Genomic DNA, 56,600 nt, shown 5'->3' with positions numbered 1-56,600 from the left:
TGAGCGAAGATACAAAACTGCAAGCCCAATTAAGATAAAAGCGGGCAGTAGAATACCTGCAAAAAAGCCTAGCTTTGCAATCCGCGCCGTATTCTTGGTACCGCCAAACTGAGTTAACGCTAATCCCCACAATATAATCAACGCCGCAATCGTTTTGACTATCGGGTCGCTATTCAGTGCAGGCCAATTAAGAATATAAGAGAGTGCGCCTAGCACGAAGTAAAGCATAGGAATAAAGCCGACAGCAATTTGCAAATAGCCAAAGGAGATTGCCGCAAATCCCCATCGTTCACCTAGCGTTTTGGATACCCACGTAAAAACTCCGCCCTCTTCCCAGCCTTTAACCGTCGCCATTTCTGCCGCGCAAAGCCCTACCGGAATAAACCACAGAACCCCACCAAGAATAAGAAAGAAGACCAACGAGAAACCCGATGTTGCAAAGGTAGGATATTCATATACCGCCATTACCATTGAAGCCGTTATCGCGAAGAAACCCAATAACGAAAGCTGCTTTGGCGCGGCTGTCGATTGTGTATTATCCATATTTATTCCCCGAAGAAACGAATTATTAATCCGTCATTCTTTTATTTGCTAATTAGAGCGGCGATGTCTAGCCGCCCTAACAACCAAAGAGTCTCAAATCAGGAATGATTAAAGCCGCTGGCTTCATCTTCTGATAGTGGATTAACCACGGGATGATCTTCAAAATGCTGAAGTGCTCGCTTCATATCTTCAATTAACAAGCAGCCTAGATCGTAGCTCACCCCATGACGAACAAGGATACGCTGGATAACCAAGTCTTCACGGTGAGCTGGCATAGAATAAGCAGGGACTTGCCAGCCGCGCGAACGTAATTTGTCGGCCAGGTCATAGAGCGTATAACCGCCAATATTTGCTCCCTCTTTCAGCTTCCATGCCAACGCAGGAATACCTTCATTGCTGTTCCCATCAAAGAGGATTTCGAAGGGGCCTAGTTTACTAATCTCATCTGCAATATGCTGCGCGGTAGCGTAACAGGCATTATGGATTTTGGCGTAACCTTCACGGCCAAGTCGCAGGAAGTTGTAGTACTGCGCAATGATTTGCCCGCCGGGGCGCGAAAAATTGAGCGCGAATGTCGGCATATCACCGCCGAGATAGTTAACGTTAAAAATGAGCTCTTCGGGCAAGTCTATTACTTCACGCCAGACCACCCAGCCAGCTCCCAAAGGTGCAAGCCCAAATTTGTGGCCAGACGTGTTAATGGACTTTACTCTCGGGAGTTGGAAGTCCCACACTAGATCTGGCGCGCAGAACGGAGCCAAGAAGCCCCCACTGGCACCGTCAACGTGCATAGGAATATCCAGGCCGGTTTCTTGTTGCAATTGATCCAGCGCATCGCTGACAGCTTTTACTGGCTCGTATTGGCAAGTAAAGGTAACGCCCAGCGTTGGTATGACGCCAATCGTATTTTCATCAACGCGTTTGATAACTTCCTCTGGGCTCATAATCAAGCGATCGCCTTCCAGCGGAATTTCACGCAGTTCAACATCAAAATAACGGGCAAATTTGTGCCAGCAAATTTGTACTGGTCCACAAATCATATTTGGTTTATCAGTGGGCAACCCTTCTGCCGCACGTTTTTTCCGCCATTGCCACTTAAGCGCTAGCCCGCCAAGCATTGCGGCTTCTGAAGAGCCAATCGTCGAGCATCCCATGGTTGTTTCTGGCGAGGGTGAGTTCCAGAGATCTGCTAACATCCTAACGCAGCGTGCTTCGATCTCCGCAGTTTGTGGATATTCATCTTTATCGATCATGTTTTTATCGATTGAAAGATCCATCAAATTACGAATTTCATCATCAACCCACGTTTGGCAAAATGTTGCCAGGTTCTGGCGGGAATTTCCATCAAGCATTAATTCGTCACGAATGGCGCTAAATACATTGTGAGGATTCCGTTCCTCATCGGGAAACCCGGATTTCGGCAACGATGTCGCCAAGTCAATTGATGCATATACATCGTCATTATCATTACGTGCATTTAACCCTTTGACATCCATCGTACTACCCCCAGTTTTTTATATGGATCACGTTTACTGCTCAAAGATCAGCTAAAACCACCCTACCAAACCATCAACATTTACTATACCTACATAGATGGTGCTTTTAGTCTATGACAAAATCTTAAAAATGAAAAATCGTAAGTATGATTTAAAAAATTATTTCGCCAGCAAACGTCTATCCATTTGAAAATGCTAAAAATATTACCAACCAAGGCGTGACATCTCTTTCTCATAGCACCCAACGGGTAGAAAAGTGGTTTAATAACGAGTATAAGAAAATATACCAACTCATCAATAGATTAAAAACCTTGACGCTACAAACATCCAAACAATGGCTCCCATATTAATCTACACAACGGTATAGGATTATCTTCAAGGCCATAGCACGATATGACCACTCAATAAAAACAACTTAAGCCACTGTTTTACAATAAGGCATCATGAGTGAAAAAGGTATTTTATCCAGCCATCATTTAATGAATACTGGGTGACTCGACCAAGAATTAGAAAGATAAATATTCAACAAGCAACACCTAACAGGTCCCATAAAAAGGCATTTGCCTGACATACTCTCAGCTTACTGAAAGTGTCAAACAAATACCTAAAGGAGTAGCCTTGTTGCTTTCGCTATTCGTAACGCTTATTTAGGCCGGTGGCGTAGCTCATTAAGCACTAACGTAAAGAAACTACGAATTTCGTTCATTTTGGGTCGTGCTTCTTTAATCAGCGTATCGAAAGGTTCTAGTTCGCGCTCTTGCGCTTCTCTTTGTGCAATTTCTTCTCTTATTTCTTCAATGAGCTCGGAAGAGTCATCCAGCATAGCCTTGAGCTCAGCGGTCGATGTTGACACTAGCTCGTGTTGATGGGTCATGGTCGTTTCCTCAAAACAGCGTGGTGAGCGCAATCAGGATAGCTGGCACGGCGATAAATACGCCTAATACCCAAGCAGCGGCGAGTGCTTTTCTTTCTGAGGCGACACGGCCTAGCCACTCGGCACCTTTAACAGGCAGTGGTCTTAAAAACGGTAGGCCAAAAATCACCACAACCGCAAATAAATTAAAGAAGAGGTGAACCAGTGCGATTTCCAGTGCCAGTATGGCAGTTGCCCCAGTGATTGCGGTGGCCGCAAGTAGCGCGGTAAACGTCGTGCCAATATTGGTGCCTAATGTGAAAGGGTAAATCTGACGTAAAGAGAATGCGCCTGACCCAGCTAACGGCACCATTAAGCTTGTGGTGGTAGAGGAAGACTGGACTAAAAACGTCACCACAGCACCAGAAGCAATACCGGCGACGGGGCCACGTCCAATGGCGTTATGCATAATGTTTTTTGCCTGCCCTACCATCAGTACTCTCAGCAGTGCGCCGATATAACGAATCGCTAAAAAGATCACGGCAATGCCAAAAATAATCATGGCAACGCCACCGGCAATCGTGGGCAGGTTCATGGCGACACTTTCAACCGAAGAGGTAATCGGCTTTGTTGCCATCCCAACAATATTAATACTACCCATGGAAAGATCGGCATCACCGTAAAACAGAAACGCCGTAGCGTTCGACAGCTTTTCAAGCGGATGAAAAATAAGCTCAATGGGCAGAAAAATCGCCACGGCCAGCAAGTTAAAAAAGTCATGCACTGTTGCGGCAGAGAACGCGCGCCTAAACTCGGCTTTATCACGTACATGGCCAAGGCTTACCAATGTATTGGTGACAGTAGTACCAATATTGGCGCCCATGATCATGGGCACCGCCGTAGCGACAGGCAGGCCACCCGCCACAAACGCCACGATAACGGAAGTAACGGTTGAAGATGACTGTATCAGGGCCGTCGCGACAATCCCAATCATCAAACCAACAAAGGGGTTGGTGGCAAATTCAAACAACTGAGCGGCATGGCCGCCCGCGGCAATCTTAAAGCCATTACCTATGATGGATACGGCACAGATTAGGAAATACACCAGCAATGCAAGCGTGAGCCACTGCCTTAGCGTGCCCTTGCGCCGGACTTTTATTCTTCTACCCTGGCTTGGTAAGACCTCTTGCACAGCACTATTGATATTTTCGGCCATTGCCACACCCTCTTGGAAGGAAGAACGCACGTATAACCCACCCACTCCTGCAAAGAGTGGCGTCTATAAGTGACATAGGCGTGACAACGGCGTGGCACTATCGTGTTAGAGCGAACGGTGTTGGAGCGAAGAGAGATTGTTCACAGTGGGCAACATCAAGCGAATACCGCTACTTCCTGGAAGCGGCACCCCATGTAAGTTACCCACGCTTGAACAATCGAAAGTGCTTTTTCCCTTTTTGTACGATCCAGTATTGGTCAAAAAGCGCGAATGCTTGACTTAGCTGCCCTTGCTCGGCGCGCTCGCCGTTGATACGTACAGCGTTCTGGTCAATCAATTCACGGGCTTGCCGCCTGGATGAGGCGAGTTCGCTTGCCACCATAGCTTCTTCCAGCGTCTGTCCAAACGCTACGTCTTGGCAGCGTAGCCCATCAAGTTCAAGTTGCTGTAGCTCACTACATGAGAGCGCAGCTACTTCACCACTGAACAGTGCCTGGGAAATACGCTGAGCAGCAGCCAGCCCCTCCTCGCCATGCACAAAGCGGGTAATGGTTTCAGCAAGTACACGCTGCGCTTGGGGCTTGCCAGCGGCCTGCTTGTCTTCTGCTTCGATTGCGTCGATGTGATCGCAATCCATGAACGTGTAATAGCGTAAAAAACGGTAAACGTCAGCATCATCCGTATTCAACCAGAACTGGTAAAACTGGTAAGGCGAGGTCTGTTCCGGGCCGAGCCATACCGTACCACTTTCCGTTTTACCGAATTTGGTACCGTCGGATTTGGTGATCAACGGCAGCGTCATACCGAACACCTGCTCGCCGTTCAGGCGGCGTGTGAGGTCGATACCACTGACGATATTGCCCCACTGGTCGTTGCCACCCACTTGTAACCGGCAGCCCAACATCTTGTTGAGGTGGGCAAAGTCATAGGATTGCAGCAGCGCATAGCTGAATTCAGTAAACGACATGCCCTGGTCAGGCCGTTCAAGACGCTGACGAACGGATTCACGGTTAACCATCGCATTCATCGAGAAGTGTTTGCCCACATCGCGAAAGAAGTCGATCACGTTAATATGGCCAATCCACTCTGCGTTATTAACGGCTTTCAAAGGCGCGTCGAGGTGTGGGGCCATCAACCAATAAATCTGTTCGCTTAAGGCGTTAACCCAGCCCTCAACCGTTTCGGGAGAGTTAAGCGAACGCTCCGCCGCCTTGAAGCTGGGGTCACCAATCAAGCCGGTGGCCCCCCCGACCAACGCCACACCTTGGTGGCCGGCATCCTGAAAGCGTTTGAGCATCAATAAGGGCACCAAGTGCCCGATATGCAGGCTGCCCGCCGTGGGGTCAAAACCGCAGTAAACGGTCTGCGGTGATTCGAGCAGAGCCTGAAGCTCATCCAGGTGAGTTGTCTGCGCAATCAAACCACGCCGTTCAAGGTCGTGAAGCAATCCCTGTACAGTCATCATGCTCGCCTTTTTAGCCATTAGAGAAGATGGTCATAGGCTAAAAGTTGGCGGCGCAATCCGCGATATCCCTAAAGGGATAGAAATCAGGATTGGGTGACGGGCAGTGAGGTAATGGCATGATTGATAAACAGGCCAAAGAGCTCGCTTAACGACGCCACACCCAGCTGGGCGTAAATACGTTTGCGGTGATTCTTGACCGTACCTTGGGTGATCTGCAGGCGCTCGGCAATCTCTTCGGAATCCAGGCCCTGCACCATCAAGGCAGCCACCTGCTGTTCACGGTGGGTTAAATGCGCCTGCCCAAAGCTGCCAATGGCCTGGTGAATGTGCTGGCTAATCGGCTGATCGGGCTGCAAAGGCTCAGAAAGATACAGCGGATTATTGCCCCACTGTTTGCGGCACAGCGCGGCCAGCAGCTCAATATACAGCTCAAGGTAGTGGGCATCGGAGGAAGAAAACCCGCCACTCTCCGCCAACAATCCCAGGTAGATAACTATCCAGCGGGCGTCATCCAGACGAATGGCGAGACAAAGTTCATCCTGCCAGCCGGTTCGCTGATAGAAGTTGCTGGCATACTCGTTATACCCGGCAGGCGGTACCACATCGGCCATACACAGCACACCTTGGCGCGGTGCCTGGTCGAGCGCTACCAGAAAAGGGTCCTGCTGGTAATCCTGTAGCAAGTAGCGCTGAAAAAGCAGCTCACGGCGCTCGGGAATGGAATCGAACAGGTAGATAGGGTGTTTGTCAGGCCGGTACCCAATGATCACCGCACAGTCAAAGTGGATAATGGTTTTGATAAGCGCCGTCAGCTGTGAGGTGAAGCTCACCGTGTGCAGCGCATCAATCGTCTGCGTTAACGCATGCGGCATGGCGTCTTTAAAGAGAGTAGGCATACGTATTAAACGGTGGCTGTGGCAGAGGACGTTCAGTATGCTTTAGTCCGCGCTCATTTATAAGACATTCACACAGTAGATTTTATGACCGACTCTCTCAGCAAGACAAAATCCAGCTTTTATCGACGTCTTTACGTGGCTTACCTGATCGACCAGGGCGTCGCTAGCGTACCTGCGCTCGTGAGCGCCTGTGGCATGCCGCGTCGTACGGCTCAGGATACGATTGCGTCACTTGCCGAACTGGACATTGAATGCCAGTTTCAACCAACCCAAGGCGAGCGCCATAACAGTGGTGAATACCGGATTATCAGTTGGGGGCCAATTGACCCTTCCTGGGTCAAAAATCAGGCAAAACGGCTGGCCGAGGCACTGGATTATCCCTCGCTCTCGTTTTGATTGCCTGTTGGTTCAGATGCTCAATCACGCCAGGCAAGCCGGGCGGCATTCAGCGTAACGCTTAATGAACTGGCGACCATGGCCAGCACCGCCACCAGCGGGGGAATGGCCATCACGATCACCAAGCCCAGTGCTAGCGTATTATAGACGGCCGACAGGGTTAAATTCTGCAACATGACACGCCGAGTTGCCTGAGCAGTGGCAAGCCCCTCAACCAGGCTAGCAACGCCCGGTTTCAGTAAATGCGCAGCTGCACCTTCACGGGCGGCATCACTGGCGTTGAAAGGGGCTGCCCCAATATCGGCGGCCGCTAGGCTTAAGGTGTCATTAACCCCATCGCCCACAAACAGCGTAGGCCCTGGCAGCCCCTGAACCAAGCGGGCTTTCGCCTCCGGCGAACACTCTGCAAAACATGCATTAGGCGCCAGCCCTAGACGCTCAGCCACCGCCTCAACGGCGCCAGGCCTATCTCCACTCAGCATGACCACCCAGTAATCGGCTTGCAGTGATTGAATACTCGGCGCGGCATCCTTATACGGCGTATCTTCAAGATAGAAGCTCCCTAACCAGCCTTGAGCATCCGCCAGTATCACTTCAGAGGCGGCAAGTAAGGTATCTGCTTCTGGTAGCTCAATACCTTGGCGAGTTAAAAAGCGTTGGCTGCCCAGCCAAATATCGCCATGTTCAGGCAAGTGAAGGTGCACCCCTTGCCCAGGCACCTCTTCTATCACCTGGGATTGCCGAGGCACGTATGTCGGGTCAGAACCCGCCCAACGCGTGAGCGCTTGGGCCAAGGGATGCTGGCTGTTGGCTGCCGCTTGATACAACGTGGCTTTAACCGCTGGCTCGGTCACCCCTTCACGGTTTGCCCAATGCACTAGCACCGGTTCGCCCTGCGTTAACGTGCCGGTTTTATCCAGCGCAATGGTTTTTACTCTCGCCAGCGTTTCAAGCGCTGCCGGGTCGCGCAAGGCGACCCCCTGGTTTAGCAGTCGGCCGCTCCCCGCCAGGCTTGCCAATGGCACGGCCAAACCTACGGCACAGGGGCATGCAACGACCAGAACTGAAAGCGCTCGAACGGCGGCATCTTCAAGGCCAAGCCCCAATAATAGCCCCACCGGCAGAGTAGCTAACCCCAGTATCAACGCCACGGGGCTTAACCAGGCAGCAAAGCGGTCGGCGAGTTTTTGCAGCTCGCCCTTTTGCGTCTGGTAATGGCGCATTTGGTCGCGAAGACGATCCAGACGCCGTTCGCCAAAGGCATGAGTGACCGTCATACTGACATCATCGCTGCCTAGTAACCGACAGCCGGCATAAATTGGCTCGCCTTTAGGAAAGTGGCGAGGCGTACTCTCCCCCGTCAGCGATGCGGTATCCACCCACGCGGCCTCTTCTAAAATGCCGTCCAGCGCAATAAGCTCACCCGGCGTGAGCATTACCCTGGCACTCGGTAGCACCTCAGCCAAGGGTTTCACCTGCCACTTGGCGCCCTCCCACACCAGCGCCTCACCCTTTGGTTGGGGCAGGACATCAAGGGCTTTTAACCCGCGATGACGACACAGTGTTTCCACTAGCCGCCCGCCTAGCAAAAGTCCAATGAGCATGACAGCTGTATCGAAATACACCTCGGCAGAGCCGCGCCACAAAAGCCCGAACGACACCACGACCGCAGACCAAACGCCGAGAGTCACCAGCACGTCCATGCCCGGACGTTTGGCACGCAGCGTGCGCAGGCCCGCCCGATAAAACGGCCACCCGGCAAAGGCCACAACGGGAATAGAAAACGCCCCCGATACCCAAGCGACGACCCACTCAATCGTTGGGTTGGGCAACGCTCCTGCGTAAATCAAAAGAGATGCCAGCATGGTCCACATGCCAAACACGGACCCCACCAGCAGGCGTAAACTCAAATAGCGGCTTTCCTGTTCAAGGCGCGCATGCGCGTCTGCACCAGCTTCCAGCTCGGTTAATCGGTAGCCCAGGCGCTTTACTCCAGGGGCCAACGTGTCGAGCGAGATAGCCTCAGCAGCTCCTTTTACCCATAGCGTGGCGGTTGGGTAGTGAACGCTGATGCTCTCAATCCCCTTTCGGTGGCTAAGCACACCCTCCACGGCGAGCGCACAACTGGTGCACCACATGCCGTTTAGCGTGTACAGCGCTTCTTTAGCGCTTGGCTCCCCCTGCGCCTGCATCGGTGGCTCTTTACCGCTTACAGACAAGGCGGTAAGCCAACCATCGGCCCGGCGACAAACACCACGCCCAAGGCAGAAAACACGTATAGCCATGCGGACACAAAGGCATTAAAGTGCTGCCGCCCTTTATGCTGTTTAGCTTCTTGAAAACACCCCCAGGCAAGCCCGGCCAATAGCACGGCGGTTACCAGGCTCAGCAACAACAGAGTGATATTGATATGGTTAAATGCACCCAAGTCAGGCTCTGGCGGCACCACGGCGCAGGCAACCGATAGCCCGCCGTAAATGGCGACAAACCAGATGCTCCAAAGCGTCAACCCACCTACAAAATGGCCCGGATGAGTAAGATTTAATCGCTGCACGATTGCTTTCATCGCTTAGCCTCCAATCACGCGCGGTAACACGGCCAGCGCAATAACCAATATCCAGAACACCACCACGTTATAGCGCCAGAAATAAGCGACGACTACCGGTTCAAACGGCGCATGCAATCCCACATAGCGATAACCAACACGTAAGCCCTGGAGCAGGGAAAGTACCGCCCCCAAGGCGCTATGCAGCAGCGCGTAGTAGAGGCCTACCATCAGAATTGCATCATGCGACGTTTCAGTAACCGCCAGGTTAGCGCGCACCATTACCCATAAAATCAGCGCAAACTGAACGCCGCCCAATAGCGCGGCGCCGTAAAAGTTAAATGCCAAGCCACGCTCTTGTTGCTTACGCAGTCCTCGTACGCTCTTCTCCATTAACGCCGCACCACCCAGTAATGCGCCACCCGCGATGACAAGCGCTATTAAGGAAAGCGGCGATGTCTCGGGCATCCGCCATTCAGGCGATATCGTCCATAGATAGAACCAGCCAAATAGATAAGACAGGAAAAAAGATCCATTGGCGATCATTGCGGTTGTCATGGCCCAAACGCCGGGGCCATCCATGGTTCGGGAGTGCAGCGGTGGGTCGCCAGGCGTAACATTAGCGTTAGGTGCCGCTTTAGGATGGGCCCCGTTCTCCCACGACCAGCGCAGCAGGAAAACGACCGCCACCACTGCCCCCAAACCGGCCAACGGGTACCAGCGCAATAACAGGCTGATACACACTATCGCCAGCGCCATAGCAGCAAAAAGCGGCCACCAGGAGTTACTGGGCACATGAATAACTTCACGCACTTTACCGGTTAGCGGGTCGGTGCCCCACATCTCGCGGCGGCCGTGGTCTGCTGAGGCCAGGCCGTATTTGCCTTCTTCCATCTCCTGCGGCAACTCAGGATGCTCCCAAAGCGGGTGGCGTGTTTCAATAGGAGGCAAGCTGACAAAGTTATAGGGAGTCGGTGGCAGTTTATTGGCCCACTCCAGTGTATCCGCATTCCATGGATTGGTTTTGGCGGGTTTGCCGTAGCGAAAGTGCAGCGCGATATCAATCAGCACCATGGCGACCCCTGCCGACATCACAAACCCGCCGATGGAAGACAACAAGTTAAAAATATCCCAGCCCAATCCCGTGTCATAGGTATAAACCCGCCGGGGCATTCCCAAAAGACCTGTCCAGTGCATAACCAAAAAGGTGGCATTGAAGCCAATAAACACCAGCCAGAAGCCCCACTTGCCAATCGTTTCAGAGGGCATCCGCCCTGAAAAAAGCGGCAACCAGTAGTAAAGCCCGGCCATTAACGGGAAAAGCATGCCGCCTACCAGTACATAGTGCATATGCGCCACGACAAAGTGCGTGTCATGCACCTGCCAGTTAAAGGGCACTAGCGCCAACATAACGCCGGTTAAACCACCGCACACAAAAATGACCAAAAATCCGACGATCCATAGCATCGGGAGTTTCATTTTGGGTTTACCAAGCCACAGTGTGGCCAACCAGGCAAAGATTTGAATACCGGTAGGTATCGCCACCAGCATACTGGCAGCTGAGAAAAATGCCTGAGCCAGTTGGGGGATGCCCACCGTAAACATGTGGTGGACCCATAGCCCAAAGCTAATAAATCCCATCACGGTAATGGCGAATACAACCCAGCCGTAGCCTACGATAGGCCGACCGGCGAAGACGGGAATCAGCGTTGAGACAATACCAGCAGCCGGCAGAAAGATGATGTAAACCTCTGGGTGGCCAAATAGCCAGAACAGGTGCTGCCAGAGTACCGGGTCGCCGCCGCCTGCGATGTCGAAAAATGGCATGCCTACAGCACGCTCAAGCTCCAGCAAGATACTGCCCAGAATAAGGGGCGGAAACCCCACCACAATCATCAGCGCCATGGCCAAAATGTACCACGCAAACAGCGGCATCTTGTGCAGCGCCATCCCTTGAGTACGGGTTCGTAGAATGGAAACCACCAACTCTACCCCGGCTGAAAGCGCCGAAATCTCAACGAAGGTGATCCCCAACAGCCAGAAATCGGAACCGAGGCCTGGCGAATACTCGCTACTGCTAAGCGGCGTGTACATAAACCAGCCGCTGTCCGGCGCCATTTCCAGCACCATGCTGAAAGAAAGAATGATGCCGCCAAACAGATAACACCAGTAGCCCAGCGCGGTTAACCGCGGGCACACCAGGTCACGCGCGCCAATCATCTTGGGGATCATATAGATCGCCAAGCCTTCCAAAATGGGAATGGCGAACAAAAACATCATCACCGTGCCGTGCATGGTGGTGACTTGACTATAGATTTCGGGCGTTAAAAAGCCTTGATCGGGTGTCGCAATCTGCGTGCGAATCAGCATCGCCAAAATGCCGCCAAACAGAAAGAAGGCCATCCCGGTGACCATAAATCGAAGGCCAAGCGTGGTGTGGTTAACAATGGTTAACGCTTTTAAACCAGGAGGATTTGCCCATACCTCTGCAAGGTCATTGTGTAACTTTTGAAGATCTTCAGGGCCAGTTGCGTCGCGATCAATCGTTGTCATGGGGTCAAGGTCTCCAGCCAAGCACCCAGGGACTCCAAGGTGGCAGTATCCATATGGTTATGAGATGGCATTTTGTTACTCGGCTTAAGCGTTTGGTGATTTTCCAACCAGTAGTGAATGGCGCCCTCCTCCATGGGGAGCGTGCCCGCGCCCAGGGTATAGCGCGCACCAATATCAGAAAGATCAGGCCCAATAGTGGAGGCAGAGAGCCCAGCAACGCTATGGCAGCTGGCACAGGTAGATGCAAACTCATCCCGCGCTTGGGCAAAGTCATCATTTGCAAGTGCCCGTTCGGCCAAGCGCTCTTCCTGCCGTTCAGCGAGCCACGCGTCATACGCTTCACGTTCTACAGCTTCAACGTAAAACTCCATATTCGCATGCTGAGCACCGCAAAACTCCGCGCACTGACCACCAAAGACGCCCGGCGCATCAGCCTCAAGACGAATAACATTGGTGCGCCCGGGTAACATATCGATCTTGCCACCTAGCCTGGGCACCCAAAAGGAGTGAATAACATCAGCGGAGGTAACGTGAAAATCTACAGGTTCCCCCGCAGGCATGATGAGCTGGTTCGCGGTGACGACTTCTCCGCCTTCTGCTCCCGGGTAGCGAACTTCCCACCACCATTGATGGCCGATCACCTCAATCACTTCAGGGGGCTGGCCCAACGGTAGCGGCAACATTCGCTTGCCAGTCGGCACCCCAAAAATAAGTAACGCTGTAACGCTCAAAACAGGCAGTAAAATGCCCCCACCAATAATCCAGCGGCGAGCAATTTTACGCTCCTCTTGAGGCGTACGTTCCTGGTACTTACGTTTGAAGGTATAAAGCCATAACGCCACCACGCCAATCAGCACCACCGTGGCAAATGTCAGCATTATCCACCAGATTAGGACCACATCGCGTGCAGCTTGCCCAGCGGGGTCTAGAATAGACCTATCACCCGCGCAGCCTGTAAGACCTAACGTCAGAGTGCCCAGCAGGGTGAGCATGCACCGGTTGACCCACTGCGGTACAGCACGTTGAATACACAGCAAGGCGACGTGATATAAGTAACGTTCCCTCATTGTTTATTCCTTTTTTCTGCCCACAGGAAGTGATAATGGCAAACTCCAATAGGCGTAATATCAAAAGTCGCGCTTCTATTTCTGGCCACCCGCTGCATCCGCTGATGGTTCACTTTCCCGTGGCTGCACTGATGGCCCTGGTAGCCTGCGATTTGGGATACTGGTATACCGACGATCCTTTCTGGCTGCGCGTAGGTTTGTGGCTGGCGGGTATAGGGGCGCTTGGGGGCTGGCTGGCGAGTATTGCAGGCATCATTGACCTGGTGAGCGTAGGCCAAATTCGCCGTCTCATTACCGGCTGGAGCCACGCTATTGTCGCTGTTGTCATGCTCTCGCTTGCTTCGCTTAACTGGCTGATCCGGTTTAGCGAACCGGAGTTGGTGCTGCCTTGGGGCATTGCGGTTTCTGTGGTAACCGCCGGACTGGTAGCGTTGGCTGGCTGGCTGGGCGGCCAACTCGTGTATGAACACGCCGTCGGTGTCGAAGTTGAAGAGTGATGCGATAGTAGTCATGGCGGGCTAGCTCCAATCCAGCGGCTTGGCTAATACCAGCCCAAGCACGCAAAGAATGCCCGCCAGGGCCACCAAAAACGCGAGTATTAACGCCGTTTTTACGCCTTTATAAATCCCCATTTCCAGACGTAAAATTAGCCATCCATAGGCGCCGTGGGCAGCCACCATGGCAACAACAGCGCCTAACTTGAGCACCAGCCAGCCGCCCACCAAACCATGCAAGATAAAGAGAAGCGTGCCGGAAAATATGGCAATTAGCGCTGCCGGTGTTGCCACAGAAATATAAAAAAACCGTGGCATGGGAGGAGAGCCCTGCGCAAAGCCTGCGTCTTTACGAAGTTGCAGCGTATAGCTGAGTAACGCAGGCAGATACAGCAGCGAGCCGCACCAGACAACAAGCGAGGCTATATGAAGAAGTTTTAGCCAAGGCATTGAGGCTTCCTTGCATTGCGTTAGGCTTAGTGAAAGAACACTCCACTCACCTTAGTCAACGCTCGCCACTCTGGCTAGCCGATTTACCTTAGGGTGATTTCGTAACCCGTGAATTTACGAAGATTAATCACTCCACTATCAAGAATGAGATACTGTCCTTTAATGCCTTGTAACACGCCTTCGACCAAGGGTTGTTTGTCAAAATTATGGGAAGTCACTTTGCGTGGAAACGTCTCCACCGGGTAATCAAACGTGTAGGGCGTTTCATCCAGCTCACGAATTGCGTCATTGCCATGCTGGTCGCGCAGCTGATTCAAACCGCCATCAAGCGTTTCCAACAGGCGATCACGTTCGGCAATTAAATCAAGCGTCTCCACCTCCCCTTTCAGCATAGCCCGCCAATTGGTTCGGTCGCTTACCTGCTCTTTGAAAAGCATCTCGACGAACCCTGATTGCTGACGCGTGTCGACCTCAAGTATGGGAAGCGCCTGGATAGCGCCCTGGTCCATCCAACGAGTCGGCATCTGTGTTTTACGGGTGATGCCAACTTTTAAGCCCGATGAGTTCGCCAAATACACGATATGCGGTTGGAAACAATGCGTTTCGCCCCACTCAGGCTCGCGGCATGTGCCTTGAAAAAAGTGGCACGTCTCAGGCTTCATGATGCAGGTATCGCACTGCGCCAAGCGCTTGAAGCACGGATAACAATGCCCTTGAGCAAAGCTTTTTTTAGTCGCTCGACCACAGTGAGTACAAGCAATAGCGCCGCTCCAATGAAGCGATATCGGCTTGCCTACGCGCGAATTGAGGGGGATGTGCTGATCCCCAGCACGCAAATGGTAACTCACCTGGTCACCCGGCCGGTCAGGCAATACGACCGACATCTTGCGTAAACACCCTTGCACTGCCTGTTCAACCACGCGTTGCATCCCGTCCCAAACCTGCCATTTCTGGCGTAACGCCTGCGCCAGAAGACGCCGCTCCACAGGTACGCTGCTCCAGATAACCCACGCGTTTCTCTTCAGGCACGTTATTTTCAGCCTCAAAGCGCATCACCGCTTCCAGACACAGCTCTGTTTGCTCAGCGGTAAGAAAGCGACCGTCGGGCCACTTACGCAGCGACACCGCTTGCTTAAGGCTTTCATAAATCGCAGGTGTCATTTGGTTGATCATTTTATCGAACGTCATATCGCTCATTACGAATCTCTTAATCTGTTTTCAAACGGCGAGACGAATAATACACGCCAGTAATAAGCCCGACGAGGAGCCCACCTAAATGTGCTTCGTTAGCGACATTGCCAAAACCTACCCAACTGGCCATATCGGTCATGGTGAACACCATCCACCCCAACATAAACACAACCAGCATTTGAGGAACGAAAAAACCACGTTGTGGCGCACGTCGCGACATCACCCAAACATGCCCTAGCAGGGCATAAACCACGCCCGACATACCGCCAAACAGCACGGTTCCGGTAAAATATTGCGCAAGATTAGCGCCGATACCCGCAACTAAAAGCAGAAGCAGCATGGTACGGCTGCCTTGTAGCACCTCCACCTGGCGCCCAAAGTACCATAACCACATAAGGTTGAAGATCAAGTGCATCCAGCCAAAGTGCAGGAATGCCGGTGAAAGCAGCCGCCATACCTGCCCGTTTATTAGCCCATCGGTTAAGCTGCGATATACAAACTGATTGCCCGAAATTTCTATCGGCACGATGGTTAACGCCATCACGACGCTATCACCCAACACCCCCGTTAACGCAAATATCACAAGACTAATAGCCATCGCGATAGCGGTAACAGGAACATGGCGCAAGGTGGTTAGTATATTGCCGGATGCGTAGCGGCGATTGGCGGGCTGATCAACAATAAGTGCTTCGCCACGCTCCCAGCGCGCTACCAGGCTTTTAAGCTCTGCGTGCTGACGTGGGTCGGCTATCCAAAGCAGAGGGCCCTCGGCTTCTTCTGTAATGCGATGCCCAATTCGATAGTGCCAAAGTGCTTTACGCAGTTCCTGCGTATCAGCATCACTTGGTAAGTGCATTACGGGGTGCATAAACTCTCCCTATTGAGGCCCTCGCCTTTGAAAACCAACCCCTTCATCGACTATTGCTGCATGAAGACAAATACCATAAGCAAAAAATCATGGCCAAAAAAAACCGGCGGAGGGGGCCGCCGGATAAAGCAAGGGATCATTCAAGGGAACACCTACTCTGATGGCCGACCGCACAGTTAGTTCAGCAGTTTTATAAAAAAAATGTAAAGCCTTGTATATTAAGACAACATAGGTTAATAAAAATCGTTTCCATATAAATTGGCTTGGGAACACTCTTCTTTAATCACTTCTACCCAAACGAAATTATCTGCATTCAGCGGTGTTTCGCCGTCCCATCGATAGGCGACCAAACGACCATACTTGACAGCACTATAATCCAAACACGCAATATTGGGAGCAGGTAACGCAGGAATACCTTCACACCAGTAATGGCCTATAAACAGAGGCGGCTGCTCCGGCCCATAGTAACTCAAACGCTGGCGCTCGTTTTCGGTTAATAGGCGTGTTTCCAGGTCGCCAGGCAAGTGGTCGGGTTGAAAAACCACATCCCCCCAACGGGTTGGATTAGCGGTCCAAAAATGCGCTCGAAAGCTTTGCCGTGTATAGCCATCGCCTGAATGAATCGCGATACCGCCAGGCAAGGGAATGTTGGCCCCACGGGTTAAGCGGTCAATGATGCGATAGGCTTGCGTGCCAGGATCAGTAGATTCGATCAAAAATCGCGTATCCATACGGCCATCAGGCAGGCGCTGTTTTAACTGCTCGATCAACCTATCGTCCCAACAGGCATGTACCACGCGAATACCATCGATTTCTAAAAAAAGCGGCAGTGTTTTAAACCAGGCGAGCGTGTCATCCCACTCATTGGTGTAATCCTGATACTGCGCCAATGTGTCTTCCATGATGCGATTATGGCGCGGCGTATGCTCACGCAGCCAACGCTTATGGCTACCGGGTGGCGCCGGGTGCATATAGGCGAGTGCATTATGTTCGTGATTGCCCATCACAATATAGGCTTCGCCCTCCTCGACCATGCGTCGCGCAACGGTGACGGCGAGGCGAATACGTGGGCCACGGTCAATCAGGTCACCCAAAAAGATAACTTTACGCTGCGGATGGCGATAAACGCCACGCTGTTCGCGGTAACCCAGCATTTCTAACAAGGTGACTAGCGTGGCACCGCAGCCGTGAACATCACCAATCAGGTCGTAGCCTGTCATGCTTAATCCCCTAACCGGTGGCTCCAACCCAATTTACTGCGCAGCACATCATAGAAGTTATGTCCGATAGGGTGCACAAGCTGCACACGTTCGGCTTTGCGCTTTATCACCAGTACATCATCCGGCTTAGCAACCGCCCGGGTTTGTCCATCGCAGCTAATGTGTGGGTAGGTCTGGTTGGTTTCACCAATATGAATTCGAATCTCACTGGCGGCATCAATCACAATCGGTCGGCTGGAAAGCGTATGCGGAAACATGGGCACCAGCGTCACGACATCAAGCTTGGGATGCATGATGGGGCCACCGCCGGAAAGTGCATACGCGGTAGAGCCGGTAGGCGTTGCGATAATCAAGCCATCGCTGCGCTGGCTGTAAACAAACTGACCATCAATAAACAGTTCAAATTCAATCATGCGGACGGCTTTACCCGGATGCACGACGACTTCATTTAATGCATCACCATTGCCGACCGCAACGCCATTACGATAAAGCACCGCTTCCAGCAAAAAACGCTGCTCAATTTCAAATTCGCCCGCCAATACTTCGCCCACTCGGCTTTCCAGCTCGTCAGGCGAGATATCGGTAAGAAACCCTAAGCGGCCACGGTTAACGCCTAACATCAGTGTCCCACTGCGGCACAATGTGCGGGCGGCGCCTAACAGGCTACCGTCCCCGCCGATCACAATAACAAGGTCGCAAAGCTCGCCCAGCATACGGCGGCTGGCTTCCGGCTGCCCGTGCTGGGGAAGCGCCGTTGCCGTACGGTCTTCAATCAAAACGCTGTAATCATGCTCGACCAGGTAGCTAATGAGCCGCTGCAACGAGTCGATGACTTTCTCGCTGCCCAAGCGCCCAATTAAGCCAATCGTTTTAAAGGGCCGTGAGCTTCCTTGGCCGGTTAGCGGCGCTGAAGTGGGTGGTGACGTGTTAGGCATGGGCGGCTCTCGCTAGCATCAGCCTGACATTATGGGGATACCGGGAGTATGGGGCAAATACGCCTAACCAAATCAAGAGAAACCCTTAGGCTGTCGCTACCTTACGTCGCTGGAGTAACCAGTGATTCAACCAGAGCGAGGCCGCCATGATCAGTGCGCCCAGCAGTAGTCGAACGATATCGGCCTCACGGCTCCAGATGACAAGATTAACCAATAACCCGACCGGGATGAGTGCATTATTCATGATCGCCAAAGTACCGGCATCGACGCGGGTAGCGCCTTGGTTCCAGGCAAAATACCCCACACCAGAGGCGGCCAGACCAAGCCAGGCAAGCACTCCCCACTGCAGCGGTGTGCTGGGTAACGCCGCACTATTGCCGAACAGTAAATAAGCCGGTAGTGCAACGACCATGGCGCCAATGAAAAACCATCCAAAAACGTTATGCCACGCAAGGTCAGCCGGCAAGTCTGCGGCCAAGCGGCGATACCCGACCTGGCCTAGCGCAAAGCAGAGATTGGCCCCCTGGACCACAAAAAAACCGAGCCAGAAGCCGCTGTCGATCCCGTCATAGCGAATGACAGCAGCCCCCACAACGGCCAATAGTGCGGTAAGTAAGTAGATAGGCGTGAAACGGCCAAACATCAGATCATCCAGTAAAGCGATATACACCGGCGTAAAGATGGTGAAGAGCAGCACTTCTGGCACTGAAAGCAGTAGAAACGACTGATAAAGAAAGGTGTACATCACCCCAAGTTGAATGGCGCCAAGCGCCATCAGCGTAATACGCTGTTTGCCGCGTAGCAGGCTGGGGCGCAAAAAGGGTAAAAAAACCAGCATCGCCAGGGTTACCCGCACAAGCACCGCGAAATAACTATCGACCTGCCCCGCTAGATAAACCCCGATTAAAGAAAAGGAAAACGCCCAAAGCGCTGTCACGCTAATTAGATAGCCCACCGTAAACCTCGTTTCTTAGAAATAGTTTACGCAAATTATACGGATTTCTTAGGGCCTGCCAACAGGTAAACCAACAGCCAAGAAATAAGTTAACGACGCTGGAGCCACACAAGTGCATAGATAACCCCAGGCAGCCAACCCAGCAGCGTTAACACAATGCCAATAAGCAGGCGCGTGCCTCCCGCGCCGGTGAGCCCCAGAGCTAACGGCGGGAGCAAAACAGCCAAGGCGAGATAGGCTGCCTTGAGTGCGCCTGGCTCGCTATCCGCACGCCTGGCCGAAGGTTGATCAGCACTTGAGTGAGGCTCGCTAAGCGTGATGCCAGGCCTTACAACTTGCGCATCGGGGTTGGCGACATGCGGATGGGGCGCTGACGATGGCTTAGGAGGCGTAAAGTGCTCTACCGCCTCGTGCGCCTGCTCGGCAGGCGTTGCCTCAAGTGTCTCTTTTCGATGTGCCTGCTTATCAATTTTTTGCTCTAGTTCGCTGGCATCTTTCGCCAGCTCGTCGTGATAGCGCTCCCAATCCTCCCAATCATGAGGGGTACCCGACTTGGGCCGCTGCTCCCCTGCCCCGCGGGCTCGCTCCCAGGATTTTTCCTCAAGGGTATTGGGGCGGTCAGATTCCCGCTCGACACCGACGCCTTTGCGGTTCAGGTATTCGCGTGCATCCATGTAAAGCTCCTTTGAGTCACGTTCAGCAAAGCGTTGAATAGGCGTGGCGTCCACCTACATCAACTACGCCTAAATCATCTACAGTGAGTAAATACGTTTAAGACGTTACTCACCCTATTATCGAATAACATCATAAACGTTGCACTTAGCCACGATGCCTTCGCCAAATGCTGCACACACAAGTAAGGTAAATGAAAGTGTGCGTAAGGAGTGCCAAGATGAAACACCCAAGCCCGCATATTGTCCGCGATATCATGTCCAAGGATTGTTACCGCGTTTCGCCATCTACCTCAATTACCACGCTGTCACAGGGGCTGGCACTTCATCGCCTGCCTGGTGTGCCGGTAGTCGATATGGCAGATCGATTAATCGGCTATATTTCTGAGAAAGATGTGCTAGGCCGTGTGCTTGACTGCTTATACCATGACCATGAGTCCCCACTGGTGGGTGAGCTGATGCGCGAAGAGGTGCTTACCACCACACCCAACAAAAGCATCACAGACCTTGCCCAGGAAATGCTCGGAGACAAACCCAAGGTTTACCCGGTGGTTGAACAACAGCGACTCGTCGGCATCGTGACCCGGCGCGATATTCTTATGGCCTTGCTAACCATTCGCCGCCATTGATAACGATGTACGTATGAAAAAACAGTGGCGCATAAAAAAACCGCTGCCCAAAAGGCAGCGGAAGCAAGGGATCGAGAAACAATAGCTAGGACAACACTATTAGCGACTGCTATCGCTACGTTGTCGTACTACTTCAGACACCTTGCGCCGAAAAAGTTCGCCATCGTTTAAAATTTTTGTCTTTAAGAGGTCGCGCGTATACTTAAGCATTCAATTCATGAAAGAGCACAGGAGTGGATGCATGGCACTGTACCTACTGGTACTCGGCGTCTGCCTGCTGGTGATAGGTGCTGTTTTATTAGCCCTGATGACGGTAGGTACGCCGCGCTACCGTACCGAGCCAAAGGATTTGCTGGCACTGTTTGACAAGGCCCTGGATAGCCAAGTGAGCGAAGCCGAGTGGGATACGATTATCGGCTATCCAATACGTCATAATGACTATCTGGACGGCATTCGACGCAGAGCGTCGCGTTTAATGGAGCTGCATGGGCGACGCTGGCAAATCGCCCAAGGCAAACCGCTATTAAATCAGGAAGGGCAAGCGGAGCTACAAGTATTACGAGATCATCTGGCGGCTCATACCGCCTTGCGTCAAACGTAGATGCGGTTGAAAGCGCCGAGGAGACAACCTGATGCCCAGTACTATTCGCAAAATACCGCTGGCGAGCGCAACCCATCATCACGCACATGACTTTCACCAAATTGTGATTACGTTGTGTGGTTCCTCGGAGTTTGAAATTGAGGGGCTCGGCGGGCGTGTAAATGCGTTCTCAGGCTGTATCGTGCCTGCCAATCACGAGCACTACTACTCAGGCCATGGGCATAACCGGCAGTTGATTATTGATCTGCCAGAAAATGCGCCCGCCCTGACAGGTGAACACCGCGAGTTGGTCGCCCTGTTTGATGTGCCGCGCTTTTTTGCGTTAGATAACCCTTTACGCCACTACCTGGCGTTTATGGAAAGCGAGCTTGCCCAAGGGTTTGATACCTCTCCTATCTCGTTTCAGCAAGACCGCTTGGCCGCCACGCTACTGGGCTCGCTCAAAGCGCGCCTTGGGCATACCCCATCGGCTTCTCTGCGCAGAATTGATGTCTCTCTTATCGACCGCTTTATTAACCGCCACTTGGCCGATGAGCTGCGCGTTGCTGACTTGGCCAGGCTTGCCTGCCTGAGTGAAGCCCACTTTTCAGAGTGCTTCCGTAATCAGACAGGACTTTCGCCCTGGCAATACGTTAAGCGCCGACGACTTCACGCGGCTCGGCAGCTGATTTTGCAAAGTCGGTTGCCGTTAACCGACATTGCCATTCAAACAGGATTTTCCAACCAGAGCGCACTCTCTCATGCGTTTCGGCGCAGCTACGGCATATCGCCCCGTGCTCTACGCCAAGAGGCACCGGTTTCGCTAACGACAGCATCCTCCACTATGCTCAAAAAACCACTGGCAGCATCAAGCACACACTACTAAGGTCGCAAAGTAGCCCTGCTTGCCGCGAAATTGACACGTTTTACCGAGAAAACGACATACACGGAAACACAGACCACTCTACATTCGAGCGCAGCTTGGGCGAAATGCCCTACCACCTACTCGTTTTATGTAAATTTACGGGGGCCTCAATGCTCAACGCTAAAAACATGCGTGACTCTGCCACTTGGCAAACGGACCTTGATACGCTGATGGCTCAGGTGAGCGACCACTACCTTGTGGACGAAGAAACCTACGTCAGCGAATTAATCACGTGGCTGGATACGGATCGCGACGATTTTTCCCGCATTGAAGCCAATACCGCAGCGCTCATCCACGATGTTCGTGAGATGGACACGGCGGTAGACACCATTGATGAGCTCCTACAGCAGTACAGCCTGGATACCCACGAAGGGCTAATGCTGATGTGTCTGGCTGAAGCGATGCTGCGTATTCCCGACAAAGCCACCGCTGATGCGCTGATTGAAGATAAGCTTGGCCCCGCTGACTGGCAATCTTATGCCGGCAAAAGTGAGTCGTGGATGGTAAACGCCTCCACATGGGGCCTGTTAATGACCGGCCGTGTCCTGAAGCTTGATCACCCTAAAGATGGCCAGCCTGCGACGTTTATTAACCGCATGGTTAATCGTATGGGTGAGCCTGTGATTCGTCGCGCGATGGTTGAAGCGATGAAAATCATGGGCAAGCAGTTCGTATTGGGCCGTGATATTAACGAAGCGTTAAAACGCTCCAAGCCGCTATTCAATAAAGGTTACACCTACTCCTACGACATGCTGGGTGAAGCCGCACGCACCCACGATGATGCCAAACGCTACTTTGACGACTACGCCCGCGCCATAGAGCAGGTGGGTAAAACGTCCCAGCACTTAAGTGATAAAACGCCCAAGCCTTCGGTATCGATCAAACTCTCAGCGCTGCATCCCCGCTATGAGTTTGGTCGTCGCGAACAGGTGCTGGCAGAGCTGGTTGATACACTTATCAAGCTGGTCACCAAAGCTCGCGAGCTGGATGTGGCAGTCACCATTGATGCCGAAGAAGTTGACCGTCTGGAGCTTTCGTTGGAAGTTTTCCGCGACGTTTACTCAAGCGATGCGGTCAAAGGCTGGGGACACTTTGGACTGGTCGTGCAGGCGTACTCCAAGCGCGCCCTGCCGGTCCTGCACTACATTAACCGCTTAGCGGATGAGCAAGGTGATGAAATTCCGCTGCGTTTAGTGAAAGGCGCTTACTGGGATAGCGAAATCAAGGAGTCTCAACAGCTGGGTGTCGACGGCTATCCCGTCTATACCCGCAAGGCGTGCACGGATGTTGCCTACCTGGCCTGTGCTCAGTTCCTGCTGTCAAACGACACCCTCGGGCGCATTTTCCCCCAGTTTGCGACCCATAACGCGCATACGGTTACGACTATTCTTGAATTAGCCAATCACGATAGTCGTCCGTTTGAGTTCCAGCGTTTGCACGGCATGGGCGAAGCCCTTTATGAAGCTGCCCTGAAGCGCGCTCCCCAAGGTACGTACTGCCGCATCTACGCGCCAGTCGGCGCGCACAAAGACCTGCTACCCTATCTGGTTCGCCGCTTGCTGGAAAACGGCGCGAATTCGTCGTTTGTTCACCAATTGGTCGACCCCGAAGTACCGGTGGAATGGCTTTGCCAGCACCCCATAGAGGCTCTGCGTAAGCAGACATCCTTAGCCAATACGCAGATTCCGCTACCCAAGGATATTTATGGGTCCAAGCGGCGCAACTCGCGAGGCGTCAACCTGAATATCCGCAGCCACTTCTATCCGTTAATGGATAAGATGGCCGTTTTTATGGATAAGCAGTACCCGGTCAAACCGCTGCTGGCGTTCGATGTGGCGGACGATGCTGCCAATACCCACAACGTGACCTGCCCCTTTGATCGCCGTCAAAGCGTAGGCAGCGTTCAGTGGACAACTAAAGAACAGGCCACCAAGGCGCTTGACGCTGCCTGGGATGCCTTCCCGCGCTGGGAAACCACGCCGGTTACCGAACGCGCTGCCGTGCTGCGCCGTTTGGCTGACCTGATGGAAGAGCACATGCCGGAGCTTATGACCCTTTGCTCACGCGAAGGCGGCAAGCTCTTAACAGACGGTGTGGACGAGATCAAAGAAGCCGTCGATTTCTGCCGCTATTACGCCATGCGCGCGGAAGACTCCTTCGGCGAGCCGATTGAGTTGCCTGGCCCGACCGGTGAATCCAACCAGCTAATCATGGGCGGTAAAGGCGTGTTTGCCGCGATCAGTCCGTGGAACTTCCCGGTGGCGATTTTCTGCGGGCAGATTGTTGCGGCGGCGGTTGCGGGCAATACCGTGCTGGCCAAGCCTGCCGAGCAAACGTCAATTGTCGCCCACCGGGTGATCGAGCTGCTTTATGAAGCGGGCTTGCCACGCGATGTGGTTCAGTTGCTGCCAGGCGATGGCCCGACCGTGGGCAGCGTGCTGACCTCTGACCCACGCATTACTGGCGTGGTATTTACCGGCGGCACCGACACGGCGCAGATCATCAACCGTGCCTTGGCTGCGCGTGAAAATGCGCCGCTGCCCACGCTGATTGCTGAAACCGGCGGCATGAACGCCATGATCGTCGACTCTACCGCGCTTCCCGAGCAGGTCGTGGTGGATGTTATCCAGTCTGCGTTCCAAAGCGCTGGTCAACGCTGCTCGGCATTGCGAGTTCTTTACCTGCAAGACGACGTTGCCGACCGCGTCATCACGATTTTAAAAGGCGCAATGAACGAGCTGCGTATCGGTGATCCGCGCGATTTGGGTACTGACGTTGGCCCGGTGATCGACGAGGAGGCGCGCAAGGGCCTGCTTGAGCATATCGAAAAACTTAAAGGGGAAGATCGCCTGGTCGCCGAAACGCCCATGTCAGCCGAGCACACCGAAAACGGTACCTTCGTGGCCCCCGTGGCCTTTACTATCGACAGTATCAATGCGTTAACCCGCGAACAATTCGGCCCTGTACTGCACATTGTGCGCTATAAGGCCAGCGAGCTTGACCAGGTGATCAGCGATATCAATAGCCGGGGTTACGGGCTAACGTTTGGTGTCCATAGCCGTAATGAATCCTTTGCTGCGGGCATTGCACAGAAAATTCGTGCGGGCAATGTGTACATTAATCGTAATATCATTGGGGCCGTAGTAGGCGTTCAACCCTTTGGTGGACAAGGGCTTTCAGGTACAGGCCCTAAAGCAGGCGGGCCGAATTACCTGCAGCGTTTTATCACTGAAAAGACAATTACTAACAATACGGCCGCTTTAGGCGGGAATGCGTCCTTGCTGGCGCTAGGCGATGAGTAAATAGCTCATCTAAATGGAAAACCTGAACTCCTCAAAAAGGATCTCTCATGGTTGAAAATAAAAGCGTAACGGCCTTTACATGCCCCCTCCACAGAAGGGGGGCATTAGGCACAGGGAATATGGCAAATAAACGCTTGAAACCTCTTTTTGACGGTACCTTCGCCAAATGTTTGCAGGTTACAGCGTGAACAAAAGGCTGGGTTAACAAGAAATAGGGTTAACAACAATAAGTCTGTGCTATTACCAAGCATGGCTCGGTAAGCGCACTCACCGGTCGGTGCTATCCGACTTGATAAACGGGAGAATTTCATGGCTATTGGCGTTTGGATCAGCCTTTTTGCTTACTTTGCGCTGATGATCGGCATCGGGCTTTATGCGATGCGCACATCGACATCCACCTCTGAAGATTACGTGCTAGGCGGCCGTACCTTAAGTCCTAAAGTAGCCGCTCTTTCAGCGGGTGCCTCAGACATGAGTGGCTGGCTGCTGCTGGGTTTACCTGGCGCGATGTTTGTATCGGGCCTGGGCTCTGCCTGGATCGGCATCGGTCTGTTCGTCGGGGCCTTCTTCAACTGGCTTCTGGTTGCACCCCGCCTGCGTGAACAGACCGTTCACTATGGCAATGCAATCACCATCCCCGCCTTTTTGGCTAACCGATTCCCGACCCGGGCAATGTCGCTGAAAACGGTCTCGGCGATAGTCATCGTCATCTTCTTCGCGGTCTACACCGCGTCAGGCTTGGTGGCTGGCGGTAAGCTATTCGAAAGTGCGTTTTCTGGCTTGGTGAATGTTGGTGGCCTAAGCGATTACGCAACCGGCATCATCATCACGCTGGGCGTGGTACTTGTCTACACCGTAGTGGGCGGCTTTTTGGCCGTGAGCCTGACGGACTTTGTACAAGGCTGCATTATGATGCTGGCGCTAATTATCATGCCCGCAGTGGTGCTGTTCGGCGAAGGCGGTGGGGGCTTCAGCCAAGCAACCCAGACCCTTAATGAAGTCGATCCAACGCTACTGTCGTGGACAGAGGGCTTGACCTTTATTGGCTGGCTCTCGGCGGTGACCTGGGGGCTGGGTTATTTCGGTCAGCCGCATATTATCGTGCGCTTTATGGCTATCCGGCATCTGAAAGATGTGCCTACCGCCCGTAATATTGGTATGGGTTGGATGGCTATTTCCCTGATTGGCGCCATCTCGCTCGGTATTTTTGGCCGGGCTTACGCTATTCGTAATGGCCTGGAAATTCAGGATCCCGAAACTATCTTTATTATCCTGGCAGAGCTTTTATTCCATCCGCTGGTGACCGGCTTCCTTTTTGCGGCCCTTCTGGCGGCAGTGATGAGTACTATTTCCAGCCAGCTTCTGGTGGCGTCTTCATCACTGACTGAGGATATCTACCGGCTGTTCCTGAACAAACAAGCATCGGAAAAGCAGACCGTTACCGTTGGCCGGATTTGTGTCGTGCTGGTAGGCCTGATAGCCGCCATTATCGCCTCTGATCCAGAGTCACAGGTACTTGGCCTGGTGAGTAACGCGTGGGCAGGTTTTGGTGCCGCTTTCGGTCCCTTAATCATTCTGTCACTCATGTGGCCACGCACCAACGGCGCGGGTGCCATTGCAGGCATGGTGGTAGGTGCTCTCACCGTTATTATCTGGATCGCCCTGGGTTGGAACGGCGAGTTTATGGGTGGCCCCGGCATCTATGAAATCATCCCCGGCTTCATCGCTTCTTTCATCGCCATTATGGTGGTAAGTAGCATGACCGCTGATGCCGGTGAATATCAGCGTATTGAGTCTTAACCGCAGTAGATCAATAGAGCGTTACTAGGGCCACCGCGAGGTGGCCTTTTCGTATTGCACAACGGTACTAACAAACGCGCAACTGATCGGTCACCGCCGTCGGTCATCGCTTTTGGATGCGTCACCAAAGGATTCTGACGCAACGCATACAAGGCGACGTACTACCAATTAATTCTCGGTAACCAGCTGGTCGACTTTCTCAAAAGCACGCACGACCAACCATTGGTCGCTGGGGCGTACTTTTTCCTGAATAAGATAGGCGGCCATTGCCGGGGCTACCTCGCATTTCGCAGGCATTGGCGCTTTCGCTTCGGCGAGCGCATTCAGCCGCGCCACGAATACAAAACGCACCCATTGGGGCAGCGACATCGTATCAATACAGAAGGGTTCCTGGCTTGCGAACGCCGTTACATCCGGCGTGGGGACGCGCCATAAATTGGCGGCCTTCATGGCGGCTTCAAGCTCAAGAAGCGCGGTTTGAAGCTGTTGATGGACGCTCATATACACCTTGGTCAAATCAGTTTGGTTAATGCCCATTATCCCAACTCTGTTCACGAGTTACCACTTTATCCCCCGCCAACTTGGGTTATTCACCGATTCACAGAAAACCTGCAAGAGGCTGTGGATAAACTATGGAAAGGTCTCGCTAACGCTACTCTCAAGAGGCTTGCAGGAAGTTGTTCATTTTTTGATCATCCGTATAAAAAAGCACCAATTTATCGACCGTTACGGCTGACACTGTGCAGCGGTCAAGGTAGAGTGCAGACTTGCAAAGCGGAAGGACATCATGCAACCGATTCAGACCATTGATGATTTTTTTACACGTAGTGGCGCCGAGGTTTCGCTCTATTATATGGGCCGACGCGTGAGTGCCTGCTCGCGTGAGACACTGAGTCGCTTTGAGCGTGGCCAATGTGCCTGGCCCGAGCCCTGGCAAGGTCAGGCACGCTTCGCGGCCATATTTCGGCTAGGCGACATGCCCGAACCGGCGATATGGTTTTTAGCGCTTCCTCTTGACGAGCAGGGGCTGCTCTCCCCCGCTCAGCGCGATGGATTTTTAAATCGCCTGATGGAAACCCTGGGGAAAAATGTTGCATACGTAGGCCAGAACGCTAAAGACGTGGATCATTTAATGACGGATAATCCGCTCGCCTTTACGCCTAACGTAACCTTCCAGGCAGTGCTCAACGCCTTCGCAACGCAAGAGCGTGAACTGCCCGCCAGCCAACATTTCGAGCCTGTTGAAGCCTACCTGACCGGCCAGCAAACCATTGACTGGCAAGCACTGGGGCTTCAAGGAATCGCCGATTTCACGGCACGCATGGATGATTCCCAAGCCAACACCCTGGCCCCCCGGCTCGCCACCCTACCCACTAGCGTTGTGCACTCACTCTGCTACTGTTTAGAGCATCAGCCTCTAGCGGCGTCGATAGTATTGGCGCTACGTGAAATAGGTGAAAAAGCGGCGAGTGAAGGCGATGTTGAAACGCTCTGCGCCTGTATTCGTGCGGTGGGTAGCACATGCCAACCAAGCGTAGGCGACTGGTATACAAGCTTGCTGGAAGACGCTCATGCGTGTGGACCCGATGTACTGGCTGCGATGGCTGGTCGCGGTTGGCTCTTACTGGAAGACGCGCATCGTTTACCGCTTTTCCTGAGCCGCTTGGCGGAGGATGAACGGACCAACTTTTCTGCGGTCGTGCGCGACCTTGCTTTAATACCGCGTTTACGGCTACCAATAATGGTAGCGTTACGAGATGCCCCTAACGGTTCGGCCATACAGCGACGTATGGCGGCCATGACATCAGCGGCTAGCCGTTAAATGGGCAGCGCTATTAACGAATTTCAAGGAGTCAGCCGTGAAGGAACTACCCTACCAGGCTAAAGCGGTTATTGGCCGCCGCGAGATGGTGACGTTGCCTGAGCTGGGGCTTCACCTATGCTGTAAGGCAGATACCGGGGCACGTACATCAGCACTGCATGCCGAGGAAATTGAAACACATGAAGATGAGCATGGGCAGCTATGGATTAGCTTTATCACCCATAGCGGTGGGCCAGAAACGCCCGCCCATCGCCTAAAAATGCATCTGCATGATAGACGCCGGGTGACCAGCTCAAATGGGCATAGTGAATGGCGATATGTTGTTCGTACGATGATGGAAATGGGTCAACTGAGCTTTCCTGTTGAATTGACATTGACAGATCGCAGCAATATGCGTCACGCCATGCTATTAGGGCGCCGCGCCATGCGCCGCCTGCTAGTGGCCCCGGGCGCTGCATTTTTACATGGCGAGCCTTAAATTAATGACGATTAGCCCTTTATTTGGCCCGGAGTCCTGAATGCATATCGCACTACTGTCACGTAATCGCAATTTGTACTCGACACGTCGCCTCATCGAGGCTGCTGAGCAGCGTGGGCACTCGGCCCGCGTTGTTGATACGTTGCGCTGCTACATGAGTATTGCATCTCACCACCCTTCTATTCACTACAAGGGGCAGGAAATTGAGCCGTTCGATGCTGTCATTCCGCGCATTGGCGCCTCAGTAACGTTCTATGGCTGTGCGGTACTGCGTCAGTTTGAAATGATGGGCACCTACGTTATTAATGACTCCGTTGCCATTACTCGTTCCCGTGACAAGCTGCGCTCGCTCCAGTTGCTTTCGCGCAAGGGACTTGGGCTGCCGATTACCGGCTTTGCCCATTCGCCGGATGATATTCCGGACCTGATTACCATGGTTAAAGGCGCCCCACTGGTCATCAAACTGCTGGAAGGCACGCAAGGCATCGGCGTTGTATTGGCTGAAACCAACCAGGCCGCTGAATCGGTGATTCAAGCGTTCATGGGCATGAAGGCCAACATCATGGTTCAGGAGTACATCAAGGAAGCTCGCGGCGCGGATATACGCTGCTTTGTTATTGGTGATAAAGTCGTCGCTTCCATGAAGCGTCAGGCAGCAGAAGGCGAGTTCCGTTCTAATTTACACCGGGGCGGCACGGCCAGTGTTATTCGGATTACGCCGGAAGAGCGCTCAACGGCCATTCGGGCAGCCAAAGCCATGGGCCTACGCGTTGCGGGGGTCGATCTTTTACGCTCTAACCACGGGCCGGTCATTATGGAAGTCAATTCCTCACCAGGCCTTCAGGGTATTGAGAACTCAACCGGTAAAGATATTGCAGGCTTGATCATTGAACATATTGAAAAAAATGCCTCTCCAAATCGTAAAGCGCCGCCCAAGCCTAAAGGTTAAGGGAAAAAACCAAAAATAATCCGTATGAGGGGTGGCAAATATTTGCTGCCCCCCCCACAATCTGCGTCACCGAAGGAGGTAGACGCTCATGTTTCTCGACAATCGCCAAGTGGCGATGGACAGTGTGTTAGAAGCGCTGGCCGACAGCATTGATTATTTCCAGGACAATATCGAACGCCTGCGCCCCTCGCTGCGTGATGCGCTGAAGCCGCACTATACAGCGCGCTTAAAGCAGATGCGCTCTCTCCAGGAACTTGCACGGGCACATTTAAAGATGCTGCCGCGAGATGCTGACGTTGAACGCGATGATTTTTTATGGCTATGGAGCCGTCTAAAAAGCTTTGTGGGCAACGATAGCCAGGTATTAATCAACGAGCTGTTAGAGCAAGAGCGAGTTTTGATGCAGGCACTATCTACCCTGTTTACCCATCCCCTACCCGACCCCATTGAGCCGGTGGTGGATGAGTGCATGCAGGGGTGCCGTAAGCTTATTCGCGAGCTTTATACGCTGCAAAAACGTAAAGCAAAGCGCTAAGCTCTATAAAACTTGTTCTGGTTCCAGCCTATCAAGCGTCGGCGCAGTGAATGGCACGACGTTTTGAAGCTCAATGGGTTCGGGTGGGCCCAGAAAGTAAGGCTGCCGATTCCATATATAGATATCGCCCAGCGTCGCAACTCGCGCCAACCATTCGCGCGCTCTCAAACGCCACTCATCGGCTGCAGGGTTCTCTTCTGCAACGCATCCCGTTACATCCAACCCAAGTGCGCGACCAATAAATATCGCGCGCGGCAAATGCCAGCTTTGGGTCACCAAAAGCGCCTGCTCAAGCTGAAAAACGTCGCGGGCTCGCGCCAGCGTATCGTAGGTACTAAACCCCGCAAAATCCATGGTGAGCTGCTCGGCAGGTACGCCTCGTCGATGCAAATCACGCCACATGGCACGCGGCTCGTTATATGCTTGGGTACGATTATCCCCCGACAGCAACAAATGAGACACGCGCTGCTCATTGGCAAGCAGGGCTGACGTACGCATGCGGGCATGAAAATGCGGGTTACGTAGACCACTGCGAGTCCAGTGGGAGGTGCCAAATACAATCCCTACATCCGCAGGGCGACACTCAAGCACTTGGCTTTCGATGTAGCGTGCCGTGCTACCTACTACCCATAAATTACCGCCTACAAATAGCAATGCCGCCAGCAGCAATAAAGCTCCTAGCGACATTAGCAGGCGTTTGATCCACCTTAGCAAGACGCTGTGCATCCGGCTATCCTGAGGCGCTTAGAACATGCCAAGCTCAAGTTTCGCCTCGTCGCTCATCATGTCACGGTTCCAGGAAGGGCTGAACACAATCTCGGTATGGACCTTGCTAATCTGGGGCGCTCCGAGAATTTTATTACGTGCATCTGCCGCAATGACATCCCCCATCCCACAGCCAGGAGCGGTCAGCGTCATGCGGATCGTCACGACCTGTTCGCCCGTAATCAGCCGCTCAATACGGCACCCATACACCAGCCCGAGATCCACGATATTAACCGGGATTTCCGGATCAAAGCAGGTCCGTAGTTGGCCCCATACAAACTGCTCTATTTCTTCCTCGCTGGCATTTTCGTGCAGTGTCGGGCGCGGTAACGCCTCAAGCCCCAAGGCATCTAAATTGCGCCCCTCTATGAGATAGAGGCGCCCTTCAAAGCCAACACTGACCGAGCTGCCCTTGGCTTGCATCACGCTAACAACGCTATCTTCCGCCAGGATATCCGTTTTCCCAAAGGGAATCGCAATAGCTTCCACGTCACGCTGAAGTGGCAATTTCTGGCCCCGCTCAAGGCTCGCGATTTGCTCGATGTCCATAGCTTTCTCGTTACTCATAGATTGCCTTAACGCACCATGCCAATAACGCGATTGAGAGCGGCAATAAACACCTCCACTTCTTCGAGGGTATTATACGCCGCAAACGATGCTCGGCACGTAGCATCCACGCCAAAGTGTTGAAGCAGCGGCTGCGCACAGTGATTACCGGTACGTATGGCGACGCCTAACTGATCGATCAACAGACCAATATCCTGGGAGTGTGCACCGTCAACGACAAACGATAGCACCCCGGCCTTGTGCGGCGCGGTTCCCACAATCCGCAATCCATCAATGCGCTTTACGCCTTGAGTGGCATGTTCAAGCAACACCCCTTCCCACTCTCCAATCGCCGCGACGCCAACACCTTCGACCCACTCAAGTGCGCGGCCCAAGGCAATGACTTCAGCAATGGCGGGGGTGCCTGCCTCAAACTTATGCGGAATATCTGCAAAGGTAGTGCCAACGTCAAAGGAGACCGTCTTGATCATCTCACCACCGCCTTGCCAGGGCGGCATGGATTCAAGCAGTGCCTGCTTACCGTAAAGTACGCCGACGCCTGTTGGCCCGTAAACCTTGTGGCCAGAGAAGGCGTAAAAATCGGCATCAATCGCTTGTACATCCACTTCCTGATGAGGTGCCGCCTGCGCGCCGTCAATTAGAATGACCGCACCATGCTGGTGGGCAAGTGCCGCCATCTCTTTTACCGGATTAATGGTTCCCAGTGCGTTAGACACATGGTTCACGGCGACCAATTTAGTGCGCTCGCTTAACAGCGCACGGTAAGCCGCCATATCCAGTGCCCCCGCTTCATCCACCGGAATCACTTTAATGGTAAAACCACGCTCAGCCGCCAATAGCTGCCACGGTACAATATTGGAGTGATGCTCAAGCAGTGAGATCAATACTTCATCACCTGCTGCCAGGTGGGTACGACCCCATGATTGAGCCACCAGATTAATGGCTTCCGACGTGCCACGCGTGAAGATAATCTGGCGCGCCTCTTCAGCATTGAGAAACGCTTTAACACGCTGGCGTGTGTTTTCATACGCCACCGTCGCCTCATCGGCCAGCGTATGCAGGCCACGGTGAATATTCGCGTTATAGCGCGAGTAGTAATCGCTAAACACGTCTATTACCTGCTGAGGCGTCTGGCTGGTGGCAGCGTTATCCAAATAGACCAGCGGCTTACCATGCACTTCCCGACGAAGGATCGGGAAGTCATTGCGTAGTGCCAGAACGTCAAAAGGTGCCTGGCCATTCGCTGTCGCTTTCTCAAGTACCGTAGACGACATTCATCACTCCTTAGTAGGCCGTAGAACTTAGTCGTTGAGCGCGACGGCCGTTTCTACCAGGCCAGCCAGGTTAAAGCGTTCCGGCAATTTACCGGCAACCGCAAGCTCTACGCGCTCAGCGACTTCATCCAGCGTCACTTTATCCAGCACTTCACCGGCAAAGGCCAGGGTCAACAGCCCCCGCGCCGTCGCCTCATCGATACCACGCGTACGCAGCGCGTAAATAGCCTCTTCATCTAGCTGACCGGTCGTGGTGCCGTGAGAGCACTTCACATCGTCGGCATAAATTTCAAGTTCAGGCTTGGCATCAATCTGGGCGCGGTCAGACAGCAGCAGGTTCTGGTTGCTCTGAAAGCCTTCGATCTTCTGGCTATCGCGCTTAACGTACACCTTGCCGTTAAACACGCCATGCGCACGGTCATCCAGGATGCCTTTGTAGTTCTCATTGGAGAACGTCAAGGGCGCGTTATGATTGACCTTGGTGTGGTTGTCCACGTGTTGACGACCCTGACCGAAGAACAGGCCAAAGAAGTTGGTTTCGGCCCCCTGACCATTAAGGTCACTGATCAGGTCGTTACGCACCAGCGCACCACCTAGATTCAGGTTATACGAGGTGTAACGGCTATCGCGCCCCTGCTCAACATGCATGCTGGCAATATGCATGTCGTTAAGCGGTGCTTCCTGAAGCTTGTAGTGGTTCAGGATAGCGCCGCGGTCCAACATAAATTCGCCCACAATGTTGGTGAAGTTGGCTGCGTCCTGATCGCCACAATAGTGCTCAATCAACGTGGCTTCACTGCGACCACCCGCCTCAACCAGAATACGTGGATGGCTCATCACCGGCGCACTGCTCGCCTTGGAGAGAAACTGCAGCACGATAGGCTTATCGACCACCGTACCCGGCGCGATACGCACCACAGCGCCCTCTTCCATAAACGCGGTATTCAAGGCTGCGAAGGGAGAGAAATCCACGCCTGTTAAGCGGCCAAGTGGGCCACCCACCGCTTCGTGATTTTCAGCAAGCGCTTTTGACAGTGGCATAACATGAACGCTCTGGGGCAGTGCGTCGATATCCGACAGCGCTGGGGCGTAAACACCATCAACAAACGTTAACCGATAAGCCGCGAGAGGTAGCGTTAATGCTGCTGCCTGAGCGGGTGAGTAGTCGCCATTATCGGCCAGTGTAAAGTTACCCTGAGCGATGGTGCGAACATCGGTATATTTCCACTCTTCGTCACGGCGCGTGGGAAAGCCCAGCGCTTCAAAGCGAGCAGCGCCCGCTTGGCGACGCGCGGCAATCCACGACGGCTCCGTTTCGCGCTGCTGGCTACGCGCTTTTAGCGTGTCCAGAAAGGTTTGCGTATCGCTCATGCCACAGACTCCTCAATACCTTCGTATCCGTTAGCCTCTAGCTCTTTGGCAAGCTCGGCATCACCGGTTTTAACAATACGGCCGTCAACCAGGACGTGGACTTTATCAGGAACGATATAGTCAAGCAGGCGCTGATAGTGGGTTACCAACAGAATCGCGCGCTCTTCGGCACGCAGGCTGTTAACACCGTCGGCGACCACTTTCATGGCGTCGATATCAAGGCCGGAGTCGATCTCATCCAGCATGGCGAGTTTAGGCTGGAGAACCAGCATTTGGAGAATTTCGTTGCGCTTTTTCTCGCCGCCAGAGAAGCCTTCGTTAACCGCGCGCTGCAGGAAGCTGGCGTCCATTTTCATAGAGCCAAGCTTCTCTTTTACCAGCTTCATAAACTCAGGCGCTGGCATATCTTCTTCACCGCGCGCCTTGCGCTGGGCATTCAGCGCTGACTTCAACAGGTAAATATTCTTTACCCCCGGGATCTCAACCGGGTACTGGAAACCCAACAGCAGGCCTGCCTGGGCGCGCTCTTCAATTTCCATCTCAAGTACGTCTTTACCTTCAAAGGTGATGCTGCCTTGGGTGACTTCATAGCCATCTTTACCTGCAATCACCGCTGACAGGGTTGATTTACCCGCGCCGTTAGGCCCCATGATGGCGTGTACTTCACCGGCGTTGATGGTCAAGGTAAGCCCTTTAAGGATCTGCTTGTCTTCAACGGTGACGTGTAAATCAGTTACTTGCAACATAGTCATAAACCTTCTAATTCTGGCGAGTCGCTGGCGCGACGCGTATCAAAGTAATGTGTACGGCAATCCGGCTAAACGATTAGCCTACCGCGCCTTCCAATGTCACGTTCAAGAGCGCTTCAGCCTCTACCGCGAACTCCATCGGTAGCTCCTGGAAAACATCTTTACAGAAACCGTTAACAATCATACTGACCGCATCTTCCTCGGAAATACCCCGGCTCCGGCAGTAGAACAGCTGATCTTCACCAATTTTAGAGGTGGTGGCTTCATGCTCAATCGTTGCCGTGCTGTTACCGATTTCCTGATACGGGAAGGTGTGAGCGCCACACTTGTCGCCAATCAGCAGCGAATCACACTGCGTGAAGTTACGCGCGCCCTTGGCACGCGGGCCAATTTTCACCAGGCCGCGATAGGACTGGTCGCTCTTACCTGCCGAAATACCTTTGGCCACGATATAGGAGCGCGTGCCTTCACCAATATGAATCATCTTGGTGCCGGTATCGGCCTGCTGACGCCCGTTAGTAACGGCAACGGAGTAGAACTCGCCAATGCTGTCTTTACCGCGCAGCACGCAGGAAGGATATTTCCAGGTAATGGCCGAGCCGGTTTCGACTTGGGTCCAGCTAATACGTGAACGTGCGCCACGGCAGTCGCCACGTTTAGTCACGAAGTTATAGATGCCGCCCTTACCGTTCTCATCACCGGGGTACCAGTTCTGAACGGTAGAGTATTTGATGTACGCATCATCTAATGCGACAAGCTCAACAACGGCCGCGTGCAGCTGGTTCTCATCGCGCATCGGCGCGGTGCAACCTTCCAGATAAGAGACCTGAGCACGGTTTTCGCAAATGATCAGCGTACGCTCAAACTGACCGGTATTGGCCGCATTGATACGGAAGTACGTCGATAGCTCCATCGGGCAGGTAACGCCTTCAGGAACAAATACGAACGAGCCGTCGGTAAACACGGCTGAGTTAAGCGCGGCAAAGTAGTTATCGGCCACCGGCACGACGGTACCCAAATACTGCTTGATCAGCTCGGGATAATCGCGGATTGCCTCAGAAATGGAGCAGAAGATAACACCGGCTTCAGCCAGTTCCTTTTTAAAGGTCGTCGTTACGGATACTGAATCGAATACCGCATCAACTGCAACGCCGGCAAGCGCCGCCCGCTCGTGTAGTGGAATACCCAGTTTTTCGTAGGTTTCCAGCAGCTTGGGATCTACTTCGTCGAGGCTTTGCGGGCCATCTTCGGGGCGCTTGGGCGCACTGAAGTAGGAAATCGCCTGGTAGTCGATAGGCGGATAATCAAGATGCGCCCAGGAAGGCTCTTTCATGACCAACCACTGGCGGTAAGCGTCAAGACGCCACTCAAGCATCCACTCCGGCTCACCCTTCTTCTTGGAGATAAACGCGATGGTATTTTCGTCTAGACCGGGTGGAAGCGTGTCGCTTTCAATATCGGTTACAAAGCCATCTTTGTATTCGCGACGAACCAACTGTTCCATTTCTTCGGTTGCCATGGTGTTACCCTCCGGGCAGTTGGTGGCGAGCACCGCTCGCCGTCAATTATAAATAAATGCGTATCAACGCTTATCGGAATTTGCGTATGTTCAGAACCCTGTATATCCAGAGCTATGCAGATACCGCCGATAGATTGATACTTTGAATTGGTAATTGTACGGGTAGCTTGAGAGGCGATGATGCCGCCAAATGGGCTAACGTTACGCTTTCAAGCAGGGTACTAATCGCGAGCGATACACGCTGCCAATTGTCGGCCACACCACACGTTGCGACCAACTCGCACTCTCCTTGGGCATGGCTACACTCGGTCATCGCGACAGGGCCTTCAATCGCCGCAATAATATCCGCTGCGGTAATTTGTGACGCGGGCCTGGCAAGCCGGTAACCGCCTTGCGCCCCTCGCTGTGACGCTAAAAGCCCCGCTCGGACCAACATCTTAAGCGTTTTGCTTACCGTTGGGTGCGGTAGCTGTACGTCTTCCGCCAAGTCTGCAGCCGTATGCGATGCCTCTGGGTGACGCGCAATTTGTGCCATCACAACAGCGGCGTAATCTGTCAGCCGAGAAAGCTTGAGCATAGCGACTCCCGTTAGCCAGCAAATCATCAGGCTGGCTTGCGTGTTAATTGGGTACCATTTTAGTCCTGTATAAAATCGATGTGAAGCCCTATTGCCCAATCCTTGGCAAATTGCGTCAAGTTCTGGCACGTTCGCCGCCGTTACCATCAAAAACAACAATCATTATCATTTGAGAATTTTATTGGCTATCCCACAAAAAAGCCTATCCACCAGGGATAGGCTTGTTATGGCTCAGCACCTGATTAACTGAGCATCAAGCTTTTTTAACGAATTCAGATTTAAGCTTCATGGGGCCAATGCCATCAACTTTACAGTCGATATCATGATCACCTTCAACAATACGAATACTCTTAACCTTCGTGCCGACCTTAACAACCAACGAGCTGCCTTTGACCTTTAAGTCTTTAATGACGGTCACACTATCGCCGTCAAAAAGGGGATTGCCGTTCGCATCGCGTACGCTGGGAATATCGTCAGAGGCATCGGCATCCGCCGTTTTCGACCACTCATTACCACATTCCGGGCAGACGTACTGCAAGCCGTCATCGTAAGTGAACGTTGAGGCGCAGGCAGGACAATTAGGTAATTCGTTCATCAATGGCTCCATCACAAAAACCAGCAAAGCGATGGAGCCTACACCGGTTAGGCAAAATGCTCCAGTCCAAGAGGGCATTAGCCCCGCTGGTAGGTGCCTACAAGCCGGTCAATCCCCAATACGTGCGGCTCTACCTTCTCAAATAGCGCCGCGACACTTAGACCTTTTGGCAGATCCATTGACTGATCCAAAGCAAGCACTAAAAAGTAGTAAAGGTGCTTACCATGCCCTTCTGGGGGCATAGGACCGCCGTAGCCCTGCTTGTCGAAGTCGTTATTGCCACAAGTGCCCAGCTGAGTGTTTTCATCCAGCCCGGCAATATCGCCGGGCAGGTTATAAAGGGTCCAGTGAACAAACCCGTAGCGGCCATCTTTTAACAGCGGCGCATCGGGGTCGTGGCAAATAACCGCAAACCCTTTTGTACCTTCAGGTACGTTATGCCACTCAAGAGGAGGCGATAGATCATCGCCTTCCCCGGTATAGCGGGCAGGAATCGCCTGATGCTGCTCAAAAGCGGTGCTGGTGACTTCCATTGATGACAGAGCAAATGCCATAAGTTTCTCCCTGGTTAGCCAATCACTATGTCTACAGAGTGGTAGTAAATATCCAAGGCATCAACGTTAATTCAGATAACCCGCGTTGCGTTGCCACCACTGCTGCGCAATTACCACATTTTCTGCGTTGCTCTCGGGGCTTAGCACGGAGGATAGCTGCACATAATTCCCACCGGTTTTAGACGTTAACAGCGGATCTTGTGTTGCCAGTTGAAGCGCGTAAAGCACCAGCATTTGTTCGTACTCATCCTGGGTATTCAAGCGCGCATACAAAAGTGGCACTGCGGGTAAGCCAATATCACCTAACCGCTCAGCGGCAATATAAAAGGTCCGGCGGTTGTCCTGGTCGCCGTAATAGGAAACGAAGCGGCGATCAGAAAGCCTGCTCACATAGTAAGCGGCCTCTTCTTCAGGGCTCATGTACAGCGGCGGCACCCAGTCAGTCGCCGATACACTGCTGGAACTTGCAACGGGTGCTGCCTGAACAGGCTCATCATTCGTTTGAGATGTGGTCGATGTCGTCCTGTGTTGCTTGCCTGCACACCCTGCCAATAGCACACTCCCAAGTAGCAGGACACATAACATGTTTTGCTTTATTTTCATGTTTCCTATGGGCTCCCCATGCAAATTACCACCATCATTTTTAAGACCAGCGACCCTGCTGCTTTAAGCGTCGTTTTACCCAGCCATCATAGAGCTTCCTTAACCGTGGTTTAATCACCGGCAGACCGATCAACCACGCAACCGGGTGTAAAAAGACAACCCGAGTCATTAACAGGCGATAGGCATCAATGCCTTCTACTATATCCCCATCAGCCCGCTCAACATGCAGCGACTTTAACGCAGTGTCAGGTTCTATACCCTTCTCTTGCAGTGTATGCCGGTGCTCACTGACATCACACCAACGAATATCGCTTGCCCCCTCGCCTGCCCAATGCTCATAACGCTGCCTGTCTTTGCGGCAGCGGGGACAAACCGCATCGTAATAGACCTTAATTGTGTTGTCAGTGGGCATATAATACTCGGAGCGGACATTGAGGGGGTAAGTGTGGCACGTCGGTGGCACGACGCAATGCTAGTGATCCATCAGAGTAAGCGCGGCGTCTTTATGCATCGCAACATGATCGGTTTTGTCGCTTTTGATTTCATACTGCGGCTCCTCCTCATTGGCATAACGGTGATGACCTTTGTAGGTCGTATCCTGCGTATGTACGCGAGTGATATGCCCGCTTACATAGCCAGCCTCTGAGTTCCATTTTACGTGATCGCCCACCTTGAAGCGCTTAGCCATTCTTCACTCCTATTGTTTTCCACCTCTATCATTCTCCCCCCTATCATTCCCCATCCCTATCAGAATTTGGTTCACTTAACCTTAAGTGTAGATGTACTCACTCATAGCGCTAAGTATTCACCTGTGACGACACATAAGAGCCAGGTTGCTACCCTAGCATCCGGTAAACGCGCCACTTTAAAGAATGGCTGTTTGCCTTTGCGTGTCCTTACTTCATTAGACAAGAGGCTGCCATGGCGGAATGCAAAAAACTGCTGATCATTGCACATGCACCTTCCGAGAACACACAAAAGATGCTGGAGGCTGTGGTGCACGGCGCGTCCCACCCTGACGTAGAAAAGGTGGTGGTAACATCGCTCACCCCGCTTGAAACACAACCGGACGATATTCTTTCAGCCGATGCGATTATTCTCGGCACCACTGAAAACCTGGGCTATATGGCAGGGTTAGTGAAGGACGTATTTGATCGATGCTACTACGCCTGCCTTGATAAAACCGAAGGTTTACCGTTCGCGTTTTATATTCGGGCAGGCCACGATGGCACCGGCACTCAGCGTGGCATTGAGAGCATTACCACCGGGCTGCGCTGGCGACTCATACAAGAGCCACTTATTTGCCGAGGCGACTTTCAGGCAGGTTTTATCGAGCAATGCGAGGAGCTGGGGCTATCCGTGGCTGCCAGCCTGGAGGCTGGGATTATTTAAGGCGAAAAAAAACGACACCTTGATAGGTGCCGTTTATCAGTGCATAAGGCTGGTTACTTCAAGCGCTCAAATACCGTCGCAACCCCTTGCCCCATACCAATACACATGGTGGCCAGGCCCAACGTGGTGTCGCGCTGTTGCATAACGTTAAGCAGCGTGGTGCTGATGCGTGAACCGGAACAACCTAGTGGGTGGCCCAAGGCAATCGCACCGCCGTTTAAGTTAACCTTTTCGTCCATGGCCTCCAAAAAGCCCAGGTCTTTTAATACCGGCAAGCTTTGCGCTGCAAAGGCTTCGTTAAGCTCGACAGTCTGGATATCATCCGACGAAAGGCCTGCGGCTTTCAGCGCCTTTTTAGAAGCCGGCACCGGGCCATAGCCCATAATCGATGCATCACAACCTGCTACACCGGTAGAAAGCACTTTAGCGATAGGCTCAAGCCCCAACGCTTGGGCGCGCTCGTAGCTCATGATCGCCATGGCGGAAGCACCCACGGAAAGCGCGGACGACGTGCCTGCCGAGACGGTGCCGCTACGCGGATCAAACACCGGCTTAAGCTGGGCCATGGACTCAAAGCTTGCATCAGAGCGGATCACTTCATCGCTCTTGAACAGCACTTTAAAGCCGCGCTGGTCATGGCCTTCAACACCGACAATCTCGTTATCGAAGTAGCCTTTCTCCATTGCTGCCTGAGCACGCTGGTGCGAACGCACGCCAAACCGGTCCTGGTCTTCCCGCGAAATACCGTGCATCTTACCTAGTAGCTCGGCGGTCAGCCCCATCATCATGGAGGCTTTAGCGGCGTATTTACTAATCGCAGGGTTTACATCAACCCCATGCGCCATGGGCACATGTTCCATGTGCTCTACACCACCAATGATGTAGAAATCGCCCATGCCCGCTTTGATATTCGCCGCCGCAATATGCAGCGCAGTCATGGAGGAGCCACACAGACGGTTAACGGTTTGCGCCGGTACCGAGCGTGGAATGCCGGTCATGATCGCCGCATTGCGAGCAATGTTCATGGCTTGTTCAAGGGTCTGGTTAACGCAGCCCCAAATCACATCATCTACTTCAGAAGGGTCTAGATTGGGATTACGGGTAAACAACGCCTGCATGACAGCAGCGGACAGGTTTTCCGCACGAACGTTACGAAATGCGCCATGCTTGGCTTTTGCCATGGCGGTACGTACACCGTCGACCACCACGATATCTCTGGGATTCAAACTCATCTTATTTCTCCTGTTCGCGGTGACTTAGGCCTGACCGGGGGCGGGATAAAACTGCTCATTGTTCTTCGCCATTTGGCGCAGCTTTTCAGTCGGCGCGTACAGCGGGCCGAGCTCTTCAGCCAATCCTTCCGCCAGTTTGACGAACTCCGCCACGCCCATGGCGTCGATATAGCGCAGCGCGCCACCGCGGAAAGGCGGGAAACCAATACCGTAAATCAGCGCCATATCCGCTTCGGCAGGCGTATCAACAATATTGTCTTCCAGACAACGAACCGTCTCCATGCAGAGCGGCACCATCATGCGGGCAATAATATCCTCGTCGGAGAACTCTTTTTTGTCGCTAACCACTTCCTCGATTAACGCGTAGGCCTGCTCATCCGTTACTTTTTTGGGCTTGCCTTTTTTATCCTCTTCATAGGCATAAAAACCCTTGGCATTTTTCTGGCCCAGGCGCTCGTTTTCGTACATCACCTGGATTGCCGTTTTGCCTTCACGCGCCATGCGGTCCGGGAAGCCTTCCGCCATGACGTCATTAGCGTGAACCGCCGTATCCATACCGACCACATCCAGCAGGTAAGCAGGCCCCATCGGCCAGCCAAACTTCTCCATGACCTTATCAACACGCTGGAAGTCGGCACCCTGCTCGACCAGGAAGCTGAAGCCGCCGAAATAGGGGAACAGCACACGGTTTACTAAAAAGCCGGGGCAGTCATTCACCACAATGGGCGTTTTCCCCATGGCGCGAGCGTAAGCCACCGTCGCCGCAACTGCTGCGTCAGAGGTTGTTTCACCGCGAATAACTTCAACCAGCGGCATGCGATGCACAGGGTTAAAAAAGTGCATGCCACAGAAATTTTCAGGGCGCTTCAGGTTCTGAGCCAAGCGGTTAATCGAAATGGTCGATGTGTTGGAGGTCAGGACCGTATTCTCTCCTACCATCTCTTCGACTTCGCTGAGCACCGCACCTTTTACCTTGGGATTTTCAACAACCGCTTCAACCACCAAATCAACATTGCCGAAGTCGCCGTAGGAGAGCGTGGGGCGAATATTGGTCAGCTTTTCCGCCATTTGCTCATTGGTGAGTTTTTTACGCTCAACCTGCTTGGCGAATAGTTTACGGGACTCTTTCAGGCCCAGTTCAATGGCTTCATCCTTGATGTCTTTCATCAAGATAGGCGTGCCTTTAGAGGCGCTTTGGTAAGCAATACCACCGCCCATTATACCGGCGCCCAACACGGCCGTTTGCTTAACAGGCTGCGCCTGCTTTTCATACTTGCTGGCTTTCTTTTTGACGACCTGATCGTTCATAAACAGACCGACCAGGTTAAATGCCACGCTGCTTAGCGCAAGCTTGGCAAAGGCTTTCGCCTCAATGGCCTGGGCGCGACTGCGCTCTTCACCCGCACCTTTTTGAATAACCTTGATAGCTTCAATAGGCGCTGGATAGTGAGGGCCCGCTTTGCCGGCGACATACCCTTTGGCCGTCTCAAACGCCATCATTTGTTCGATAGCATTGAGCTTTAAGGGGCCTTTTTTCTCTGCGCGACGCGCCTGGTAATCAAGCTCGCCAGCGTTAGCGCGGTCAAGTATGTCTAGCGCCGCCTCCTCTAGCTGCTCGGGCGTGACCACGGCATCGACAGCGCCGACTTTTAGCGCCGCATCGGCGCGGTTTTCAGTGCCACCGGCAATCCATTCAATCGCATTGTCAGCGCCAATCAAGCGTGGCAAGCGTACACAACCACCCCAGCCCGGCAAAATGCCCAGTTTGGTTTCGGGAAGTCCAATTTTAGCTTTTTCGCTCATCACGCGAAAATCAGTGGTGAGCAGCACTTCGCACCCGCCACCCAAGGCAAGGCCATTAATGGCGGCAACGGTTGGAAAAGGGAGATCTTCAATCGCATTAAATATCTCGTGCACCTTGAGGTTCATCTCCTCAAGGTACGCTTCACCTTTAGTGAACAGGCTGTGAAACTCGGTGATATCCGCCCCGACAATGAATGCGTCTTTGCCGCTGCCAATCATCAAGCCCTGCAAGTCATCTACCGCCTGAAGAGCGCTAACAGCCTCTCCCAGTTCGGTAACAACAGCGCTGGAAAGCTTATTAACGGACTCATCTTTTAAATCAAAAATAAGCCGCGCGATGTGATGGCCACTCAGGGTGTCACGACGCTCCACCGTGATGGCATTGCCTTGATAGATCATCCGTGCTCTCTCCACAGGTTTGAACTGGCGCTCCTGTCAGCAGACTCTTGCAGCAAGTTTTAGCGACAAGTCCCTGGCTGGTTCGTCAGCATTTCATACGGTCGTTTGATAGCGTTAGCTTGGTTGAGTTATCCAACAACGTCAAGCCCTGACTTTTGGCTAATCCCTGCCAGGAAGTACACTTTCTCATCACCTAAATATTCCGTTATTAAGGACACATTAAGACGATTACCTGCTGGGCATCGACTTTTTTCAGAAACCCATGGATCATGATTTTTTTCACTATGGGTCATATATTCATGGGCGCCCTGTTAACACCGACGCGCATAAAAGCCATTCAGCACTTTACCGAGCGCTTAGTGGAGCGCATTAAACCCTGGAGCTGGCTATGGCCGCCCATGGCATTTTCAGCGGGAGTAGGCAGTTTTTTTCTGGTCGACCGTCAGCAGTGGCTAGGTGCGGCGCTAGCGCTGGGGCTGTTATTTACCTGGACGCTGCTGCTTTCTGAAAGTTTAATTGGCCGCTGGCTGGCCAAGCGTGGCCACCCTACCCTGCACCGTGGCGCCACTACGTTTATTGCCCAAATGATTCACCAGGAGACGCTGTTTTTTACCCTTCCGTTCATTTTAATTACGACGGTATGGAATAGCGGACAAACGCTATTTGCTCTCCTGGTCATTGGCATGGCGCTGTTATCAATTATCGACCCGCTTTATTACAAGGTAGCTGGCCGCTGGCGCAGTCTCTATTTTATTTTCCATGCGCTGTGCGTTTTTTTGGTGATGCTGGTAACGCTACCGATCATGCTCCATCTCACGACCGGACAAAGCCTTTTGTTAGCGATGTCTTTGATGGTACTGGTAGCGCTTCCCAGCTTTTGGCATTTACTCAAGCAGCGCTCGTTAAAACGCTGGTGCCTATTTCTAGGGCTAACGCTTGCACTTGCGTATGCTGCCTGGATAGGCCGTATTTGGGTGCCGCCCGCAAGCCTTTGGTTGACCAGCAGTGCGCTCTCCCCTTCGCTTGATATTCAGCAGCGAGAACCGCAGGGTTCCATTGCGCTGACGCCAGATGCTATTCGTGAAAACGGCCTTTATGTGTATACCGCGATCCGTGCCCCACGAGGATTAAGCGAAACTATTTACCACGCCTGGCGTCACAACGGTGAACCGTTAGATACCGTCCGGCTGGACATTAGTGGTGGGCGTGAACAGGGTTATCGGGCATGGAGTCATAAGCTTAACTTTCCTGCTGACCCATCAGGTGACTGGCGAATAGATATCATGACTGATAGTGGTCAACGCGTGGGGCTGATTCGTTTTACGGTATCGGAAGACTTACAAAAGGCCTCTAAAGCCGATAGCGCTATTCGCGCCAGCGGTTTAAGCAGACTTGATTTGCGTTGTTTTGTGCCAGGAAGCAGTGAACGCTCTGACACGCCGACAAGCGACTAAGTCCGCCTATGGCTTGCAATCCAAGCCATAGCTAATGACAATCTATCCTCCCACTTTTTGGTAGCGAGTTGCCCATGGCTTCATCGATTGGTTTTCGTCTTGCACGCCTGCCGCATTTGTGGCGCTCAATTTTGGATCGTAGGCTCGCTCCTTTGGGGCTTACCCAAACGCGCTGGGTCACGCTTTATCATATCTGGCGCTTGGGTGAGGGACATCCCCAGTGCGACCTAGCGCGAGTGATTGGTGTTGAGGCCCCTTCACTTGTTCGTACACTGGGTCAACTTGAGGAGCAGGGTCTGGTTGAGCGACGCGCTTGTGATAGTGACCGGCGCAGCAAGCGTATTTACCTTACGCCAGCAGCAATGCCGCTTTTAGAAAAAATTGATGCGGTGGCTACCCAAGTCCGTGAAGAGTTCTTTGTCGGGCTTGGTGAGCGTGAGCTTGAACAGCTCAATGAATGGCTGTCAATAATTGAATCAAACGGGCTAGCCATTCAAGCGCGCGAGCAAGACCCCCCTACTGCTTAGATGCTCACCTAGCGGTGATGCGCACCGTCTCGATTATCCAACGGCTTGCCTAGCGGCTGGTCCGACAAACCGCTTAGCGCGCCCTTTAATTGCTTTACGTCTGCAAGATAAGTGGAGAAACGCTCGGCGGTTTGCGACTCCCACCACCAAAGCGTTAGCGCATAAGGCGTCGATTCAATCACTAGTGCATCCTGAGGCAACCGCTCCAAGAGTGCTTTTAACGGCGCACTGGCACTTTCAGGTAAATCGCGCAACGGTGCAATACGCCAACGCCAGCCAGCATAATAGGGCTCTAGTGCGGCACTGGCATTGCTGTCCCGTAGCAGCACAAAGTCCGGGCCTGGCGCATCCTGAGGATAGTGCCAACGATAAGCGGGCATGGTGCCCCTAAAATGGTGCAGCGGGGGTTTTTCCATTTTAACACTGACCCCTTGTTGCTTAGCACCGTTACGCAACGCCATTTGCCTTACCTGACGCGGGCTTGGCTTAAGCCACATGACCGGCGCCATCACAAATAACAATACAAAAATGATAATTAACCATACCATCACTGCTTCCACCCTATTTCAGTCGTACGCTGTTAACACGTTTAAAAAACCATGACGCAGATCGTTGTTAAGATTGTCCATGCAGCTTAAAGTAAAGGTTATCTAACAAAGTTTGCTTCTTTGTTAATTATCGCCAAGGAGATAAGCCATGAGCTATCACCATATTCTGGTTGCCGTTGACCTAACAAAAGATTCTCACAAGGTACTAGAGCGCGCGATCGTTATCGCTGAGCGCAACAATGGTGCCAAAATCTCCATTATGCATACCCTTGAGCCTTTGGGTTTCGCCTATGGAGGTGATATCCCGATGGACCTTACCAGCATTCAAGACCAATTGGATGATCATGCCAAGCAGCGCCTGGCTGAAATTGCGACCCCTCATATCGACAAGGCCGACCAGCACGTAGTGGTGGGCATGCCCGACACGGAAATTCATCGCTTCGCGGATGAACATAACGTTGATTTGATTGTGGTTGGCTCCCACGGAAGACACGGCTTTGCCCTGCTACTGGGTTCAACGTCAACAGGCGTGCTGCACGGCGCGCAGTGTGATGTGCTCGCCGTACGGGTTGGCAAAAAGGGCGAGAGCAGCGACGAATAAATATACGCGCTTATTCTCGGCGCCTGACTTGCATATCGAACGCTTCTGTTCAAAAAGCTACTATCCCCAAAGGCACCGACCAGGCGCCTTTGGGAACATACACTTGAGTTTCCGCTATTCGCCGTTGGCCATGGCTTCAAGCTCCATCCAGCGTTCCATGGCGGCTTCAAGCGCCTGCTGAGCATGCTCTAGCTCTTGTAGTTTCGCTGTTACCGCGCTGGCCTCCTGCTGATAAAACGCGGGATCGCCTACCACTTGCTCCAGCGCTTCGACATTGGCTTCAAGCCGCTCGATGTCGGCAGGCAATGCATCCAGTTCGCGCTGAAACTTATAGGAGAGCTTGACGGTTTTTTTAGCGGGTTCTTCAGGTGCCTTCTCAGGTGCTTTTTCTACCGCCGCGCTGGTGGGCTCGGTTTGTTGACGCGCCGCGCCTTCCCAAGGGGCAGGCGGTAGCTTACCGCCCTGACGTATCCAGTCGGTGTAACCGCCCACGTATTCACGGACAACGCCTTCGCCTTCAAAAGCCAGCATGCTGGTCACCACGTTGTCCATAAAGGTTCGGTCGTGGGAAACCAGTAACAGCGTACCGTCAAAGTCCAGCAACAGCTCTTCAAGCAGCTCCAGGGTTTCCATATCCAGGTCGTTGGTCGGCTCATCAAGCACCAACACATTGGCAGGCTGGGTAAACAGCTTGGCCAAGAGCAGACGATTAGACTCCCCGCCCGACAGTGCTTTTACAGGCTGACGCACGCGGTCAGGCGTAAACAGGAAATCCTGCAGGTAGCTCATGACATGGCGATCCTTGCCACCGACGCTGACTCGGTCACTGCCTTGAGCCACGTTGTCATAAACCGTTTTTTCCAGTTCAAGTCCTGCGCGCAGCTGGTCAAAATAGGCCACTTTAAGGTTCGTGCCTAGCTGTACACTGCCTTCGGTCGGTGCTAGCTCACCCAACAGAATTTTAAGTAGTGTTGTTTTGCCCGCGCCATTGCGCCCGAGAAAACCGATACGGTCGCCGCGCACGACTTCCAGGTTCACATTACGCAGAATAACGTCGTTACCAAAGCGCTGAGTCACCCCTTTAAGCTCGACTACCCGCTTACCGGTACGTTCACCACTATCAACGGTCAGGTTAGCAGTGCCTTGGCGTTCACGGCGCTGGCTGCGCTCGTCGCGCATGGCTTCAAGAGCACGTACCCGCCCCTCATTACGGGTACGGCGCGCTTTAACCCCTTGGCGTATCCAGGTCTCTTCCTGCGCCAGCTTTTTGTCGAACTCGGCATTTTCCCGCGCCTCAACTTCAAGCTCGTGCTGCTTGCGCGCCTGAAACTCTTCGTATTTGCCCGGGTAGCGGCCCAGCTTGCCACGATCAAGCTCAAGAATATTAGTCGCCAGCCTGGAAAGAAACGCCCGGTCATGGGTAATCAACAGCACCGCACCATTAAAAGCCAGAAGCTGCTCTTCAAGCCATGCAATGGTGTCCAGGTCCAAATGGTTGGTCGGTTCATCAAGCAGAAGTAAATCAGGCTCAGACACCAGCGCTCGCGCTAACGCGACCCGGCGACGCCAGCCGCCTGAAAGAGAACTCATCTCAGTTTCAGGAGGAAGTCCCAGCCGCGTTAGCACAACATCAATACGCTGATGGAACGACCAGCCATCAATCGCTTCGATGCGGGTTTGCAACGTCGCCATGCGATTCATGTCCGGGTCGGGATCGTTGATCAAGTGCTGATATTCAGACAGCAGCTCGCCCGCTTCAGGCAGACCCTGTGCGACCATGTCGAAAATAGTCATGCCCGATGACTCAGGTAACTCCTGAGCCAACACTCCAATTTTCAAGCCAGGCGCTCGCCAAACCGAGCCGTCATCAGCCTGAATATCACCCGCCACTAATTTTAAAAGCGTAGATTTACCGGTGCCGTTGCGCCCGACCAGCGCCAGCCGCTCGCCTTTTTCGACCGTAAGGTCAGCGCGGTTCAACAGTACTTGGGTGCCGTAGGCAAGTTGCAGCTGTTCGAGTCGTAACAAGGTCACGCAGTATCCTCCATCGTCGTGAGGCGCACAGTGTAACGCATGGACAGCAGTAGAGGGGAAGCTTCGCGCATTAGTCGATACGTGTGCTTAGCGTTACAATACTGGTTTGCTATTTTCGACGAAGGAGTAACGCTTGGCTTCATCGGCAGTCGATAACGTTTTACCTGAAGCGCTTCAATTTCGCCCTACGTCTCCGTTGGTCGATATTGGCGCTAATTTGACGCACGAAAGCTTTGATCGTGATCTTGATGACGTCATCGCGCGGGCTCATGCTGCTCATGTTAATACAATGATTGTCACGGGCACGGACCTGGCGCACGCCGAGCAGGCGATAGCCCTTTCCGGGCAATATCCCGGCCTTTTCGCAACGGCGGGCATTCACCCGCATGATGCCAGTTGCTGGAATGCAGACCTAGCCAACAAGATGAAAGCCTTGCACGCACATCCGAAGGTAGTCGCCGTTGGCGAATGCGGGCTGGATTTCAATCGCAATTTTTCGACGCCTGCCGAGCAAGAGCATGCGTTTGAAGCGCAGTTGGCACTAGCTGCTGAAAGCGGCCTGCCGCTTTTTCTACATGAGCGCGATGCAGGCGTACGAATGCGTGAAATATTGGCCGCTTGGCGCGATGATATCAGCGACGCGGTTGTGCACTGCTTTACCGCTGACCGCGATACGCTGCACGGCTATCTGGACCTGGATATACATATTGGCCTGACCGGCTGGATTTGCGATGAGCGTCGCGGCCATCACTTGCGCCCGCTGGTTAACGATATTCCGCTGGAGCGCTTGATGGTGGAGACCGACTGCCCTTACCTGCTGCCCCGCAATCTACCCGCTAAACTCAAAGGGCGCCGCCATGAGCCAGCGCTTCTGCCGTGGATCGTAAAAGAAATTGCCCAGTGGCGCGGCATCAGCGAAGCTGAACTAGGTAGCGCCACGACACAAACTGCACAGCGCTTTTTCCGCCTGCCTACAGAATCTTGAAAGGAGTACGAGCGTGGCCGATTACCCAGGATTTATTGCCATTGAAACGGGCGAAGAAGATGGCCTCCCCCTTGCCATAGCCTGGTCATTGCCCGATGGACGCGTTAAGGAAACCTTGATCCAACCAGACGATAGCTGGATCAAGGAAGATACCAATGCCATGGGCGCTTACAGCATCGAGGAACTTGAGAGCCTGGGCGTTAGCCCCCTTGAGGTGATTCGCGAGCTGGAAAACGATTACTTCTCCGCCACTCTCTATACCAGCGACAATGGTGAGGATGAGGCGGCGCTGGCGCGTCTATTTGATACGTATGGGTTGGACCCTTTTGTAGAACTGGCGCCGGCATCGGTGCTCTACCCGTCTATCACACCGGGTGAATGGCACCGCCAGCGACGTGAGACATTCAGCGAGCTGGGCCTGGAGCCCATGCGCCCCGAACATGAGCTTGAGGTCATGCTGTCCTTGCACCAGCGCTTAACCGAAACGGATTAAGCATTAGCAGCCACAGGCGCTTGACCCAAGACCGCTTGGCCTTGGGTAATCGCAGCGGCTAGTGGCTCTTTGCGCTGATAAAACGACGTCAACGCCACATAAAGGGCGTTGGCGCGCGTGGGCAGGCCTTCTTGTAAATAGCGCTGCTTTCGGGCGTTTACCTTCTCCGCAAATGCGTCACGATCGACGTCAACATCGCCCCCCAGGTTGTCCACGCTGACATGAAAGATGCGTCCACACGCGTCAGCAAACAGTGACTCCAACGCCTGAGGGGCAATTTCGGCTTGCTCAAAAGCGCTCTGCTCCTGGGCATTACGCCCATCGGGCAAATACCAGTAGCCATAGTCTTCCAACTGACGGCGCTTGGCACCAGCAATACACCAGTGGCTAATTTCATGCAGGGCGCTGGCATAAAACCCACGGGCAAAGATAATCTGATGATAAGGCGCTTCCTTGCTTGCCGGTCGATAAAGCGGCTCATCTTCACCCCGCACTAATCGGGTTTGATAGCGCGGCATAAAAATGCCGTCAAAGAGTGCCGTAATATCCTCAAGTAACCATTTGTTATCTGTGTGAACCACAATATCCTCGTTATTTAAGGCCTTTTTGCCTAGTATAACGGCCCTCGTTAGGTAGGCTGAAGTCTAAACGGCAAAAACCAGCGACTCCTGCTAATCTAGCGGCGTTTTATAGATTACTTTACTAACGGAGAGCCTTTCCTTGGCCCGCTTTGCTGACGATATCAAAACCACCTATTGGCCAGAAACCCGTGCCTTAATTTTATTGGCGCTGCCTATTTGTGGCGCGCAGCTTGCCCAGGCAGGCATGGGGGTAGTCGATGTCATGATGACGGGACGCTTTAACGCTACGTCGCTGGCAGCGGTCTCAGTAGGTACCAGTTTATGGGCGCCCTTGATGCTCTTTATGACGGGCACGCTCATGGGGCTTACCCCTATTGTCGCTTATCACCTCGGCGGACAGCGAAGCAATGCCATTCGCCCTGCGGTTCATCAAGGATTATGGGTGGCCTTGGTTCTAGGCATTATCGCCGCGATTCTGCTTAGAACCAGCGTCATGCCCATTTTCGAATTAATGGATGTACCGGCTCAAGTCGCTCAAGAATCAGCTGCTTATCTTTCAGCGGTGGCGTTCGGTATGCCCGGTATTGCCCTCTTTCAAGCATTACGCGCGTTTTCGGATGGCATGAACCATACGCGGCCATCATTGTGGATCAGTGTCATCGGTTTGCTCGTGAATATTCCGGCCAACTACCTGCTGATCTACGGCGGCGACGGGCTGGTCAATTTGTTGGGTAGCGGCGTTCCCGATATTCTGCAACAAATTCCGGCCATGGGTGCCTTTGGCTGTGGGATCGCGACGGCTATCTCCATGTGGACCATGATGTTAATCATGCTGCTGTACACTCGCCGAGGGCGTGCTTACCAAAACGTGTCGCTATGGCACCGTTTTACGCCTCCACAGCTGGCGGGTATTAAAGAGCTGATTTTTGTAGGCATGCCGATTGGCGTGGCTATTTTTGTTGAGGTGACCCTGTTCACCTTGATCGCCCTGTTTGTTGCCAGCCTGGGCGAGATAACCGTAGGTGCTCACCAAATCGCGCTCAGCTTTACCTCTATTCTGTTTATGCTGCCGCTTTCATTGAGCATGGCATTAACGGTACGCGTGGGTAATACCCTCGGCCAACATCGCCTGACACTGGCTCGCCAGGTTGCATGGAATGGTGTGGTGGTGAGCATACTGATTGCGGCGTTTAATAGCCTCTTTTTGTGGCTAACTGCCAAGCCGGTGATTGCCTTGTATACCTCGAACCCTGAGATACAGGCGCTGACCCTTACCCTCATTGCCCTTGCGGTCATCTTCCAGCTCTCTGATTCGCTTCAGGTGAACCTGGCAGGCGCGCTACGAGGGTATAAGGACACCCGCATCGTCATGGTCATTACAGTGCTGTCCTACTGGCTTGTAGGCCTTGGAGGCGGTTACTGGTTAGGTGTGCATGGTGCAAGCGGTTTAACCGAGCCTTTAGGTGTTCATGGGTACTGGATAGGCTTGATTGCAGGGCTTAGCACCGCCGCACTGTTGTTGGCCTGGCGTTTAAAATGGATTAGCCGACAGGGGTGAAAAGTGACAAACCTGTGGCTTCTCTTCGTTATGTTCACGGCAATGTCGGTTTTGACAGGTTGCAGCGATCATGAGGCAGAGCAGCCATGGGTCGCCTATCATCATCAGTTGGCCGAAGACCTGTCCTCGCCTCCGCTCGAGCGCACAGAAGTATCCAACATAGGGGCATTTCCAGAACGCCAAGAAAGGCTGATTGAGGTATCTGAAACCCGCGATGGCATACTCAATATTTACGCGTTGCGCGAGTGTCACATCACATCGCTGATTGCAGCCCGCAACAATCAGCTTGGCCGGGTTGCGCCGCCCAGCCAGCACTGGCTTTACGAGCGTGAGTTATGGCAACGCTTGGCGGCATGCCAGGAAAGCGATGTCCCAGACCGGTTAAGCGAGCGCAATAAAGAGCGCCTTGAACAGCTTACTGCTCTGAAAACAGCACAACTACCCGCTGTTAGCTGGAATGCTATTTTCGATTCTGATGAGTGGGTAAAAAGCTTCTCTCGGGCAAGCCAACCGCTAGCGATGAGTGATTTTCCAGCGATTGCGCAGCAGCTTGCCGCTGTCGATTATTTGCAACAAATGGTAGATAGCCAGTTTAGCCAAGCATGGCAGCAAGACTCCTCTCAGCTTGAAAACCACCTCAAGCACCTTCAAGAACGCCCCTTAACCGCCGAGATACTCCGCACACTGCTACTTTCCGAACAACGTTTGCAAGACGCCAGCGAGTACTTAAGCCAGCATGATCCTCACCATGAAGCGTGTTTAACAGCGTGGGACACTGAAGCACTGAACCTCCTTGAAGCTAACGCGCAACAGTGGCTACTCGCTATCAACAAGCTGATAAACAGCCAAAGCGTTGCCTTGCCAGAAGCGGTACGTGTTTACCAAACGCAATGGCTCTCACTTGATAACGCACAAGCGCCTTGGCAGCAGTATCAGCAGGCCAAAACGCACCACTTATCGCTTAGAGAAATGCACTCAGTCTGTTTAAGCGATTAAATATTCGCCTCCCTCTTAACCTTATGGGCAACCTGTGCTATTGGTGAAGGATGCGGTAAGCATTTCTTGCTTACCAATGTCGTGGCCACGCAGCATTAGGAGGGACATCATGAGCGTATCCCAGTCACCCCGCTCTGCCCAGGTCATCGACCTGGATACCGTGCGCCTGCGTCAGCAGGCGCAAAAAAGTTTGGTTCGTTTAGCGCCCGAGTTAGACGGGTTGGAAATGGTATACCAGCTCGCTGCGAGCCCCGATTCCTATTTTGGCATGCCCATTCTGGCCTGGGGCTTAAGAGCCGATGGCCATGTTGTTGGGTTGGTGCCCTGGATGGAAACACTAACCGCCTGCCAAGAGGTGGATAGCCAGGAAAACGGCTATTTTGTTGGCTATCGCGATCCAGAAACAGAAGAGATCTTTGAGTCACCGCCCGATCACAAATATTACGAGCTAACGGCTGCCGCTGACTATTTTGAGTATGAAGCGTCGGGAGACGTTACGCTCATCCAGCAAATTCCCGATACCCTGGGCACTCATGCGTTGTGCATGAATCACCCCAATGCACCGTGGCATATGAAACCCGTTTACGGATGGCGCTTGTACAGCGATGGCTCTATTGATGCCTTACTTGCTGATGAAGAAAAGGCCACAATGACACCCATTCTGTTGGGTGATAAGTGCCTCTACAGTGCACGCTCCTGTCACCCGAGCGTTTATTACTTTCAGCGCCATATCGCTAACCGTATTCTTGAGGAAGATCCCGCTACTCTTGAGACATTAGCCATGATGGTCGTGCGAGGCTATTCACCATTAGTCGATTTTTGCCGCGCACGGCTGCACATCTTTACGCTAAGCGTATAAAGTAAACGTAGCTTTCTGCTGATTCACTGCGGTCGACAAGCTCATGACCCAAAAATTGACAAAATTTAGGTACATCACGCGTGGTAGCAGGGTCCGTTGCCACAACTTTAAGCACTTGACCTGAACTCATATCACGCACTTTGTTGTGCATCAGCATGATAGGCTCAGGACAATAAAGCCCTGTGGTGTCCAGAACAGTGTCGTAGTGGGGTGAGGCATCAGTCGTGTCAGCCATTCATATCCTCGGTTTAGGAACTAGATAGCATGATTAAAGTTATCATCGAACGGCGTATTATGCCTGGCCTTGAAGATGAGTATGAACAGGCCGCACGCGAAGTCATGCGTGTTTCGCTCGGTGTCAGAGGCTTTGTCAGCGGTGAAACGCTGGCACAACAAGGCCATACGGATCGACGCTTGATGATTACCAAATGGCGCGATTTACGCGCCTGGAAAGAATGGCACGCCAGCGATGCGCGTGCCACTGCGATGCAACGTATTTTACCGCTATTAACAGAAGACGAGACGATCCGCATCTATGAAGCGGGCTATTAACACCTTAGTGGGTTAGCCTTACGTGCACAGTCACTTCTTCCCGGTCGTGATAAAGGTGCCTGCAGTTTATGTGGGCACCAACACCCGCGTTTTTAAGCGCTTCTTCCAATGTTTCCAAACAGCGCGTTACTTCATCCCAACGTTTCTTCATAGGTAGTTTGAGGTTAAAAATAGCCTCTCTACACCATTTACGCGTTAGCCAACGCTCGACCATCGCCAGCACCCGTACGGGCTTATCTACGATGTCACATACCAGCCAATCCAAACGCTGAGGCGGCTCCCAGGTAAAGCCATCTTCTTTAAGGTGGTCAATTTGCCCAGAGGCCATTAGCTGCTTATCCATTGGCCCATTATCAATGGCATAAACGTACATGCCCCGCTGCACCAACTGCCATGTCCATCCACCGGGCGCGGCTCCTAGATCTGCTGCCTGCATATGCGCACTCAAGCGCTCCTCCCACTCTTCGCGTGGGATAAACTCATGCCATGCTTCTTCCAGTTTAAGCGTAGAGCGGCTTGGTGCACGCGAAGGGAAGCGCAACCGACGAATACCGTTAAGCAGCTCGCTACGATTACCGGGAAAACTTATGCCTAGCTGGGCGCGATCACCATCGGTCCAAAAAATATGTAACCGACGCCCACCTGCCTTGCCGCGTAGCGCACCGCGTTTTTTCAACATGCTTTGCAACGGCTTGGTAAGGGCTTTGATCAGGCCAACCAGCGCCTTACCATCATTAGTATCGGGCGTTTCATGCCAGATTTCTTCAAAACTCCAGCCGCTAGCTTTAACCTGCTCTAAAATAGCGGTTAATCGATCATCTCGTGACAAGGTGAGTGCTGGTAAGGCCGCCAGGCTTTGACGAGCGAAAATAAGTCTTTTAAAAGCCGCCCGCCGGTGCAAGTCATTAACGGGTTCATCGTCTGTTCGCGTTAGGCTGACCCACCCTTCCCCATAAGCAGGTTCACAGGGTACCCCTTGGTGCTTTGCATGGTGCTGCATTTCTGACAACGCATCATGTTCAAAACCAGGGCGGCAGTAAACTAACCACGATGTCGGTACCGTTTTACTCACCACTTCACCTCAAATTGCGTCTATCACCCAAAGTGACAGCCGGTTGATATAGTCGCTGGGGACGCATCATACCATTAACACGTGTGCTTTATTTTCTTCCACGCAT

59 protein-coding genes (1 of these 59 running past the window's edge) are annotated in these 56,600 nt (G+C 52.9%); 21 read left to right on the top strand and 38 right to left on the bottom strand.

All coding sequences use genetic code 11. The features are described from left to right. The 6 genes from gadC to ACT3RQ_RS15525 form a co-directional block, all read right to left on the bottom strand. Window positions 1–543: the 5' portion of a glutamate:gamma-aminobutyrate antiporter gene (gene gadC, locus ACT3RQ_RS15550; RefSeq protein WP_444631289.1), read on the bottom strand. Its footprint begins 996 nt before the window's first position; the window shows 543 of its 1,539 coding nt (coding positions 1–543); the start codon lies at window positions 541–543; its stop codon lies off the left edge, out of view. Between the two features lie 98 nt (window positions 544–641). Next, on the bottom strand, window positions 642–2,039 hold the full coding sequence (locus ACT3RQ_RS15545) for a glutamate decarboxylase (RefSeq protein ID WP_444640442.1): 1,398 nt from the start codon (window positions 2,037–2,039) through the stop codon (window positions 642–644). Between the two features lie 643 nt (window positions 2,040–2,682). Then, complete coding sequence (locus ACT3RQ_RS15540; protein WP_193055111.1) at window positions 2,683–2,913, bottom strand: hypothetical protein; 231 nt, start codon at window positions 2,911–2,913, stop codon at window positions 2,683–2,685. Window positions 2,914–2,923: 10 nt separating this feature from the next. Continuing rightward, window positions 2,924–4,138, bottom strand: coding sequence for a Na/Pi symporter (locus ACT3RQ_RS15535; RefSeq protein ID WP_444640440.1), 1,215 nt, complete (start codon window positions 4,136–4,138; stop codon window positions 2,924–2,926). Window positions 4,139–4,307: 169 nt separating this feature from the next. Then, window positions 4,308–5,570 carry a tyrosine--tRNA ligase gene (tyrS, locus tag ACT3RQ_RS15530; RefSeq protein ID WP_444640452.1) on the bottom strand — a complete coding sequence of 421 codons (1,263 nt, stop codon included), beginning with the start codon at window positions 5,568–5,570 and terminating at the stop codon, window positions 4,308–4,310. Window positions 5,571–5,656: 86 nt separating this feature from the next. Continuing rightward, the gene (locus ACT3RQ_RS15525; protein ID WP_444640438.1) at window positions 5,657–6,469 is read right to left on the bottom strand and encodes a helix-turn-helix domain-containing protein; all 813 of its coding nucleotides are present in this window, start codon (window positions 6,467–6,469) and stop codon (window positions 5,657–5,659) included. Window positions 6,470–6,553: 84 nt separating this feature from the next. Here ACT3RQ_RS15525 and ACT3RQ_RS15520 point away from each other — a divergent pair, with 84 nt between their 5' ends. After that, entirely contained in the window at window positions 6,554–6,865 is a 312-nt protein-coding gene (locus tag ACT3RQ_RS15520) for a winged helix-turn-helix domain-containing protein (protein ID WP_444640436.1), read from the top strand. Between the two features lie 20 nt (window positions 6,866–6,885). Here ACT3RQ_RS15520 and ACT3RQ_RS15515 read toward each other — a convergent pair whose 3' ends face one another. Genes ACT3RQ_RS15515 through coxB form a run of 4 tightly spaced genes read right to left on the bottom strand, consistent with a single transcriptional unit; the run spans window position 6,886 to window position 13,030 of the window. Beyond that, window positions 6,886–9,057, bottom strand: a complete 2,172-nt coding sequence (locus ACT3RQ_RS15515; RefSeq protein WP_444680814.1) for a heavy metal translocating P-type ATPase — start codon at window positions 9,055–9,057, stop codon at window positions 6,886–6,888. 17 nt (window positions 9,058–9,074) lie between these two features. After that, window positions 9,075–9,431: a hypothetical protein gene (locus ACT3RQ_RS15510; protein WP_172118302.1), complete on the bottom strand. Its 357-nt coding sequence runs from the start codon at window positions 9,429–9,431 to the stop codon at window positions 9,075–9,077. Between the two features lie 3 nt (window positions 9,432–9,434). Beyond that, entirely contained in the window at window positions 9,435–11,963 is a 2,529-nt protein-coding gene (gene ctaD / locus ACT3RQ_RS15505) for a cytochrome c oxidase subunit I (protein WP_444640434.1), read from the bottom strand. After that, a complete protein-coding gene (coxB, locus tag ACT3RQ_RS15500; protein ID WP_172118304.1) occupies window positions 11,960–13,030 on the bottom strand; it encodes a cytochrome c oxidase subunit II in 1,071 nt (356 codons plus the stop codon). The genes ctaD and coxB overlap by 4 nt, the downstream gene beginning before the upstream one ends. Window positions 13,031–13,065: 35 nt before the next feature. Between coxB and ACT3RQ_RS15495 the strand changes: the two genes are divergently transcribed. Further along, on the top strand, window positions 13,066–13,527 hold the full coding sequence (locus ACT3RQ_RS15495; protein WP_193055116.1) for a DUF2231 domain-containing protein: 462 nt from the start codon (window positions 13,066–13,068) through the stop codon (window positions 13,525–13,527). A gap of 21 nt (window positions 13,528–13,548) precedes the next feature. On the opposite strand, the gene ACT3RQ_RS15490 is transcribed toward ACT3RQ_RS15495, so the two are convergent. From ACT3RQ_RS15490 to ACT3RQ_RS15455, 8 genes are all read right to left on the bottom strand, one after another. After that, window positions 13,549–13,974, bottom strand: coding sequence for a CopD family protein (locus tag ACT3RQ_RS15490; RefSeq protein WP_172118306.1), 426 nt, complete (start codon window positions 13,972–13,974; stop codon window positions 13,549–13,551). An 83-nt stretch (window positions 13,975–14,057) separates the two neighbouring features. After that, window positions 14,058–14,903, bottom strand: a complete 846-nt coding sequence (locus ACT3RQ_RS15485; RefSeq protein WP_253927050.1) for a DUF2797 domain-containing protein — start codon at window positions 14,901–14,903, stop codon at window positions 14,058–14,060. Beyond that, window positions 14,887–15,171, bottom strand: coding sequence for a YeaC family protein (locus ACT3RQ_RS15480; RefSeq protein ID WP_087111591.1), 285 nt, complete (start codon window positions 15,169–15,171; stop codon window positions 14,887–14,889). The genes ACT3RQ_RS15485 and ACT3RQ_RS15480 overlap by 17 nt, the downstream gene beginning before the upstream one ends. 10 nt (window positions 15,172–15,181) lie before the next feature. Beyond that, a complete protein-coding gene (locus ACT3RQ_RS15475) occupies window positions 15,182–16,033 on the bottom strand; it encodes a rhomboid family intramembrane serine protease (protein ID WP_172118307.1) in 852 nt (283 codons plus the stop codon). A 233-nt stretch (window positions 16,034–16,266) separates the two neighbouring features. Further along, window positions 16,267–17,253, bottom strand: coding sequence for a metallophosphoesterase (locus tag ACT3RQ_RS15470; RefSeq protein ID WP_444640433.1), 987 nt, complete (start codon window positions 17,251–17,253; stop codon window positions 16,267–16,269). A gap of 2 nt (window positions 17,254–17,255) precedes the next feature. Further along, window positions 17,256–18,188 (bottom strand): NAD(+) kinase, encoded by a 933-nt coding sequence (locus ACT3RQ_RS15465; protein ID WP_172118309.1) that lies wholly within the window; start codon window positions 18,186–18,188, stop codon window positions 17,256–17,258. Between the two features lie 85 nt (window positions 18,189–18,273). Further along, the gene (locus tag ACT3RQ_RS15460) at window positions 18,274–19,143 is read right to left on the bottom strand and encodes a carboxylate/amino acid/amine transporter (protein WP_444640432.1); all 870 of its coding nucleotides are present in this window, start codon (window positions 19,141–19,143) and stop codon (window positions 18,274–18,276) included. 89 nt (window positions 19,144–19,232) lie between these two features. After that, window positions 19,233–19,817 (bottom strand): YqaE/Pmp3 family membrane protein, encoded by a 585-nt coding sequence (locus ACT3RQ_RS15455; RefSeq protein WP_444640431.1) that lies wholly within the window; start codon window positions 19,815–19,817, stop codon window positions 19,233–19,235. Between the two features lie 218 nt (window positions 19,818–20,035). Between ACT3RQ_RS15455 and ACT3RQ_RS15450 the strand changes: the two genes are divergently transcribed. The 5 genes from ACT3RQ_RS15450 (at window position 20,036) to putP (ending at window position 27,050) form a co-directional block, all read left to right on the top strand. Then, on the top strand, window positions 20,036–20,443 hold the full coding sequence (locus ACT3RQ_RS15450) for a CBS domain-containing protein (protein WP_172118312.1): 408 nt from the start codon (window positions 20,036–20,038) through the stop codon (window positions 20,441–20,443). Between the two features lie 241 nt (window positions 20,444–20,684). Then, window positions 20,685–21,044 carry a hypothetical protein gene (locus ACT3RQ_RS15445; protein WP_172118313.1) on the top strand — a complete coding sequence of 120 codons (360 nt, stop codon included), beginning with the start codon at window positions 20,685–20,687 and terminating at the stop codon, window positions 21,042–21,044. A 31-nt stretch (window positions 21,045–21,075) separates the two neighbouring features. Next, on the top strand, window positions 21,076–21,909 hold the full coding sequence (locus tag ACT3RQ_RS15440; protein ID WP_444640430.1) for a helix-turn-helix domain-containing protein: 834 nt from the start codon (window positions 21,076–21,078) through the stop codon (window positions 21,907–21,909). A gap of 149 nt (window positions 21,910–22,058) precedes the next feature. After that, the gene (putA, locus tag ACT3RQ_RS15435) at window positions 22,059–25,250 is read left to right on the top strand and encodes a bifunctional proline dehydrogenase/L-glutamate gamma-semialdehyde dehydrogenase PutA (RefSeq protein ID WP_444640429.1); all 3,192 of its coding nucleotides are present in this window, start codon (window positions 22,059–22,061) and stop codon (window positions 25,248–25,250) included. Window positions 25,251–25,559: 309 nt separating this feature from the next. Next, complete coding sequence (gene putP, locus ACT3RQ_RS15430) at window positions 25,560–27,050, top strand: sodium/proline symporter PutP (protein WP_193055123.1); 1,491 nt, start codon at window positions 25,560–25,562, stop codon at window positions 27,048–27,050. A 168-nt stretch (window positions 27,051–27,218) separates the two neighbouring features. On the opposite strand, the gene ACT3RQ_RS15425 is transcribed toward putP, so the two are convergent. After that, window positions 27,219–27,551 carry a YqcC family protein gene (locus ACT3RQ_RS15425; protein ID WP_172118353.1) on the bottom strand — a complete coding sequence of 111 codons (333 nt, stop codon included), beginning with the start codon at window positions 27,549–27,551 and terminating at the stop codon, window positions 27,219–27,221. Between the two features lie 286 nt (window positions 27,552–27,837). Between ACT3RQ_RS15425 and ACT3RQ_RS15420 the strand changes: the two genes are divergently transcribed. The 4 genes from ACT3RQ_RS15420 (at window position 27,838) to ACT3RQ_RS15405 (ending at window position 30,834) form a co-directional block, all read left to right on the top strand. After that, complete coding sequence (locus ACT3RQ_RS15420; protein WP_444640428.1) at window positions 27,838–28,872, top strand: DUF3549 family protein; 1,035 nt, start codon at window positions 27,838–27,840, stop codon at window positions 28,870–28,872. Between the two features lie 37 nt (window positions 28,873–28,909). After that, the gene (locus ACT3RQ_RS15415; RefSeq protein ID WP_444622487.1) at window positions 28,910–29,350 is read left to right on the top strand and encodes an ATP-dependent zinc protease family protein; all 441 of its coding nucleotides are present in this window, start codon (window positions 28,910–28,912) and stop codon (window positions 29,348–29,350) included. Between the two features lie 40 nt (window positions 29,351–29,390). Further along, window positions 29,391–30,299, top strand: a complete 909-nt coding sequence (rimK, locus tag ACT3RQ_RS15410; protein WP_087111618.1) for a 30S ribosomal protein S6--L-glutamate ligase — start codon at window positions 29,391–29,393, stop codon at window positions 30,297–30,299. A gap of 88 nt (window positions 30,300–30,387) precedes the next feature. Next, on the top strand, window positions 30,388–30,834 hold the full coding sequence (locus ACT3RQ_RS15405; protein ID WP_172118319.1) for a hypothetical protein: 447 nt from the start codon (window positions 30,388–30,390) through the stop codon (window positions 30,832–30,834). Between the two features lie 3 nt (window positions 30,835–30,837). Here ACT3RQ_RS15405 and ACT3RQ_RS15400 read toward each other — a convergent pair whose 3' ends face one another. The 12 genes from ACT3RQ_RS15400 to ACT3RQ_RS15345 all read right to left on the bottom strand — a co-directional run bounded on the left by ACT3RQ_RS15400 (window position 30,838) and on the right by ACT3RQ_RS15345 (window position 40,096). After that, on the bottom strand, window positions 30,838–31,560 hold the full coding sequence (locus ACT3RQ_RS15400; protein WP_193055125.1) for a SanA/YdcF family protein: 723 nt from the start codon (window positions 31,558–31,560) through the stop codon (window positions 30,838–30,840). Between the two features lie 18 nt (window positions 31,561–31,578). Beyond that, window positions 31,579–32,148: a putative Fe-S cluster assembly protein SufT gene (gene sufT / locus ACT3RQ_RS15395; protein ID WP_444640427.1), complete on the bottom strand. Its 570-nt coding sequence runs from the start codon at window positions 32,146–32,148 to the stop codon at window positions 31,579–31,581. Between the two features lie 26 nt (window positions 32,149–32,174). Then, window positions 32,175–33,440: a cysteine desulfurase gene (locus tag ACT3RQ_RS15390; protein WP_172118321.1), complete on the bottom strand. Its 1,266-nt coding sequence runs from the start codon at window positions 33,438–33,440 to the stop codon at window positions 32,175–32,177. Between the two features lie 27 nt (window positions 33,441–33,467). Then, window positions 33,468–34,811 (bottom strand): Fe-S cluster assembly protein SufD, encoded by a 1,344-nt coding sequence (gene sufD, locus ACT3RQ_RS15385; protein WP_444680813.1) that lies wholly within the window; start codon window positions 34,809–34,811, stop codon window positions 33,468–33,470. After that, window positions 34,808–35,557, bottom strand: coding sequence for a Fe-S cluster assembly ATPase SufC (sufC, locus tag ACT3RQ_RS15380; RefSeq protein WP_172118323.1), 750 nt, complete (start codon window positions 35,555–35,557; stop codon window positions 34,808–34,810). The genes sufD and sufC overlap by 4 nt, the downstream gene beginning before the upstream one ends. Window positions 35,558–35,636: 79 nt before the next feature. After that, window positions 35,637–37,079, bottom strand: coding sequence for a Fe-S cluster assembly protein SufB (sufB, locus tag ACT3RQ_RS15375; protein ID WP_444640425.1), 1,443 nt, complete (start codon window positions 37,077–37,079; stop codon window positions 35,637–35,639). A 112-nt stretch (window positions 37,080–37,191) separates the two neighbouring features. Then, a complete protein-coding gene (locus ACT3RQ_RS15370; protein ID WP_441679217.1) occupies window positions 37,192–37,656 on the bottom strand; it encodes an SUF system Fe-S cluster assembly regulator in 465 nt (154 codons plus the stop codon). A gap of 253 nt (window positions 37,657–37,909) precedes the next feature. After that, on the bottom strand, window positions 37,910–38,251 hold the full coding sequence (locus ACT3RQ_RS15365) for a zinc ribbon domain-containing protein YjdM (protein WP_444622489.1): 342 nt from the start codon (window positions 38,249–38,251) through the stop codon (window positions 37,910–37,912). A gap of 77 nt (window positions 38,252–38,328) precedes the next feature. Continuing rightward, window positions 38,329–38,805: a YbhB/YbcL family Raf kinase inhibitor-like protein gene (locus tag ACT3RQ_RS15360; RefSeq protein WP_444680812.1), complete on the bottom strand. Its 477-nt coding sequence runs from the start codon at window positions 38,803–38,805 to the stop codon at window positions 38,329–38,331. Between the two features lie 66 nt (window positions 38,806–38,871). Beyond that, the gene (locus tag ACT3RQ_RS15355; RefSeq protein WP_444640423.1) at window positions 38,872–39,408 is read right to left on the bottom strand and encodes a hypothetical protein; all 537 of its coding nucleotides are present in this window, start codon (window positions 39,406–39,408) and stop codon (window positions 38,872–38,874) included. A gap of 40 nt (window positions 39,409–39,448) precedes the next feature. Then, the gene (locus ACT3RQ_RS15350) at window positions 39,449–39,820 is read right to left on the bottom strand and encodes a thiol-disulfide oxidoreductase DCC family protein (RefSeq protein WP_444640422.1); all 372 of its coding nucleotides are present in this window, start codon (window positions 39,818–39,820) and stop codon (window positions 39,449–39,451) included. Between the two features lie 60 nt (window positions 39,821–39,880). Further along, window positions 39,881–40,096, bottom strand: a complete 216-nt coding sequence (locus tag ACT3RQ_RS15345; protein ID WP_444640421.1) for a DUF2945 domain-containing protein — start codon at window positions 40,094–40,096, stop codon at window positions 39,881–39,883. Window positions 40,097–40,329: 233 nt separating this feature from the next. Between ACT3RQ_RS15345 and ACT3RQ_RS15340 the strand changes: the two genes are divergently transcribed. Continuing rightward, entirely contained in the window at window positions 40,330–40,800 is a 471-nt protein-coding gene (locus ACT3RQ_RS15340; protein WP_172118330.1) for a flavodoxin family protein, read from the top strand. A gap of 53 nt (window positions 40,801–40,853) precedes the next feature. Here the strand turns inward: ACT3RQ_RS15340 and fadA are convergent, their stop codons facing one another. Further along, window positions 40,854–42,032 carry an acetyl-CoA C-acyltransferase FadA gene (gene fadA / locus ACT3RQ_RS15335; RefSeq protein WP_444680811.1) on the bottom strand — a complete coding sequence of 393 codons (1,179 nt, stop codon included), beginning with the start codon at window positions 42,030–42,032 and terminating at the stop codon, window positions 40,854–40,856. Between the two features lie 24 nt (window positions 42,033–42,056). Then, the gene (gene fadB / locus ACT3RQ_RS15330) at window positions 42,057–44,234 is read right to left on the bottom strand and encodes a fatty acid oxidation complex subunit alpha FadB (protein ID WP_444680810.1); all 2,178 of its coding nucleotides are present in this window, start codon (window positions 44,232–44,234) and stop codon (window positions 42,057–42,059) included. A 299-nt stretch (window positions 44,235–44,533) separates the two neighbouring features. Here fadB and ACT3RQ_RS15325 point away from each other — a divergent pair, with 299 nt between their 5' ends. Both ACT3RQ_RS15325 and slyA read left to right on the top strand, forming a co-directional pair. Beyond that, window positions 44,534–45,688 carry a DUF5924 family protein gene (locus ACT3RQ_RS15325; protein ID WP_444680815.1) on the top strand — a complete coding sequence of 385 codons (1,155 nt, stop codon included), beginning with the start codon at window positions 44,534–44,536 and terminating at the stop codon, window positions 45,686–45,688. 74 nt (window positions 45,689–45,762) lie between these two features. Further along, window positions 45,763–46,215 carry a transcriptional regulator SlyA gene (slyA, locus tag ACT3RQ_RS15320; RefSeq protein WP_172118333.1) on the top strand — a complete coding sequence of 151 codons (453 nt, stop codon included), beginning with the start codon at window positions 45,763–45,765 and terminating at the stop codon, window positions 46,213–46,215. Window positions 46,216–46,223: 8 nt separating this feature from the next. On the opposite strand, the gene ACT3RQ_RS15315 is transcribed toward slyA, so the two are convergent. Then, window positions 46,224–46,763 (bottom strand): preprotein translocase subunit YajC, encoded by a 540-nt coding sequence (locus tag ACT3RQ_RS15315; protein WP_172118334.1) that lies wholly within the window; start codon window positions 46,761–46,763, stop codon window positions 46,224–46,226. A gap of 148 nt (window positions 46,764–46,911) precedes the next feature. On the opposite strand from ACT3RQ_RS15315, the gene ACT3RQ_RS15310 reads away from it, so the two are divergent. Continuing rightward, complete coding sequence (locus ACT3RQ_RS15310) at window positions 46,912–47,364, top strand: universal stress protein (protein ID WP_172118335.1); 453 nt, start codon at window positions 46,912–46,914, stop codon at window positions 47,362–47,364. A 114-nt stretch (window positions 47,365–47,478) separates the two neighbouring features. Here the strand turns inward: ACT3RQ_RS15310 and ACT3RQ_RS15305 are convergent, their stop codons facing one another. Beyond that, a complete protein-coding gene (locus ACT3RQ_RS15305) occupies window positions 47,479–49,398 on the bottom strand; it encodes an ATP-binding cassette domain-containing protein (protein ID WP_172118336.1) in 1,920 nt (639 codons plus the stop codon). Between the two features lie 133 nt (window positions 49,399–49,531). Between ACT3RQ_RS15305 and ACT3RQ_RS15300 the strand changes: the two genes are divergently transcribed. Both ACT3RQ_RS15300 and ACT3RQ_RS15295 read left to right on the top strand, forming a co-directional pair. Beyond that, window positions 49,532–50,383 (top strand): TatD family hydrolase, encoded by an 852-nt coding sequence (locus ACT3RQ_RS15300; RefSeq protein ID WP_444631270.1) that lies wholly within the window; start codon window positions 49,532–49,534, stop codon window positions 50,381–50,383. A 13-nt stretch (window positions 50,384–50,396) separates the two neighbouring features. After that, on the top strand, window positions 50,397–50,876 hold the full coding sequence (locus ACT3RQ_RS15295; RefSeq protein ID WP_172118338.1) for a hypothetical protein: 480 nt from the start codon (window positions 50,397–50,399) through the stop codon (window positions 50,874–50,876). On the opposite strand, the gene ACT3RQ_RS15290 is transcribed toward ACT3RQ_RS15295, so the two are convergent. After that, entirely contained in the window at window positions 50,873–51,457 is a 585-nt protein-coding gene (locus ACT3RQ_RS15290) for an elongation factor P hydroxylase (protein ID WP_444628848.1), read from the bottom strand. The genes ACT3RQ_RS15295 and ACT3RQ_RS15290 overlap by 4 nt on opposite strands. Window positions 51,458–51,596: 139 nt before the next feature. On the opposite strand from ACT3RQ_RS15290, the gene ACT3RQ_RS15285 reads away from it, so the two are divergent. The 3 genes from ACT3RQ_RS15285 to ACT3RQ_RS15275 all read left to right on the top strand — a co-directional run bounded on the left by ACT3RQ_RS15285 (window position 51,597) and on the right by ACT3RQ_RS15275 (window position 54,870). Beyond that, a complete protein-coding gene (locus ACT3RQ_RS15285) occupies window positions 51,597–53,015 on the top strand; it encodes an MATE family efflux transporter (protein WP_444631269.1) in 1,419 nt (472 codons plus the stop codon). A gap of 42 nt (window positions 53,016–53,057) precedes the next feature. Continuing rightward, a complete protein-coding gene (locus ACT3RQ_RS15280; protein ID WP_444680809.1) occupies window positions 53,058–54,011 on the top strand; it encodes a DUF3080 family protein in 954 nt (317 codons plus the stop codon). A 109-nt stretch (window positions 54,012–54,120) separates the two neighbouring features. Continuing rightward, window positions 54,121–54,870, top strand: coding sequence for a hypothetical protein (locus tag ACT3RQ_RS15275; RefSeq protein ID WP_444680808.1), 750 nt, complete (start codon window positions 54,121–54,123; stop codon window positions 54,868–54,870). On the opposite strand, the gene tusA is transcribed toward ACT3RQ_RS15275, so the two are convergent. Beyond that, entirely contained in the window at window positions 54,854–55,105 is a 252-nt protein-coding gene (gene tusA, locus ACT3RQ_RS15270; protein ID WP_087111670.1) for a sulfurtransferase TusA, read from the bottom strand. The genes ACT3RQ_RS15275 and tusA overlap by 17 nt on opposite strands. A 29-nt stretch (window positions 55,106–55,134) precedes the next feature. Between tusA and ACT3RQ_RS15265 the strand changes: the two genes are divergently transcribed. Further along, complete coding sequence (locus ACT3RQ_RS15265) at window positions 55,135–55,422, top strand: antibiotic biosynthesis monooxygenase family protein (RefSeq protein WP_087111672.1); 288 nt, start codon at window positions 55,135–55,137, stop codon at window positions 55,420–55,422. Window positions 55,423–55,426: 4 nt separating this feature from the next. Here ACT3RQ_RS15265 and rlmM read toward each other — a convergent pair whose 3' ends face one another. Further along, complete coding sequence (gene rlmM / locus ACT3RQ_RS15260; RefSeq protein WP_444640417.1) at window positions 55,427–56,497, bottom strand: 23S rRNA (cytidine(2498)-2'-O)-methyltransferase RlmM; 1,071 nt, start codon at window positions 56,495–56,497, stop codon at window positions 55,427–55,429. Window positions 56,498–56,600: the final 103 nt, after the last annotated feature.

This window comes from Halomonas sp. AOP43-D1-4 (assembly GCF_052446175.1).
Lineage (GTDB): Bacteria > Pseudomonadota > Gammaproteobacteria > Pseudomonadales > Halomonadaceae > Vreelandella > Vreelandella citrativorans.
The sequence above is the reverse complement of the archived record's forward strand: the minus strand, read 5'-3'. Positions and strand labels throughout refer to the sequence as shown.

Coding starts and splice junctions, on each gene's coding strand:
- ACT3RQ_RS15390 (WP_172118321.1), bottom strand. CDS start 33,440: ATGTCGTCTACGGTACTTGAGAAAGCGACAGCGAATGGCCAGGCACCT.
- ACT3RQ_RS15450 (WP_172118312.1), top strand. CDS start 20,036: ATGAAACACCCAAGCCCGCATATTGTCCGCGATATCATGTCCAAGGAT.
- ACT3RQ_RS15280 (WP_444680809.1), top strand. CDS start 53,058: ATGTCGGTTTTGACAGGTTGCAGCGATCATGAGGCAGAGCAGCCATGG.
- fadA (WP_444680811.1), bottom strand. CDS start 42,032: ATGAGTTTGAATCCCAGAGATATCGTGGTGGTCGACGGTGTACGTACC.
- slyA (WP_172118333.1), top strand. CDS start 45,763: ATGGCTTCATCGATTGGTTTTCGTCTTGCACGCCTGCCGCATTTGTGG.
- ACT3RQ_RS15340 (WP_172118330.1), top strand. CDS start 40,330: ATGGCGGAATGCAAAAAACTGCTGATCATTGCACATGCACCTTCCGAG.
- sufT (WP_444640427.1), bottom strand. CDS start 32,148: ATGGACATCGAGCAAATCGCGAGCCTTGAGCGGGGCCAGAAATTGCCA.
- ACT3RQ_RS15465 (WP_172118309.1), bottom strand. CDS start 18,188: ATGCCTAACACGTCACCACCCACTTCAGCGCCGCTAACCGGCCAAGGA.
- ACT3RQ_RS15400 (WP_193055125.1), bottom strand. CDS start 31,560: ATGCACAGCGTCTTGCTAAGGTGGATCAAACGCCTGCTAATGTCGCTA.
- sufB (WP_444640425.1), bottom strand. CDS start 37,079: ATGGCAACCGAAGAAATGGAACAGTTGGTTCGTCGCGAATACAAAGAT.
- ACT3RQ_RS15350 (WP_444640422.1), bottom strand. CDS start 39,820: ATGCCCACTGACAACACAATTAAGGTCTATTACGATGCGGTTTGTCCC.
- ACT3RQ_RS15370 (WP_441679217.1), bottom strand. CDS start 37,656: ATGCTCAAGCTTTCTCGGCTGACAGATTACGCCGCTGTTGTGATGGCA.
- ACT3RQ_RS15490 (WP_172118306.1), bottom strand. CDS start 13,974: ATGCCTTGGCTAAAACTTCTTCATATAGCCTCGCTTGTTGTCTGGTGC.
- ACT3RQ_RS15355 (WP_444640423.1), bottom strand. CDS start 39,408: ATGAAAATAAAGCAAAACATGTTATGTGTCCTGCTACTTGGGAGTGTG.
- ACT3RQ_RS15420 (WP_444640428.1), top strand. CDS start 27,838: ATGCAACCGATTCAGACCATTGATGATTTTTTTACACGTAGTGGCGCC.
- ACT3RQ_RS15455 (WP_444640431.1), bottom strand. CDS start 19,817: ATGGATGCACGCGAATACCTGAACCGCAAAGGCGTCGGTGTCGAGCGG.
- ACT3RQ_RS15545 (WP_444640442.1), bottom strand. CDS start 2,039: ATGGATGTCAAAGGGTTAAATGCACGTAATGATAATGACGATGTATAT.
- ACT3RQ_RS15495 (WP_193055116.1), top strand. CDS start 13,066: ATGGCAAACTCCAATAGGCGTAATATCAAAAGTCGCGCTTCTATTTCT.
- ACT3RQ_RS15345 (WP_444640421.1), bottom strand. CDS start 40,096: ATGGCTAAGCGCTTCAAGGTGGGCGATCACGTAAAATGGAACTCAGAG.
- sufC (WP_172118323.1), bottom strand. CDS start 35,557: ATGTTGCAAGTAACTGATTTACACGTCACCGTTGAAGACAAGCAGATC.
- ACT3RQ_RS15525 (WP_444640438.1), bottom strand. CDS start 6,469: ATGCCTACTCTCTTTAAAGACGCCATGCCGCATGCGTTAACGCAGACG.
- sufD (WP_444680813.1), bottom strand. CDS start 34,811: ATGAGCGATACGCAAACCTTTCTGGACACGCTAAAAGCGCGTAGCCAG.
- ACT3RQ_RS15405 (WP_172118319.1), top strand. CDS start 30,388: ATGTTTCTCGACAATCGCCAAGTGGCGATGGACAGTGTGTTAGAAGCG.
- ACT3RQ_RS15315 (WP_172118334.1), bottom strand. CDS start 46,763: ATGGTATGGTTAATTATCATTTTTGTATTGTTATTTGTGATGGCGCCG.
- ACT3RQ_RS15360 (WP_444680812.1), bottom strand. CDS start 38,805: ATGGCATTTGCTCTGTCATCAATGGAAGTCACCAGCACCGCTTTTGAG.
- ACT3RQ_RS15310 (WP_172118335.1), top strand. CDS start 46,912: ATGAGCTATCACCATATTCTGGTTGCCGTTGACCTAACAAAAGATTCT.
- ACT3RQ_RS15265 (WP_087111672.1), top strand. CDS start 55,135: ATGATTAAAGTTATCATCGAACGGCGTATTATGCCTGGCCTTGAAGAT.
- ACT3RQ_RS15480 (WP_087111591.1), bottom strand. CDS start 15,171: ATGAGCGATATGACGTTCGATAAAATGATCAACCAAATGACACCTGCG.
- ACT3RQ_RS15445 (WP_172118313.1), top strand. CDS start 20,685: ATGGCACTGTACCTACTGGTACTCGGCGTCTGCCTGCTGGTGATAGGT.
- tusA (WP_087111670.1), bottom strand. CDS start 55,105: ATGGCTGACACGACTGATGCCTCACCCCACTACGACACTGTTCTGGAC.
- ACT3RQ_RS15475 (WP_172118307.1), bottom strand. CDS start 16,033: ATGCACCCCGTAATGCACTTACCAAGTGATGCTGATACGCAGGAACTG.
- putA (WP_444640429.1), top strand. CDS start 22,059: ATGCTCAACGCTAAAAACATGCGTGACTCTGCCACTTGGCAAACGGAC.
- ACT3RQ_RS15325 (WP_444680815.1), top strand. CDS start 44,534: ATGGGCGCCCTGTTAACACCGACGCGCATAAAAGCCATTCAGCACTTT.
- ACT3RQ_RS15515 (WP_444680814.1), bottom strand. CDS start 9,057: ATGCAGGCGCAGGGGGAGCCAAGCGCTAAAGAAGCGCTGTACACGCTA.
- ACT3RQ_RS15470 (WP_444640433.1), bottom strand. CDS start 17,253: ATGACAGGCTACGACCTGATTGGTGATGTTCACGGCTGCGGTGCCACG.
- ACT3RQ_RS15365 (WP_444622489.1), bottom strand. CDS start 38,251: ATGAACGAATTACCTAATTGTCCTGCCTGCGCCTCAACGTTCACTTAC.
- ACT3RQ_RS15275 (WP_444680808.1), top strand. CDS start 54,121: ATGAGCGTATCCCAGTCACCCCGCTCTGCCCAGGTCATCGACCTGGAT.
- ACT3RQ_RS15425 (WP_172118353.1), bottom strand. CDS start 27,551: ATGAGCGTCCATCAACAGCTTCAAACCGCGCTTCTTGAGCTTGAAGCC.
- ctaD (WP_444640434.1), bottom strand. CDS start 11,963: ATGACAACGATTGATCGCGACGCAACTGGCCCTGAAGATCTTCAAAAG.
- tyrS (WP_444640452.1), bottom strand. CDS start 5,570: ATGACTGTACAGGGATTGCTTCACGACCTTGAACGGCGTGGTTTGATT.
- coxB (WP_172118304.1), bottom strand. CDS start 13,030: ATGAGGGAACGTTACTTATATCACGTCGCCTTGCTGTGTATTCAACGT.
- ACT3RQ_RS15440 (WP_444640430.1), top strand. CDS start 21,076: ATGCCCAGTACTATTCGCAAAATACCGCTGGCGAGCGCAACCCATCAT.
- ACT3RQ_RS15520 (WP_444640436.1), top strand. CDS start 6,554: ATGACCGACTCTCTCAGCAAGACAAAATCCAGCTTTTATCGACGTCTT.
- fadB (WP_444680810.1), bottom strand. CDS start 44,234: ATGATCTATCAAGGCAATGCCATCACGGTGGAGCGTCGTGACACCCTG.
- putP (WP_193055123.1), top strand. CDS start 25,560: ATGGCTATTGGCGTTTGGATCAGCCTTTTTGCTTACTTTGCGCTGATG.
- ACT3RQ_RS15510 (WP_172118302.1), bottom strand. CDS start 9,431: ATGAAAGCAATCGTGCAGCGATTAAATCTTACTCATCCGGGCCATTTT.
- rimK (WP_087111618.1), top strand. CDS start 29,391: ATGCATATCGCACTACTGTCACGTAATCGCAATTTGTACTCGACACGT.
- ACT3RQ_RS15540 (WP_193055111.1), bottom strand. CDS start 2,913: ATGACCCATCAACACGAGCTAGTGTCAACATCGACCGCTGAGCTCAAG.
- ACT3RQ_RS15485 (WP_253927050.1), bottom strand. CDS start 14,903: ATGCAACGCGTGGTTGAACAGGCAGTGCAAGGGTGTTTACGCAAGATG.